This window comes from uncultured Gelidibacter sp. (assembly GCF_947500795.1).
In the GTDB taxonomy this organism is placed as follows: Bacteria; Bacteroidota; Bacteroidia; order Flavobacteriales; family Flavobacteriaceae; genus Gelidibacter.
The window spans coordinates 115,343-173,013 of sequence record NZ_CANMTE010000003.1 but is presented as its reverse complement, the minus strand read 5'-3'; the positions used below and the strand labels follow the sequence as shown (position 1 = coordinate 173,013).

At 36.0% G+C, this 57,671-nt stretch carries 54 protein-coding genes and 1 pseudogene (2 of these 55 running past the window's edge); 28 read left to right on the top strand and 27 right to left on the bottom strand.

Annotation, left to right across the window (positions count from 1 at the left end; all coding sequences use genetic code 11):
• Together Q0947_RS08595 and Q0947_RS08590 are read left to right on the top strand one after the other, a co-directional pair.
• Positions 1-1,548 carry the end of a methylmalonyl-CoA mutase family protein gene (locus Q0947_RS08595; RefSeq protein WP_299395672.1) on the top strand. 1,875 nt of this gene lie to the left of the window's left edge, so 1,548 of the gene's 3,423 nt are visible here — the last part of the coding sequence; its start codon lies off the left edge, out of view; the stop codon is at positions 1,546-1,548.
• 514 nt (positions 1,549-2,062) lie between these two features.
• Positions 2,063-2,602 carry a sigma-70 family RNA polymerase sigma factor gene (locus Q0947_RS08590; protein ID WP_299395668.1) on the top strand — a complete coding sequence of 180 codons (540 nt, stop codon included), beginning with the start codon at positions 2,063-2,065 and terminating at the stop codon, positions 2,600-2,602.
• Between the two features lie 58 nt (positions 2,603-2,660).
• Here Q0947_RS08590 and Q0947_RS08585 read toward each other — a convergent pair whose 3' ends face one another.
• The gene (locus tag Q0947_RS08585; protein ID WP_299395664.1) at positions 2,661-3,056 is read right to left on the bottom strand and encodes a hypothetical protein; all 396 of its coding nucleotides are present in this window, start codon (positions 3,054-3,056) and stop codon (positions 2,661-2,663) included.
• A gap of 118 nt (positions 3,057-3,174) precedes the next feature.
• Here Q0947_RS08585 and Q0947_RS08580 point away from each other — a divergent pair, with 118 nt between their 5' ends.
• Complete coding sequence (locus Q0947_RS08580) at positions 3,175-3,618, top strand: Lrp/AsnC family transcriptional regulator (RefSeq protein ID WP_299395661.1); 444 nt, start codon at positions 3,175-3,177, stop codon at positions 3,616-3,618.
• A 15-nt stretch (positions 3,619-3,633) separates the two neighbouring features.
• On the opposite strand, the gene Q0947_RS08575 is transcribed toward Q0947_RS08580, so the two are convergent.
• Together Q0947_RS08575 and Q0947_RS08570 are read right to left on the bottom strand one after the other, a co-directional pair.
• Positions 3,634-4,605, bottom strand: coding sequence for a YpdA family putative bacillithiol disulfide reductase (locus tag Q0947_RS08575; protein ID WP_299395657.1), 972 nt, complete (start codon positions 4,603-4,605; stop codon positions 3,634-3,636).
• Between the two features lies 1 nt (position 4,606).
• Positions 4,607-5,839, bottom strand: coding sequence for an MFS transporter (locus Q0947_RS08570; RefSeq protein WP_299395653.1), 1,233 nt, complete (start codon positions 5,837-5,839; stop codon positions 4,607-4,609).
• 260 nt (positions 5,840-6,099) lie between these two features.
• On the opposite strand from Q0947_RS08570, the gene Q0947_RS08565 reads away from it, so the two are divergent.
• Positions 6,100-6,708, top strand: coding sequence for a DUF1684 domain-containing protein (locus Q0947_RS08565; RefSeq protein WP_299395648.1), 609 nt, complete (start codon positions 6,100-6,102; stop codon positions 6,706-6,708).
• Between the two features lie 49 nt (positions 6,709-6,757).
• On the opposite strand, the gene crcB is transcribed toward Q0947_RS08565, so the two are convergent.
• Both crcB and Q0947_RS08555 read right to left on the bottom strand, forming a co-directional pair.
• Complete coding sequence (gene crcB, locus Q0947_RS08560; RefSeq protein WP_299395640.1) at positions 6,758-7,126, bottom strand: fluoride efflux transporter CrcB; 369 nt, start codon at positions 7,124-7,126, stop codon at positions 6,758-6,760.
• Positions 7,123-8,097, bottom strand: coding sequence for a GyrI-like domain-containing protein (locus Q0947_RS08555; RefSeq protein ID WP_299395636.1), 975 nt, complete (start codon positions 8,095-8,097; stop codon positions 7,123-7,125). The genes crcB and Q0947_RS08555 overlap by 4 nt, the downstream gene beginning before the upstream one ends.
• 92 nt (positions 8,098-8,189) lie before the next feature.
• On the opposite strand from Q0947_RS08555, the gene Q0947_RS08550 reads away from it, so the two are divergent.
• Complete coding sequence (locus tag Q0947_RS08550; RefSeq protein ID WP_299395632.1) at positions 8,190-10,235, top strand: dihydrofolate reductase; 2,046 nt, start codon at positions 8,190-8,192, stop codon at positions 10,233-10,235.
• Between the two features lie 121 nt (positions 10,236-10,356).
• Here Q0947_RS08550 and Q0947_RS08545 read toward each other — a convergent pair whose 3' ends face one another.
• Entirely contained in the window at positions 10,357-10,542 is a 186-nt protein-coding gene (locus Q0947_RS08545; RefSeq protein WP_299395628.1) for a hypothetical protein, read from the bottom strand.
• Between the two features lie 150 nt (positions 10,543-10,692).
• Between Q0947_RS08545 and Q0947_RS08540 the strand changes: the two genes are divergently transcribed.
• Positions 10,693-11,079, top strand: a complete 387-nt coding sequence (locus Q0947_RS08540) for a nucleoside triphosphate pyrophosphohydrolase family protein (protein WP_299395625.1) — start codon at positions 10,693-10,695, stop codon at positions 11,077-11,079.
• Between the two features lie 72 nt (positions 11,080-11,151).
• Here Q0947_RS08540 and Q0947_RS08535 read toward each other — a convergent pair whose 3' ends face one another.
• Positions 11,152-12,219, bottom strand: a complete 1,068-nt coding sequence (locus Q0947_RS08535) for a branched-chain amino acid aminotransferase (RefSeq protein WP_299395620.1) — start codon at positions 12,217-12,219, stop codon at positions 11,152-11,154.
• Positions 12,220-12,334: 115 nt separating this feature from the next.
• On the opposite strand from Q0947_RS08535, the gene Q0947_RS08530 reads away from it, so the two are divergent.
• The 13 genes from Q0947_RS08530 (at position 12,335) to Q0947_RS08470 (ending at position 24,828) form a co-directional block, all read left to right on the top strand.
• Positions 12,335-12,841: a DUF4920 domain-containing protein gene (locus Q0947_RS08530; RefSeq protein WP_299395617.1), complete on the top strand. Its 507-nt coding sequence runs from the start codon at positions 12,335-12,337 to the stop codon at positions 12,839-12,841.
• Positions 12,842-12,844: 3 nt separating this feature from the next.
• On the top strand, positions 12,845-13,552 hold the full coding sequence (gene mnmD, locus Q0947_RS08525) for a tRNA (5-methylaminomethyl-2-thiouridine)(34)-methyltransferase MnmD (RefSeq protein WP_299395613.1): 708 nt from the start codon (positions 12,845-12,847) through the stop codon (positions 13,550-13,552).
• A 136-nt stretch (positions 13,553-13,688) separates the two neighbouring features.
• On the top strand, positions 13,689-14,606 hold the full coding sequence (locus tag Q0947_RS08520) for a TIGR01777 family oxidoreductase (protein WP_299395608.1): 918 nt from the start codon (positions 13,689-13,691) through the stop codon (positions 14,604-14,606).
• A gap of 237 nt (positions 14,607-14,843) precedes the next feature.
• Positions 14,844-15,374: a nucleotide exchange factor GrpE gene (locus Q0947_RS08515; RefSeq protein WP_299395604.1), complete on the top strand. Its 531-nt coding sequence runs from the start codon at positions 14,844-14,846 to the stop codon at positions 15,372-15,374.
• A gap of 43 nt (positions 15,375-15,417) precedes the next feature.
• A complete protein-coding gene (gene dnaJ, locus Q0947_RS08510; protein WP_299395600.1) occupies positions 15,418-16,536 on the top strand; it encodes a molecular chaperone DnaJ in 1,119 nt (372 codons plus the stop codon).
• Positions 16,537-16,792: 256 nt separating this feature from the next.
• Positions 16,793-17,719, top strand: a complete 927-nt coding sequence (locus tag Q0947_RS08505) for an ABC transporter ATP-binding protein (protein ID WP_299395596.1) — start codon at positions 16,793-16,795, stop codon at positions 17,717-17,719.
• A 2-nt stretch (positions 17,720-17,721) separates the two neighbouring features.
• Positions 17,722-19,035, top strand: a complete 1,314-nt coding sequence (locus Q0947_RS08500) for an ABC transporter permease (RefSeq protein ID WP_299395591.1) — start codon at positions 17,722-17,724, stop codon at positions 19,033-19,035.
• Positions 19,036-19,042: 7 nt separating this feature from the next.
• Positions 19,043-19,885: a mechanosensitive ion channel domain-containing protein gene (locus Q0947_RS08495; protein ID WP_299395586.1), complete on the top strand. Its 843-nt coding sequence runs from the start codon at positions 19,043-19,045 to the stop codon at positions 19,883-19,885.
• A gap of 5 nt (positions 19,886-19,890) precedes the next feature.
• Positions 19,891-20,775, top strand: coding sequence for a hypothetical protein (locus tag Q0947_RS08490; RefSeq protein ID WP_299395582.1), 885 nt, complete (start codon positions 19,891-19,893; stop codon positions 20,773-20,775).
• A 2-nt stretch (positions 20,776-20,777) separates the two neighbouring features.
• Positions 20,778-21,941, top strand: coding sequence for a sigma-54 dependent transcriptional regulator (locus tag Q0947_RS08485; protein ID WP_299395578.1), 1,164 nt, complete (start codon positions 20,778-20,780; stop codon positions 21,939-21,941).
• 26 nt (positions 21,942-21,967) lie between these two features.
• Positions 21,968-22,846, top strand: coding sequence for a PPK2 family polyphosphate kinase (locus tag Q0947_RS08480; RefSeq protein ID WP_299395575.1), 879 nt, complete (start codon positions 21,968-21,970; stop codon positions 22,844-22,846).
• 105 nt (positions 22,847-22,951) lie between these two features.
• Positions 22,952-24,355 carry a M20/M25/M40 family metallo-hydrolase gene (locus tag Q0947_RS08475; RefSeq protein ID WP_299395571.1) on the top strand — a complete coding sequence of 468 codons (1,404 nt, stop codon included), beginning with the start codon at positions 22,952-22,954 and terminating at the stop codon, positions 24,353-24,355.
• An 8-nt stretch (positions 24,356-24,363) separates the two neighbouring features.
• Positions 24,364-24,828, top strand: a complete 465-nt coding sequence (locus tag Q0947_RS08470) for a type II secretion system protein GspG (RefSeq protein ID WP_299395566.1) — start codon at positions 24,364-24,366, stop codon at positions 24,826-24,828.
• Between the two features lie 104 nt (positions 24,829-24,932).
• On the opposite strand, the gene Q0947_RS08465 is transcribed toward Q0947_RS08470, so the two are convergent.
• Together Q0947_RS08465 and lysA are read right to left on the bottom strand one after the other, a co-directional pair.
• Positions 24,933-25,973: an AI-2E family transporter gene (locus Q0947_RS08465; protein WP_299395562.1), complete on the bottom strand. Its 1,041-nt coding sequence runs from the start codon at positions 25,971-25,973 to the stop codon at positions 24,933-24,935.
• A gap of 100 nt (positions 25,974-26,073) precedes the next feature.
• Positions 26,074-27,285: a diaminopimelate decarboxylase gene (gene lysA, locus Q0947_RS08460; RefSeq protein WP_299395557.1), complete on the bottom strand. Its 1,212-nt coding sequence runs from the start codon at positions 27,283-27,285 to the stop codon at positions 26,074-26,076.
• A 238-nt stretch (positions 27,286-27,523) separates the two neighbouring features.
• Between lysA and sucC the strand changes: the two genes are divergently transcribed.
• A complete protein-coding gene (gene sucC, locus Q0947_RS08455; RefSeq protein ID WP_299395552.1) occupies positions 27,524-28,714 on the top strand; it encodes an ADP-forming succinate--CoA ligase subunit beta in 1,191 nt (396 codons plus the stop codon).
• 132 nt (positions 28,715-28,846) lie between these two features.
• Here the strand turns inward: sucC and Q0947_RS08450 are convergent, their stop codons facing one another.
• From Q0947_RS08450 to Q0947_RS08440, 3 genes are all read right to left on the bottom strand, one after another.
• Positions 28,847-29,122 carry a hypothetical protein gene (locus Q0947_RS08450; protein ID WP_299395549.1) on the bottom strand — a complete coding sequence of 92 codons (276 nt, stop codon included), beginning with the start codon at positions 29,120-29,122 and terminating at the stop codon, positions 28,847-28,849.
• A 55-nt stretch (positions 29,123-29,177) separates the two neighbouring features.
• Positions 29,178-29,435, bottom strand: a complete 258-nt coding sequence (locus Q0947_RS08445) for a DUF1456 family protein (protein WP_299395545.1) — start codon at positions 29,433-29,435, stop codon at positions 29,178-29,180.
• Positions 29,436-29,498: 63 nt separating this feature from the next.
• Positions 29,499-30,305, bottom strand: a complete 807-nt coding sequence (locus Q0947_RS08440) for an alpha/beta hydrolase-fold protein (protein WP_299395539.1) — start codon at positions 30,303-30,305, stop codon at positions 29,499-29,501.
• Positions 30,306-30,571: 266 nt separating this feature from the next.
• Here Q0947_RS08440 and Q0947_RS08435 point away from each other — a divergent pair, with 266 nt between their 5' ends.
• Positions 30,572-30,973: a TerB family tellurite resistance protein gene (locus Q0947_RS08435; RefSeq protein WP_299395534.1), complete on the top strand. Its 402-nt coding sequence runs from the start codon at positions 30,572-30,574 to the stop codon at positions 30,971-30,973.
• Positions 30,974-31,160: 187 nt separating this feature from the next.
• On the opposite strand, the gene uvrB is transcribed toward Q0947_RS08435, so the two are convergent.
• Positions 31,161-33,164: an excinuclease ABC subunit UvrB gene (gene uvrB, locus Q0947_RS08430; RefSeq protein ID WP_299395525.1), complete on the bottom strand. Its 2,004-nt coding sequence runs from the start codon at positions 33,162-33,164 to the stop codon at positions 31,161-31,163.
• A 226-nt stretch (positions 33,165-33,390) separates the two neighbouring features.
• Here uvrB and Q0947_RS08425 point away from each other — a divergent pair, with 226 nt between their 5' ends.
• On the top strand, positions 33,391-33,921 hold the full coding sequence (locus tag Q0947_RS08425; RefSeq protein WP_299395520.1) for a lipid-binding SYLF domain-containing protein: 531 nt from the start codon (positions 33,391-33,393) through the stop codon (positions 33,919-33,921).
• 107 nt (positions 33,922-34,028) lie between these two features.
• Here the strand turns inward: Q0947_RS08425 and Q0947_RS08420 are convergent, their stop codons facing one another.
• The 4 genes from Q0947_RS08420 to Q0947_RS08405 form a co-directional block, all read right to left on the bottom strand.
• Positions 34,029-38,279: a T9SS type B sorting domain-containing protein gene (locus Q0947_RS08420; RefSeq protein WP_299395516.1), complete on the bottom strand. Its 4,251-nt coding sequence runs from the start codon at positions 38,277-38,279 to the stop codon at positions 34,029-34,031.
• Between the two features lie 289 nt (positions 38,280-38,568).
• Positions 38,569-41,019: a T9SS type B sorting domain-containing protein gene (locus tag Q0947_RS08415; protein ID WP_299395512.1), complete on the bottom strand. Its 2,451-nt coding sequence runs from the start codon at positions 41,017-41,019 to the stop codon at positions 38,569-38,571.
• Between the two features lie 37 nt (positions 41,020-41,056).
• Positions 41,057-41,881 carry an ABC transporter permease subunit gene (locus tag Q0947_RS08410; RefSeq protein WP_299395509.1) on the bottom strand — a complete coding sequence of 275 codons (825 nt, stop codon included), beginning with the start codon at positions 41,879-41,881 and terminating at the stop codon, positions 41,057-41,059.
• A gap of 18 nt (positions 41,882-41,899) precedes the next feature.
• On the bottom strand, positions 41,900-42,796 hold the full coding sequence (locus Q0947_RS08405; protein WP_299395505.1) for an ATP-binding cassette domain-containing protein: 897 nt from the start codon (positions 42,794-42,796) through the stop codon (positions 41,900-41,902).
• 99 nt (positions 42,797-42,895) lie between these two features.
• Here Q0947_RS08405 and Q0947_RS08400 point away from each other — a divergent pair, with 99 nt between their 5' ends.
• Positions 42,896-43,954 (top strand): hypothetical protein, encoded by a 1,059-nt coding sequence (locus Q0947_RS08400; protein WP_299395502.1) that lies wholly within the window; start codon positions 42,896-42,898, stop codon positions 43,952-43,954.
• Between the two features lie 50 nt (positions 43,955-44,004).
• On the opposite strand, the gene Q0947_RS08395 is transcribed toward Q0947_RS08400, so the two are convergent.
• The 6 genes from Q0947_RS08395 to Q0947_RS08370 form a co-directional block, all read right to left on the bottom strand.
• The gene (locus Q0947_RS08395; RefSeq protein WP_299395499.1) at positions 44,005-44,523 is read right to left on the bottom strand and encodes a hypothetical protein; all 519 of its coding nucleotides are present in this window, start codon (positions 44,521-44,523) and stop codon (positions 44,005-44,007) included.
• Positions 44,524-44,560: 37 nt separating this feature from the next.
• Positions 44,561-45,580: a COX15/CtaA family protein gene (locus Q0947_RS08390; protein ID WP_299395496.1), complete on the bottom strand. Its 1,020-nt coding sequence runs from the start codon at positions 45,578-45,580 to the stop codon at positions 44,561-44,563.
• A 49-nt stretch (positions 45,581-45,629) separates the two neighbouring features.
• Positions 45,630-47,051 carry an HD domain-containing protein gene (locus tag Q0947_RS08385; RefSeq protein WP_299395493.1) on the bottom strand — a complete coding sequence of 474 codons (1,422 nt, stop codon included), beginning with the start codon at positions 47,049-47,051 and terminating at the stop codon, positions 45,630-45,632.
• Positions 47,052-47,153: 102 nt separating this feature from the next.
• Positions 47,154-47,528: a GxxExxY protein gene (locus tag Q0947_RS08380; RefSeq protein WP_299395490.1), complete on the bottom strand. Its 375-nt coding sequence runs from the start codon at positions 47,526-47,528 to the stop codon at positions 47,154-47,156.
• A gap of 31 nt (positions 47,529-47,559) precedes the next feature.
• Entirely contained in the window at positions 47,560-48,117 is a 558-nt protein-coding gene (locus Q0947_RS08375; protein WP_299395487.1) for an L-threonylcarbamoyladenylate synthase, read from the bottom strand.
• Between the two features lie 55 nt (positions 48,118-48,172).
• On the bottom strand, positions 48,173-48,949 hold the full coding sequence (locus Q0947_RS08370) for a glycosyltransferase family 2 protein (protein ID WP_299395483.1): 777 nt from the start codon (positions 48,947-48,949) through the stop codon (positions 48,173-48,175).
• A 42-nt stretch (positions 48,950-48,991) separates the two neighbouring features.
• Here Q0947_RS08370 and Q0947_RS08365 point away from each other — a divergent pair, with 42 nt between their 5' ends.
• Positions 48,992-49,816, top strand: coding sequence for a glycosyltransferase family 2 protein (locus Q0947_RS08365; protein WP_299395480.1), 825 nt, complete (start codon positions 48,992-48,994; stop codon positions 49,814-49,816).
• 36 nt (positions 49,817-49,852) lie between these two features.
• Here Q0947_RS08365 and Q0947_RS08360 read toward each other — a convergent pair whose 3' ends face one another.
• Both Q0947_RS08360 and Q0947_RS08355 read right to left on the bottom strand, forming a co-directional pair.
• Positions 49,853-50,956, bottom strand: coding sequence for a CDP-glycerol glycerophosphotransferase family protein (locus Q0947_RS08360; protein WP_299395479.1), 1,104 nt, complete (start codon positions 50,954-50,956; stop codon positions 49,853-49,855).
• Between the two features lie 231 nt (positions 50,957-51,187).
• Positions 51,188-52,003, bottom strand: a complete 816-nt coding sequence (locus tag Q0947_RS08355) for a 2,3,4,5-tetrahydropyridine-2,6-dicarboxylate N-succinyltransferase (RefSeq protein ID WP_299395478.1) — start codon at positions 52,001-52,003, stop codon at positions 51,188-51,190.
• A 234-nt stretch (positions 52,004-52,237) separates the two neighbouring features.
• Between Q0947_RS08355 and ruvX the strand changes: the two genes are divergently transcribed.
• The 4 genes and pseudogenes from ruvX (at position 52,238) to mazG (ending at position 54,939) form a co-directional block, all read left to right on the top strand.
• Positions 52,238-52,648, top strand: coding sequence for a Holliday junction resolvase RuvX (ruvX, locus tag Q0947_RS08350; protein WP_299395475.1), 411 nt, complete (start codon positions 52,238-52,240; stop codon positions 52,646-52,648).
• A gap of 80 nt (positions 52,649-52,728) precedes the next feature.
• Positions 52,729-53,319 carry a peptide deformylase gene (gene def, locus Q0947_RS08345; protein ID WP_299395472.1) on the top strand — a complete coding sequence of 197 codons (591 nt, stop codon included), beginning with the start codon at positions 52,729-52,731 and terminating at the stop codon, positions 53,317-53,319.
• Between the two features lie 68 nt (positions 53,320-53,387).
• Positions 53,388-53,765, top strand: a pseudogene (locus Q0947_RS08340) (DUF5606 domain-containing protein); the annotation flags it as partial.
• 397 nt (positions 53,766-54,162) lie between these two features.
• Complete coding sequence (gene mazG, locus Q0947_RS08335; protein ID WP_299395468.1) at positions 54,163-54,939, top strand: nucleoside triphosphate pyrophosphohydrolase; 777 nt, start codon at positions 54,163-54,165, stop codon at positions 54,937-54,939.
• Between the two features lie 236 nt (positions 54,940-55,175).
• On the opposite strand, the gene Q0947_RS08330 is transcribed toward mazG, so the two are convergent.
• Together Q0947_RS08330 and Q0947_RS08325 are read right to left on the bottom strand one after the other, a co-directional pair.
• Positions 55,176-56,225: a glycosyltransferase family 10 gene (locus Q0947_RS08330; protein WP_299395465.1), complete on the bottom strand. Its 1,050-nt coding sequence runs from the start codon at positions 56,223-56,225 to the stop codon at positions 55,176-55,178.
• A gap of 194 nt (positions 56,226-56,419) precedes the next feature.
• Positions 56,420-57,671 carry the 3' portion of a DUF349 domain-containing protein gene (locus Q0947_RS08325; protein ID WP_299395461.1) on the bottom strand. It continues 815 nt past the right edge of the window, so 1,252 of the gene's 2,067 nt are visible here — the last part of the coding sequence; the start codon falls outside the window, past its right edge; the stop codon is at positions 56,420-56,422.

The window sequence follows — 57,671 nt, the reverse complement described above, 5'->3', positions numbered from 1 at the left end:
AAACGTCTGTCGACTGCTTTTGATAGTGTAACGCTTTATGGAAACGATCCGGATTTGCGTCCTGATATTTATGGAAAAATCGGTAATGCAGGGGTTAGTATTTGCTGTTTGGATGATGCGAAGAAACTATACTCAGGATTCAATCTGTCTCATGCCATGACTTCCGTGAGTATGACCATTAACGGTCCTGCGCCAATGTTGTTAGGCTTCTTTATGAATGCGGCAATTGATCAACAATGTGAGTTGTATATCAAAGAAAACGGACTCGAAAAAGAAGTGGAAGCTAAGATTGCCAAAATCTATAAAGATAAAGGGGTAGAGCGACCAACTTATAATGGCGACTTGCCAGAAACAAATGATGGGTTAGGGTTGATGTTGTTAGGTGTAACAGGAGACGAAGTATTACCAAAAGAGGTGTACGAAGACATCAAAACTAAAACAATTGCTCAGGTACGTGGAACCGTTCAAGCTGATATCTTAAAAGAAGATCAAGCACAAAATACCTGTATTTTCTCTACGGAATTCGCCTTACGATTGATGGGAGATGTTCAAGAATATTTCATTGAAAATAACGTTCGTAATTTTTATTCTGTGTCTATCTCAGGCTACCATATTGCTGAGGCGGGCGCGAATCCGATTACGCAATTGGCATTGACATTATCCAACGGATTTACTTACGTTGAATATTATTTAAGTAGAGGCATGGATATCAATAAATTTGGTCCAAACCTGTCGTTCTTTTTCTCCAATGGTATCGATCCGGAATATGCGGTTATTGGCCGTGTAGCGCGTAAGATATGGGCAAAAGCAATGAAAAATAAATATGGAGCTGATCCGAGAGCGCAAATGTTGAAATATCATATCCAAACTTCAGGACGTAGTTTACATGCGCAGGAGATTGATTTTAATGATATCCGCACGACGCTTCAAGCCTTGTATGCGATTTATGATAACTGTAACTCGCTACATACAAATGCATATGACGAAGCCATTACTACGCCTACAGAAGAGTCTGTACGTCGTGCCATGGCTATTCAGTTGATCATCAATAAAGAATTAGGCTTAGCGAAAAATGAAAACCCAATTCAAGGTTCTTTTATTATTGAAGAATTAACCGATTTGGTTGAAGAAGCGGTGTTGTTGGAATTCGATCGTATTACGGAAAGAGGAGGCGTACTTGGAGCTATGGAAACCATGTATCAACGCAGTAAAATACAAGAAGAAAGTCTGTACTACGAGACCTTGAAACATAACGGCGATTTCCCAATTATTGGTGTTAATACATTCTTGAGCAGTAAAGGTTCTCCAACAGTAATTCCGAAAGAGGTCATTAGAGCGACGGAAGAAGAGAAGCAATTCCAGATTAAAACTCTTGAAAATCTGCATAAAAGATATAATACTGATGAATTGTTAAAAGAGCTTCAACACAAAGCAATTAACAACGAGAATATTTTTGAGGCGTTGATGGATGTGTGTAAAGTATGTTCATTAGGTCAGATTACAGATGCGCTTTTTGAAGTAGGAGGACAGTATAGAAGAAACATGTAAGCAGCGAACCACATTTTCCTTTTCGGAAAATGTGTGTGAGTCGCTTATCCCGCCTTTTTGCGGGATCCTAAGAAATTTAAGCAGAATGTCGAAACGAATTTAATTTTTCGCAAAATGTGTGTGAGTCGCTTATCCCGCCTTTTTGCGGGATCCTAAGAAACTCAACAAATTGACAAAACGAATTTAATTTTTGGGAAGTCATAAATCAACCAAAAATCCAAATTTCAAAGTTCAAACATCATTAGAATAAATTAAATATTTAAAAATAAAACCCAGCAAACGCATCTTTTTTAAGTTTTTCACGTCTATTAGATGAACCTAAAAAATAAAGATCATGAAAAATACAGAATGTGCTTGTAATTGTGACAGTTGTCAAAAAGGAAATTGTGCAGCTTGTACTTGTGAAAACTGTACGTGCAACAATTGCAACTGTTAAGCTTAGTTTAAAATGTTAATAATGAGAGTCTGTTTTAGTAAATTTATACTAGAGTAGACTCTTTTTTAATGCACACAGATGAAAACGAAACTGGTTTGGGATTTATATGCGGATGACGTTTCGCACTTTATTTTAAGTAAGGTGAAAGACGATGAGGTTACTGACGATTTACTTCAAGAAACTTTTATTAAAATCCATATGAAATTGGATACGTTACAGGATGAGACTAAATTGAAATCCTGGGTGTTTGCTGTGGCAAGGCACACGATGATGGATTATTTTAGAAATCAAAATCCTAATACTGTTCAAACAGATGTTGACCTTCCTTCAGAACATCTTGCTACTGATCATACCAAAGAAGATTGTTTGCGTGGCATCATCAAAAGTCTGCCTAAAAAATATAGAGATCCCTTGGTTTTGGCAGACATACAGGGACTTAAACAAGCTCAAATCTCAGAGCGTTTAAATCTGCCATTACCTACCGTAAAATCTCAAATACAGCGTGGCAGAAAGCTCATAGCTAAAGGCTTTGTTGAGTGTTGTGATTTTAAAATTAATGACGACGGCTATTTGGTAGGCGAGCTCAAAGAGCGCGAGCACTGCAAAGTTTGCCATTAGCAGCCTACTTCGATCATAAATTCAATTGTCCATTACGTTTTTAAAGACTACCTGGACACTACAGTGTCATCATCCAGGTATGTTGTAGTCTTCTGAATTTTTTCAATTCACTTCTTAAAATAGGAAGATAATCTCTGCCATTACTGTGGCTTTTTTCCAAACGTCTGCAATTTATATAAAGTAACGTGGTCAATCTCTCTAAGGAAGCGATATGCTTGTACTTTTTGTCTGAATGACGCTCTAATTCTGCATTAAGAATTTCTGGCGCTAAAGACGTGGATTGTTGTACGATATCTCCAGAGAAATAAATGTGTTCATCCTCAGAACCGTCTGGTTTTAAGTATGATAAATCTTGATTCAGATACGTGGAAATACTTCTAGAAAGGGTAATAATATCCAGGGCCTTTTTATAAATAGGCAAATCTGATAGATGCGATGGAATTGGATATAACATTTTTCTTAAAAGCAGTTTATCAAATTTACAGACAAATTCACACTTATAATAATTGGTTTTAAAGTAAAGGTGTATATTTACTTTAATTTTTAAAGCAGAATAGTTAATTTTATTTAAAATGAGCATAGATACACTTAATTGGAAGATTTTGAAATGTTTGCAGAATAATGCAAGGCAATCTAATGCTGAAATCGGAAGGCAAGTTGGCGTAAGTTCACCGGCAGTATCTGAACGCATTAAAAAGATGGAAGATGCGGGAATTATTCAAGGGTATCATGCTTTTGTATCGCCATTTGAAGCAGGTTACCAATTGAAGGCAATTATTACTTTGAGAGCGTTTATGGGCATGCTCAAACCGTTTTTGGAAAAAGTAAAAACCTACGACGAAGTATTAAATTGTTACAGAATCACCGGTAACGAAAACATTGTGATGGAGGTGGTGCTCAAAAATCAAAAACATCTCGAAAGTTTCATTGACCAACTTATTGTTTATGGCGAAACAAAAACACAGATTGTATTGTCGCATGTGATTAAGTACAACGAAGTTCGTCCAATAAAATAAGTTGGTCTCGAATTTTTATGAATCCAAAGTTTTGATGTGATCAGCAATCAGCTTCGCATGAATCCTTGAGTTCTCAATAAACCACTTATGGGTTTCCATACCTCCACAAATAACTCCAGCTAAATATAATCCCCGTACGTTGGTTTCCATTGTTTCCGGATTGTACACAGGCAATTGGGCAGTGTCATCCGATAAGTGTATGCCTGCATCCGTCAAAAACTTAAAATTAGGCTGATAGCCTGTTAACGCCACTACAAAGTCGTTTTTAAATGACACATTTCCCTTTGGTGTGCTAATAGTGATGTCCTTTTCTGTGATTTTTACAATTTCTGAGTTGTAATAAGCCGTAATACTTCCTTCCTCAATCCGATTGATAATATCAGGTTTAACCCAATATTTCACACGGTCTCCAATTTCCGAGCCTCTTATAACCATCGTCACTTTTCCGCCTTTTCTCCAAATTTCAAGTGCAGCATCTACCGCGGAATTGCTCGCACCAACCACAACCACATTTTGCATGGCGTAGGGATGTGCTTCATTATAGTAATGTGTTACTTTCGATAGTGATTCTCCTGGAACCTCCAAAAGTTTAGGAATATCATAAAAGCCCGAAGCGATAATCACTTTGTCAGCTACGTAGGACGCCTTTGAGGAAGTTACCTCAAATTTGTTTTCCAATTTTTTGATGGCTGTAACTTCCTCGTACAAATTAATGTTTAAGGTATTTGAAGTGGCAACACGTCTGTAATACTCTAGCGCTTCGTCTCTATTCGGTTTAGGGTTGTTGCTAATAAATGGAATGTCATCAATTTCTAATTTTTCTGAAGTTGAAAAAAAAGTCATGTTCTTTGGGTAATTGAAAAGAGAATTTGTCAAAGCCCCTTTTTCAAGAACAATGTAGTCCCAATTTCGTTTTTTACATTCTAACGCACATGCAATTCCGATGGGTCCTGCGCCAATTATTAAAACTTTATAGGTACTTGCCATATTATATCATCTGTTTTGTGGAAATCATTTGTTTTTTAAGATAGACTAAAAGTCCTAAACCTAAAATGCCAAAAACACTCATGATGATCCACGTTTTATTAAAACCAAATCTATCAATTAAATGAAAACCGACGTTATGTGCAAAAATATGAGATATTGAAAAAGCAATGCTATATAACGCCATGTATTGTCCTTTTAGTCCTCGTTTTGCTCTATCTAAAGCAAAGGAATTGGAGAAAGGAAATACGATCATTTCTCCAAAAGTGAGGAGTATCATACTTATAATGATAAAACCAAGCCACGGATTTATTACTAAAAATAGGAAACTAACACATATTAAGAACAACCCGAAAATCATTAATCCAATTTTGGTATAGGATTTGTTTTCAAACCATTTAATAAGCGGCATTTCAAATGTAAAAATTAAGAGCCCGTTCATCGCCATAATAAGTCCAATCTCAAATTCATTAAGACCAACACCTTCTTTGTAAAAATAAGGAATGGTTGAAAGTAATTGAAGAAAAATAATTCCAAAGATTACCATAGCTAATAGAAAAATAAGAAAAGATTTGTCTGTGTAAGCGGACAGAGGGTTAGGACTTTCCTCGGTATCTAAAGTTTTCGATTTTTTAGGATGTAAGACCTTTAGCAAGAGAAAACCAGCAAGCATACAGGAAAATCCGTCAATCCAAAACAAGGCGCCATAACTCATTGTTGTGATGATGAGCCCCCCAACCGCAGGGCCTGCAGAGAATCCAAGGTTTATTGCTAACCTTATCAATGTGATGCTTCGAGTCTTATTTTCGGGTTTACTATAGGCATTTAATGCTACAAACATGGCAGGTCTAAACATGTCGGCAACCGCCATAAGTACGAATATTCCAACGCATACCGTGTTGAAAGTTTCAAGATATTGCAGGCCGAAAAACAAAATGCCACTCAGTATTAAACTGATCACCATCACTTTGTAATACCCAATAACATCTGTGAGTTTTCCACCAATCCACGAGCCAACTAAAGATCCAAAACCAAAGGCAGTCATAATCCAAGCGACGTCATCTAATGAGAAATTTAAGTCAGTGGTTAAATACAATGACAAAAACGGAATGACCATGGTGCCGGCTCTATTGACTAACGTTATCAATGCTAACCACCAAACTTCTTTGGACAGGCCTCTAAAAGTGTTGAGGTAAGCTTGCCCCACCGAGTAATAAAAGAAATTAAAAATTTTCATTGTTGGTTTGGTTTAATACAGGCAATAAAAACAATCAGTAGCCATTAAAAAACTAAAAAGTCCGACGTTGGGGTCAGACTTTTTTATAGAAATTAAATGGATATTCACATCATAACATATAATACGTCAAACTTCAATTTGAAGAGGTCCTGAAATGTTGATAGGATGTCGTATTATTAGCCATTAGTCTTGTTTTTATTGCCGTCCAAAGCTAGGGAAAATAAGTTAAAGTTGTATTTTTACAAATCAATTATTTTAATATGAAGACGTTATATTCAGTACTGTTTGGATTCTTATTTCTATGGAGTTGTGGCCAAGACAAACAGCCTATTCTGGGCGAAACAGAGTTTCAAAGAAAGCTTAATGCAGAGTTTAAGGATGCTTCAAAATCGCCGTTAAAAGATAAAGAGCGTAGAAGTTTTAAAGGATTGGATTTCTTTAAATTTGATTCGACCTATGTGGTGCAAGCTACCTTAAATAGAACTGAAGATGAGCAGCCATTCAAAATGAAAACGACAACAGATAGATTGGCTACATTCTTAAAATATGGTGAAGTCACTTTTACTTTAAATGATGCAACTTTTGAGTTGAATATATATCAAGATCTTGATATATTGAACGAAGAAGGCTTTGAGGATTATCTGTTTCTACCATTTTTAGATGATACCAACGGGGAAGAAACCTATGGTGCGGGACGTTATATTGATTTGAGAATGCCAGAAGGCAACCAAATGACGATCGATTTTAATACCGCGTATAATCCGTATTGTGCATACAACGAGAAGTTTTCTTGTCCGATTGTGCCGAGAGAGAATTATATAGAAACGGAGGTCAGAGCAGGAGTGAAGGACTATAAGAAAGAGGAGTAGTAAGTCTGCAGTGGGCAGTTTTCAGTATTCAGTTCACAGCAGTGATTCTTCAGCTTTTTACCAAATACATGCCTCCAAAAACAGCCATAAAACCAAGCACAAAAGTTGCAATGGTATAAATAGCAAAGCTCATAAAATCACCCGATTTTAGGAACACGTGGTTTTCATAAGCAAAGGTTGAAAAGGTTGTAAATCCGCCACAGAATCCCGTAGCGAGAAATAGGATTTGATTTTCGGATAGCGTATTGTTTTTCATGGCCAAACCGAGAATAATCCCAATTAGTAAACTTCCTAAAATATTGGCAGCAAAAGTGCCATAAGGAATTCCTGTGCTGGCGCTATTGAGGTATTTCCCGATTACAAATCGGAGCACACTACCAATTCCGCCGCCCACAAAAACTAATAGGAATTGTTTCACAGAGTTGGGGTGTTTTCCATTTCCAATTCCTTTTCCTTAATCGGAATATAGATTTCCGTAATCCAATCTGCAGGATTTGGAAGACTTGCATGATCATTTTTATAAACCTCAAAAGGACTCATTTCTGACGCTTCCAAATTTTGGTCTTGTAGATGTTTTCTCGCAGCTGCCCACGCTTCCATTATATGGGAAGAATTACCTTTAAGAGTTACCTTAACTGCTCTGGTGCGTTCCATGAAACCGCAGAGCACATTACTGTTTTCGGCAACCAGAACATTTTCACTAACCGGAATGGCGTTACTCATAATGACGTTGCCATTTTCTGTGTCCATTTCAATGTAAATACTCATCGGTCTTCCGCTTGCGGTTACATTATGCCCATCCATAAAAGATGAAATTTCTTTCCACTGTTTTGCCATTGTGGCATTCTTATTATTGCCTGTAGAAGAAATAGTTTTGTACATATAAAATCCGCCGCCATAATCTGTTACGCCGTCTACAGTTATTGAGTAAACAGACATGCTTTCAACAACTTCTTTATCTAAATTTTCTAAATCGGTTTTAAACTGATTTGTTAGTTCCTCAACGTTATCTCCAAATAAAACAAATTTAGCTTTGGTCATAAAAGACAGTCGGTCAGCGAAAAGTGTTCGCGTTACATTGGTAGAACCATCAGGATTGGAGTCGAAAGCCCACTTTAAATTGGAGGCTTTAATGCGTCCACTTTTATAAGTTTGAATGATGGAATCTGTAGGATGTGTCTCTTCCGTTTGTAATGTTTCGGAGGATTTCCAAAATGAAGACCTATCATTTTCTGTAGGGGAATCAACAGCTTTAAAAACAACAGTTTTTGGAGCTTTAATGGTTATACTTTCAGAAATTGTAAAGGAATTAGGTTGGACAGCAACGTAAAAGGCCATCCCGATAAATGCAATTAACAGTAAAAATAAGAGGTGTTTTAAAAATTTCATCCGTTGTTTTTGTAATGTTAATCAAAGATAGACAATTTTATACTATCTTAATAAATATTACATTTGTAGGACAATAATTTAAAAATTAACAAATGAACTTAAAAATGATATTCGGAATTGCATTGGCAATGAGCATGACTTATTCCTGTAAGAACGAATCAAAAACAAATACTGACGCACAAGCGGATACGTACAAAGTGAATGAAGCGCCATTCGATTATAATGTTGAGCAGTTTGCCGATATTAAGATTTTGCGTTACCAAATTCCAGGATGGGAGAATTTGACCTTGAAGGAGCAAAAACTAGTGTATTATTTAACACAAGCAGGATTGGCTGGGCGTGACATTATGTGGGATCAGAACTACCGTCATAACCTTAAAATCAGAACAGCTTTAGAAACAGTTTACAACAATTATGCAGGTGATAAATCGACTGACGAGTGGAAAGCTTTTGAAACTTATTTGAAGCGTATATGGTTCAGTAATGGTATTCACCACCATTACTCTAATGATAAGATAAAACCAGAATTCTCATCTGAGTATTTAAAAACCTTGTTGGCTGAATCAAATGCAACTTTAGAAGGTGAAGCTTTTGACGTTATTTTTAATGATAAAGATGCTAAGAAAGTTAACCAAGCAAAAGGTGTGGATAATGTGGCACAATCTGCCGTTAATTTCTATGGTCCAAATGTGACTACTGCTGATGTGGAGAAATTCTACAAGAATAAAAAATCGCCTAATCCAGAAAAACCATTGTCTTACGGATTGAATTCTAAATTGGTGAAAGAAAATGGCGTTGTCAAAGAATTAGTTTACAAATCTGGTGGACTTTACGGGTCTGCAATTGATGAAGTTGTAAAATGGTTGGAATTGGCCAAAGGTGTTGCAGAAAATAAAGCACAAGGTGATGCATTAGGGTTGTTAATCGAGTATTACAAAACCGGCGATTTACAAACTTGGGATGATTATAACGTAGCGTGGACAGCAGCAACAGAAGGGAATGTAGATTATATCAACAGTTTTATTGAAGTCTATAATGATCCATTAGGTTATAGAGGTTCTTATGAGAGCATTGTTCAAATCAACGATTTTGACATGTCTCAAAAAATGAAGGTGTTATCTGATAATGCACAATGGTTTGAGGATAATTCACCTTTAATGGATGAACACAAAAAGAAAAATGTAGTTGGTGTTACTTATAAGGTGGTCAACGTGGCTGGTGAAGCTGGTGATGCGTCTCCAAGCACACCAATTGGTGTCAACTTGCCTAACGCGAACTGGATTCGTGCTGCTGTAGGTAGTAAATCAGTTTCACTTGGGAACATTATCCATGCCTATAACAATGCAGGAAGCACAGGTCGTTTAAAAGAGTTTGTTCATGATGATGAAGAATTTAAGTTGGAAGAACAATACGGTCAAATTGCTGATAAGTTGCACACTGCTTTACACGAGGTGATTGGTCATGCATCAGGACAATTGAATCCGGGAGTTGGTGAAACCAAAGAAACGCTTAAAACGTATGCATCTACTTTGGAAGAAGGACGTGCTGATTTAGTTGGACTTTACTATTTATACAATCCGAAGTTACAAGAATTGGGATTGGTTGACGATTGGAAAAAAATGGGAATGGCTGCTTATGATGGATATATCCGTAACGGTTTGATGACGCAATTAATTCGTCTGAATTTAGGTGATGATGTTGAAGAATCGCACATGAGAAACAGACAATGGGTGAGTGCTTGGGTTTTTGAAAAAGGACAAAAAGATAACGTCATCGAAAAAGTGACCCGTGATGGTAAAACCTATTACAACATCAACGATTATGATAAGTTGCACGAACTTTTTGGACAATTATTACGTGAAACACAACGTATCAAGTCTGAAGGCGATTATAAGGCTGTTGAAACTTTAGTGGAAAATTATGGAGTTAAAGTTGATCAGAAATTACATGCAGAAATCTTAAAAAGAAATGAGCAATTTACAGGCGCACCTTACAGCGGATTTGTGAATCCTGTATTGGTTCCTGAAATGGATGACAACGGTGAAATTACTGCCATTAAAGTAACACAACCAGAATCTTTTCCAACACAAATGTTAGAGTACAGCAAAAAGTACAGCTTTTTGAAAGGCGATAATTAATTCGCTAAAAGTGATATAAATGCAAAAGCAGGATAATTAAAATATCCTGCTTTTTTTATGGGTTATAGTGACGGATATCGCGAAATAATAGATTTAGAAATCTATCATTAAAATGAATTTATTAAACGATAATGTACTTTACCACGCTTATCATCACAATAAACGCAATAAAAGCCAACAGGATCCAAAGGCTTCCTTTGTAGTGTTTTCTATGAAGTTTTAAGTCTTTACGATAGGTGTAAACCAGTACAATGGCAAAAACAAATGCGAATAAACCTCCAAAAATCAATTGACCATTTGTAAACATATAGCTATTTTTATGCAAAATTACTCAAACTATTGTAATACTGGACTAGGATGTCTTAAAAATGGCGCGTTAACTACGATATCTTTTAGATTAATCGCTTTCATCGCATATTCACCGATTCTCAGTTAAATAAAAACTTAAAATATCATTATGAAAAAGAAAATAGAAGCCGTTACAGAGTTTCACACAGCATTTAAAATTGGTCATAGAGAAACTCCAAAAGCCGATTTGGGATTAGAGAAAAACATGCTTCGTTATAAATTGATGAGAGAGGAAAATGAAGAATATTTGGAGGCTGCCAATGCTAATGATTTGGTTGAGGTAGCTGACGCCTTAGGAGATATGCTCTATATTTTATGTGGTACCATAATAGAACACGGATTACAACATAAGATTGAAGAGGTGTTTGACGAAATTCAAAGGAGCAATATGAGCAAACTTGGGGCGGATGGCGAACCAATTTATCGCGAAGATGGTAAAGTGATGAAAGGACCTAACTATTTTGTGCCTAATATTGAGAATATTCTCAATTCTTGAACATAGAAAAACCCCAATTTAAATAATCAAATTATTAAAATTGGGGTTTATTATTATAGTGGATTTTAAGGCTTAAACGCCGTATCTCCAACCATGCTTATCTTCAGATATATTGTGCTGAATGTTAAGCATTTTATCTTTTAGCATATCTGCGTATGAATTTTCAGTATTTGGAAGTTCATAAAGTTCTTCTAAATGTTCAAACGCTGAAATAGGACTAATTACTGCTGCAGTTCCTGTTCCAAAAATTTCTTTTAAAGAACCATTTTTGGCAGCTTCCTTAAGTTCGGTAACCGTAATAGGTCTCACCTGAACTTCAATGCCATTATCTTCTGCTAATTGAATGATACTTCTACGAGTCACACCATCTAAAATACGATCACTGATAGGAGCCGTAATTAAAGAATCATTAATTCTAAAGAACACGTTCATTGTACCTGCTTCCTCTAATTTTTCATGCGTGTCAGCATCGGTCCAAATAACTTGTTGGAAACCTCTTTGTTGAGCAAGGCTGGTTGGGTAAAACTGAGCCGCATAATTTCCTGCTGCTTTAGCAAAACCAACACCACCATTGGCAGATCTACTGAATTTCTCAGCAACCAAAACCTTAATCTTACTCGTATAATATGCTTTTGCTGGAGAACAAATAATCATAAATCTGTAATTCGCAGATGGAGAAGCAGAAATTGCAGGATCAGTAGCAATGATAAAAGGTCTAACGTATAATGAGTTTCCTTTTCCTGGTTTTACCCATGCGCTATCCATTTGTAACAATTTGGTGATTCCGTTAAAGAAATACTCTTTAGGGAATTCTGGCATTGCCAAACGTGCTGCAGATTTGTTGATTCTGTTAAAGTTATCTTCAGGTCTGAACATCCAAACTTTGCCGTTATCGTCTTTGTAAGCTTTCATGCCTTCAAAAACAGCTTGGCCGTAATGGAACACGCGAGCAGATGGATCCATGGTCATCGGTTGGTAAGGGATGATCCTTGGCGTTTGCCACTCATTGTTTTCATAGTCACATATAAACATATGGTCGGTAAATATTCTTCCAAATGTCAAGTTCTCAAAATCAACAGCGTCAATTTTAGAAGTTTCTGATTTTACGATATCGATTTCGTGTGAAGTAAGTTTTGTCATCTTTTTTTGTTTGATGGTGCAAATTTAGACAATTATTACAGTATAAAAAACCAAAAAAATGTTTTAAAAATAAAGTTATATTTGTGACGATAAATTTTATATAAATCAAGGAATTATGAAAAAATTGCTTATAGTTTTCGGACTTTTATGTTCTGTTGTCGCATGTAAAACTGAGGACAAAAAAACAGAACTAAAAGAGGTAGAAAAGGAAGTTGTAAATTATACCTCAATTGGAGCCGAGATTACTGCTGATGCTGCAAAATCTACAGCCGATATGGCAGAAGCTTATAAAGCGATGACTATTGGCGATACCATCACCACAAAAATGATTGGTAAAGTGGATGAGGTTTGTCAGTCTAAAGGATGTTGGATGAAGGTGAATCTTGAAGACGGAAATCAAATAATGGTGAAATTTAAAGACTACGGTTTTTTCGTGCCAAAAGATATTGCAGGTCAGGAAGTAGTGCTTAACGGAAAAGCATTTATTAATGAAGTTCCTGTAGATGAACAACGTCATTATGCCGAAGATGCAGGGAAATCTGCTGACGAAATAGCAGTCATTACTGAGCCGAAGAAAACATTTTCTTTTGAAGCTGATGGTGTATTATTAAAAGGAGAATAACACTTGCAAAGACACATTATTACAACCGCTGATGGTTCTAAAACCATCCAAATAGAAGAATGGAATGAACAGTACCATTCCATTCATGGTGCCATACAAGAAGCAAACCACGTGTATATAAAGCATGGTTTGCTTTTTTCTTTAGATCACAAAGGCTTTTCAAAATCTGATTTGGAGGATGATAACTCTCGCGAACTTTCTATTTTAGAAATTGGTTTCGGTACAGGATTGAATTCTTTTTTGACGCTCATAGAAGCAGAAAAATATGCCGTAGATATTCATTATTGTGGCGTAGAGGCGTTCCCAATTACAGTCGAAGAAATGGAAGCCTTAAACTATGTTGAAGAGCTTCAGGCTGATGACAAAAAAGCAGTATTTGTAGAGTTACATAGTAGTCCTTGGGAGAAAGATATCCAGTTAACGGCACAGTTTAAGTTGCATAAACAACAAAAATTGTTCAAAGATATTACTGCCAACAATCAATTTAATTTAATTTATTTTGATGCTTTCGGTGCACGGGTACAGCCGGAATTATGGACAGAAGAAATCTTCCGTATCATGTTTACTGCTTTAAAATCGAACGGAGTTTTGGTTACTTATGCAGCCAAAGGCAGCGTGCGCCGTGCCATGCAAGAAGTTGGTTTTAGTGTCGAAAAATTGCCTGGCCCACCAGGAAAAAGAGAAATGCTAAGAGCTACTAAAGAAGTTTAGCATTTCAACTTCATCACTATGTTCGTGTAAAAGCGCCTACAAAATCTAATTATTTGTTAATTGTGTTAAACCTAATGTAAAGTCAGATATATTAGGATGTTCATGTATTAACTTTATGAAAAAGCATACATTATAGATGACAATATTAATTACGGGAGCTACAGGTTTAATAGGAAAGGAAATTGTAAAACGATGCCATGAGCAAGGTATTTCCGTCCATTATTTGACAACATCCAAAGAGAAAATCGAATCTCAGGATAACTATAAAGGTTTTTATTGGAATCCTAAGGAAGGTGTAATCGATTCAAAATGTTTCGAGGATGTTGATGCTATAATTAATTTAGCTGGTGCGAGTATTGCAAAACGATGGACCAATAGTTATAAGAAAGTCATTTTACAAAGCCGAATTGAAACCCTTCAATGTCTAAAAAAGGCACTTTCAGAATTAGATAACCATTATGTAAGGCACATTCTTTCAGCAAGTGCCATCGGTTTTTATCCACATTCATTTACAAAATATTATGAAGAGTCGTGTGGCAAAGTGTCACCTTCTTTTTTAGGAAAGGTTGTTTCAACATGGGAAAATGCAGTAGATGAGTTTTCTGAATTGGGATTAATGGTTTCCAAAGTAAGAATAGGTTTGGTGTTAGATGATAAGGAAGGCGCGTTGCCTCAAATTGTAAAACCTACGGCATTAGGTTTTGGAGCTCCTTTCGGATCGGGAGATCAATGGCAATCATGGATCCATGTGAACGATTTGTCCAAAATATTTGTTCATGTCATTCAAGAAGAACTGGAGGGCGTTTACAATGGCGTTGCACCAAATCCGATTACCAATACTGAGCTTACCAAGGGCGTGGCCAAAGCGCTTCATAAGCCTTTGTTCTTACCAAATATTCCAAAATTTGCCATGAAGTTGGTTTTGGGAGATATGCATATTCTGCTGTATGAGAGTCAACGTGTGAGTTCTAAAAAGATTGAAGAAACTGGATTTGATTTCACGTATTCTAATATTCAGCCTGCACTAGAAAATTTACTTCAAAAGAACGCTTAGTTTTCGTCAGCAGCCCTAATCAAAGTCTGAAGTTTTTAACACCCCAACTTTTTAAACTTCCTAAACTAATAAACCCCTAAACTTCCCAACCCCATCACCCCAACAGTTCCAATCCAAAACATTCCAACCCAAATAAAAAGCGCAGATTAAAATAATTTGTGACATTTTGACAATTTAATAATAATGGCAGTACTTTTGCCAATTGAAAAAAGAAGATTTAAAATGAAGTTCAAAAAAATGAGCAAGAAAGATAAAATAGAAGACGTTGAAACAAACGTTGAAGACCCTGAAAATGAGACTCCACAAACTGAGGAGCTGAGTGTTGAAGAGCAGTTGCAACAAGACTTAGATAAAGAAAAAGATAAGTTCTTAAGACTTTTTGCAGAATTCGAAAACTATAAAAAACGTACTACCAAAGAGCGTATTGATTTGTTCAAAACAGCAGGTCAAGATGTAATTGCGTCACTTTTACCTGTGTTGGACGATTTTGACAGAGCTCTAAATGAGATTTCGAAATCAGAAGAAAAAGAACATCTTAAAGGTGTAGAATTAATCCGCAATAAATTTAAAAACACGCTTGAAAGCAAAGGCTTAGAAGAAGTAGCCGCTGCTGTAGGTGATGTTTTTGATGCTGATTTACATGAAGCTATTACCCAAATTCCAGCCCCTTCTGACGATTTGAAAGGTAAGATTGTAGACGTTATTGAAAAAGGCTACAAGTTGGGTGATAAAGTAATTCGTTTTCCTAAAGTAGTTACAGGATCTTAAACAAGCGAGTGATTATAAAGGAATTGATTAGATATACTATACAATGAAGGAAGATTATTACGACATACTGAAAATAGATAAGAGTGCTACAGCCAGCGAAATTAAAAAAGCGTACAGAAAAAAGGCTATTAAGTACCATCCAGATAAAAACCCAGACGATAAGGTAGCTGAAGAGAAATTCAAAAAAGCTGCTGAGGCTTATGAAGTTCTGAGTAATCCTGAAAAGAAGGCGCGTTATGATCAATTTGGTCATCAGGCATTCCAAGGTGGCGGTGGTTTTAATGGTGGCGGCATGAACATGGACGACATCTTTAGCCAATTTGGTGACATTTTTGGTGGTGGCTTTGGCGGCGGATTTTCTGGCTTTGGTGGCGGCTTTGGCGGTCAACAAAGACGTGTTAAGGGTAGTAATTTAAGAATCAGAATTACCTTAACCTTAGAGGAAATCGCTAATGGCGTTGAAAAGAAATTAAAAGTAAAACGTAAAGTTCAAGCTTCAGGTACAACTTATAAAACATGTTCAAGCTGTAATGGTTCTGGTCAGGTTATGCGTGTTACCAATACTATTTTGGGCCGTATGCAAACCTCTTCTCCTTGTCCTACATGTGGTGGCGCAGGTGAGATGATTGACAAGAAACCAGCTGATGCAGATGCACAAGGATTAGTTTTACAAGATGAAACTGTGTCTGTAAAAATTCCAGCAGGTGTTGTAGACGGAATGCAGTTGAAAGTTGCTGGTAAAGGGAATGAAGCTCCAGGAAATGGAATATCAGGAGATTTATTAGTGGCCATTCAAGAAGAAGAGCATGCTACACTGAAACGTGAAGGCGATAACTTACATTATGATTTATATGTAAGCCTACCGGATGCAGTTTTAGGCAACAGCCAAGAAATAGATACCGTTACAGGTAAAGTAAGAATCAAGATTGAGCCAGGTGTTCAGTCTGGTAAGATTTTACGTTTAAGAGGTAAAGGTATCCCAAGTATCAACGGATACGGTAAAGGAGACTTGTTAGTTCATATCAATGTATGGACACCAAAAACCTTAAATAAAGAACAAAAAGACTTTTTTGAGCGCATGAGAAATGACGAACATTTCATGCCGAAACCAGAAAGTTCTGATAAATCGTTTTTTGAGAAAGTAAAAGATATGTTCTCATAACCAAGTCGTTTTTTGATTAAAATGACTATATTTGAGTATCGCTAATATATTTAGTGATAATTTTTCTTTTTCATAGCAATTTTTTCCCATCCTTAATTTTTTAAGGGTGGGTTTTGTTTTTTATACCTTTTGGGTTTTTCTAAATCAGTTATTCAATGAGGTATTTGAATTAAAAATAAAGGACATTGGCAAGTCCTGAACTCTAACATTTAATATCTTTACACATCTTTTAACCGAATTATTCAAACCTTAATTTATGAACAACTTATTGGTTGCGAATTCTGTTTCCAAAAGTTTTGGCGACTTTAAAGCACTAAATAATGTCTCCATTGAAGTGGAAAAAGGAAGCATCTTCGGACTTCTTGGTCCAAATGGAGCAGGTAAGACCACGCTTATTAGAATTGTCAATCAGATTACCATGCCAGATTCTGGCGAAATTCTGTTAGATGGTTCACCTTTAAAACCTCATAATATTAGAGATATTGGCTACCTCCCAGAAGAGCGCGGCTTATATAAGACGATGAAAGTTGGAGAGCAGGCCATTTATTTGGCGCAATTAAAAGGGCTTTCAAAGCAAGAAGCAAAAGATCGGCTTAAATACTGGTTTGATAAATTAGAGATTGGCGATTGGTGGAATAAGAAAATCCAGGAACTCAGTAAAGGTCAGGCTCAAAAAATTCAGTTTATTGTTACTGTGCTTCACAGACCAAAACTTCTGATTTTTGACGAACCTTTTTCAGGTTTTGATCCTATCAACGCCACACTCATCAAAGATGAAATTTTACAGTTGAGAGATGAAGGAGCAACCGTTATATTCTCTACACACCGTATGGAATCTGTAGAAGAGCTGTGTGATCATATTGCGCTTATTCATAAATCCAATAAGGTGTTGGATGGAAAGTTAACCGATGTAAAGCGTCAGTTTAAGACCAATACATTTGAGGTTGGACTACAGTCTGAAACTCCGGAAGTGGTGACACAATTAATTAAAGAGCAGTTTGAAGTGTTCCCGGCAACCTTCAAAAATTTAAGTGATGATATTAAAATGAATATCAAACTTCCTGCAAATACGTCGCCTAATGATTTGTTGAGTTTTTTGACTTCCAAAGCTGAAATTCATCATTTTGTGGAGGTAATCCCGAGTGCTAACGACATCTTTATCCAAACAGTAAAAAACAATTAACAATGAATCATCTACCGCTGATCATCAAAAGAGAGTACCTTAATAAAGTCCGCAACAAATCATTTATTGTGATGACTTTCTTAAGTCCGATGATCATGATTGCCTTAATTGCTGTTGTTGCTTATTTATCGCAAATGAATAATGACACGAAGCGCACCATTTCAATTTTAGATGAAACCGGATTGGTGGGCGATAGTTTTGAAAGCTCAGAATATACTACGTATACGATTATTAACAATATGCCTATTGAAGGCGCCAAAGAATTAGTAAAAGCTAAGAATGATTTTGGATTATTGTATATCAAGAAAAGTTCAGATACGCTCAAATTGGTCGAAACGATTAATTTTTATTCTGATGAATCGCCGTCATTGTCTATAATTTCGGGGATGGAGCGCAAAATAGAAAAACGCTTATCGGATGTTAAACTTCAAAATGAAGGCGTTGATATTGCACAGATTTTAGCAGCCAAAACAAGAGTTAATATTGCGCAAGAAACCTTTGAAGGGGAGAAAACCTCAAAAGTTGACAGTTATTTAAAACTTGCATTTGGTGGCGCTGCCGGATATTTGCTGTTCATGTTTATCATTATTTATGGCAACATGATTATGCGTAGTGTTATTGAAGAAAAGACGAGTAGAATCATTGAAATCATCATCTCTTCTGTAAAGCCAATCCAATTAATGATGGGTAAGATTATCGGAACCTCATTAGCGGGCGTTACTCAATTCATCATTTGGATAATTTTGGGAGGTGTCCTATTATATGTAGTATCTGCAATTTTCGGTATTGATGTGATGCAAATGCAAACGCCGCAAAAAGTGTTGATCAATCAAGCCATGGCAAATTCAGATGCTCAAAATATGGCACAAGAATTAATTACAGGATTTCTCAATTTGCCTATTTTAAATCTTTGTGTGGCCTTTTTGTTTTTCTTCATCGGAGGTTATTTGCTGTACAGTTCCCTTTACGCGGCTATCGGTGCAGCTGTAGATAATGAAACCGATACGCAGCAGTTTATGATGCCAATTATTATGCCTCTTGTTTTGGCAGTTTATGTAGGTGTATTCACCGTTATTGAAGATCCGCATGGCACAGTTTCTACCGTGTTTTCATTTATACCTTTTACATCTCCGGTGGTAATGTTGATGAGAATTCCGTTTGGTGTTCCAATATGGCAGCAACTTTTATCGTTTGCATTACTCGTCTGTACGTTTGTGTTTACGGTGTGGTTTGCAGCGAAAATTTATAGAGTTGGTATTTTAATGTACGGAAAAAAGCCAACTTACAAGGAACTATTTAAATGGTTGAAGTACTAAAAAACTCATGAAAGAGCTTATAGATTTTCTAGATTTATCGATACAGTTTAGCAAAGATATCTCCATAAGTATTAGAGATATTTTAATGTTGATTATTGTCCTGTTTATAGCCACAATAGTCCTTCGCGTCATCAATAGAATCATAACCCGCAACCTTCCCTTACCAAATAAAAAGAAGTTCAATACGGTTTTTGCATATGGCCGTTATTTTATCTATCTGATTATTTTAATCATTATGCTCCATTCATTTGGAGTTCCTGTAACAGGTGTTTTTGCCGCATCAGCAGCCTTGTTGTTGGGTATTGGTTTGGCGCTTCAAACCTTATTTCAGGATATTATTTCGGGTGTTTTCATCTTGGTTGATCAAACTGTTCATGTAGGCGATATCATTGAATTGGACGGTAAAATTGGCCGTGTAGATGAAATTAAATTACGAACTACCAGAGCTACAACTGCAGACAATAAAGTGCTCGTTATTCCTAACCATTTTTATCTCACCAACAGTCTTTATAATTGGACCCAAAATGGGGCGATGACAAGAGAAAGTGTAACGGTTGGTGTGGCTTATGGAAGTGATGTACAACTTGTTAAAAAGATTCTTTTGGACGTTGCTAAAAATCATCCTGCTGTATTGGAAACACCGGAACCTGTTGTGCTGTTTACTGACTTTGCAGAAAGTTCCTTAAATTTTAAGGTGGCATTTACAATTAGCGATAGTTTCAATGCGCGTTTTCCACAAAGTGATATGCGCTTTGAAATTGACCGATTATTTAGAGAGCACAATATTAGCATTCCTTTCCCACAGAGGGATATCCATATTATCGGTAGTCCTTCGTCAAATAAATCCTAGATTTTATGTCCCATAAGTTACAGTTCAAGGCCATGTTGGTTTTCATGGTGTTCCTAACCATGGGAGTGTCATCACAAACTTCAGATTTATTAAGAATCGAATACCTCAATCTGCCTAATAGTAATTCCAAAAATTCGGTAAACAGGTTTCGAGGCCTTTTTCAATTACCTCTAAAATTAGATGAAAGTAGTTATCTTGTGGTAGGTGGAGATTACCGCTATCTCGATTTAAAATTGGAAAACGTTCCTTTTAGTACAGAAGATCTTCAATCGGTTCAAACCATTGAAGGTTCTATTGGATATTTGCGAAAGTTAAAAGACAATGACTGGTATTACGGCTTTAAAATGGGGGTGCGTTTGGCATCTAATTTTGATTCCAAATTAATATCTGACGATTATTTGTATATTGTTGGTGCGTATGCCATTCGTGATCGTACCAAAGAAGGAGTCGCTGATAAGCCAAATCGGTTAGTTTTGGGATTGGATTATTCAACCACACCTGGTCGCAATTATCCGCTGCCAATTCTAAATTATTACAGAGAGTTCCATCCAAATTGGACGTACACCTTGGGAGTGCCAAAAACAAATGTGCGTTATAAGTTTGACGATAAAAATCATGTTCAGGCGTTTGTGACCTTAGATAATTTTTTCGCTAACATTCAAGGGAATAAAACGATCAATGGGAAACTCGCTGAAAATATCTCGCAAACTATTATTTTAGGTGGATTGGGATATGAGCATTATTTTACGGAACACCTTTTGTACTATGGCTATGCCGCATACAGTATTTCCAACGATTATAGATTGAGAAATAACAAAAGAGATGATATTTATACCATTGATGATAAAAATACGCTCTATTTTAGAACAGGAATAAAATTTAAATGTTAGAAATGCCAAAAATATTAGTAATAGAAGACGAAGCAAGCATCAGAAGGGTATTGGTTAAAATACTTTCTGAAGAAAATGATAGCTATCAAGTAGAAGAAGCCGAGGATGGTTTGGCAGGAATTGAGAAGATAAAGAATGAAGATTATGACTTGGTGCTTTGTGACATCAAAATGCCAAAAATGGACGGCGTTGAAGTTTTAGAAGCGGTCAAAAAAATAAAACCTGAAACCACTATTGTTATGATTTCTGGTCATGGCGATTTGGATACAGCTGTTAATACGATGAGACTTGGTGCCTTTGATTATATTTCAAAACCACCTGATTTAAACAGATTGCTCAATACGGTGCGAATTGCTTTAGATAGAAAGGAATTGGTGGTCGAGAATAAAATGCTCAAGAAGAAAGTGGGCAAAAATTACGAGATGATTGGCGAAAGTAAGGCTATTTCACATATTAAGGATATGATTGAGAAAGTGGCTGCTACTGAAGCGAGGGTATTGATTACTGGACCAAACGGAACCGGAAAGGAACTTGTAGCACATTGGCTGCATCAAAAAAGTGAACGTTCAAAAGGGCCTTTGGTTGAGGTGAATTGTGCGGCGATTCCTTCAGAATTGATTGAAAGTGAATTGTTCGGTCATGTGAAAGGTGCGTTTACAAGTGCTGTAAAAGATAGAGCTGGAAAGTTTGAAGCTGCCAATGGCGGTACTCTTTTTTTAGATGAAATTGGAGACATGAGTCTTTCCGCGCAGGCAAAAGTATTACGAGCGCTGCAGGAAAGCCGTGTGCAACGTGTAGGTAGCGATAAGGATATTAAAGTTGATGTGCGTGTTGTTGCAGCTACTAATAAAAATCTGACAAAAGAAATTGAAGAAGGTAGATTCCGTGAGGATTTATACCACAGGTTAGCGGTGATTCTTATTCAAGTGCCATCATTAAATGATAGACGTGAGGATATTCCGTTATTGATAGACTATTTTGCAAATAAAATAGCGTCTGAAAACGGAACTGCAGCTAAAAAATTCACTGATAATGCCATAAAACAGTTGCAGGAATATGATTGGACGGGAAACATTAGGGAATTACGAAATGTAGTGGAACGTCTTATTATTCTTGGCGAAAAGGAAGTGAGTGAAAATGATGTGAACTTGTTCGCATCTAAATAATTAATTACCAATTAAAATAGTAAAGCATGAGAACTATCAATACTGATGATTTCAAAGTTACGGAACCAATTAAAATTCAAGATTTGGAAACCTCTTTTAATTTAGAGGCTTCAAAAAGTGAACTTAAAAAGGAGTTTAAAGATATCCGTAAAGGTTTAGGAGAAATTCAGGACAAAATGTATGCTCATGGCAAATATGCCGTATTAGTGTGTTTACAAGGGATGGATACTGCAGGAAAGGACAGTCTGATCCGTGAGGTTTTCAAAGATTTTAACTCTCGAGGAGTGGTGGTGCACAGTTTTAAAGTACCAACCAGTTTAGAGCTTAAACATGATTATTTATGGCGTCATTATATTGCACTTCCTGCACGCGGTAAATTCGGTATTTTTAATCGTACACATTATGAAAATGTGTTGGTCACAAAAGTGCATCCTTCTTATGTTTTAAATGAAAATATTCCAGGAATTGATAGCGTTGAGGATATTGACGATACCTTCTGGGAAAAACGTTTTGAGGATATCAATAATTTTGAAAAACATATCGCAGAGAACGGCACGCTGGTATTCAAGTTTTTCTTAAACCTATCTAAAGAGGAGCAGAAAAACAGATTATTGAGACGAATGGATCGTGCAGATAAAAACTGGAAGTTTAATCCGGGCGATTTAGAAGAGCGTAAACTTTGGAATGATTATATGGACTGTTATGAAGACATTCTTAATAAGACTTCAAAACCTAATGCGCCTTGGTATGTGATTCCTTGTGATGACAAAAAGACATCACGATACTTAGTAGCCAAAGTGTTATACGATACCTTAAAAACCTATAAAGATATTAAGGAGCCTGAATTGGACGATGATATTAAGGCGAATTTAGAATTGTACAGACAGCAATTGCAAAACGAATAATAATCTCAACCTTTCAGACTCTTAAATCTGAAAGGTTTTTTTATGCTTCAAGTCCAATAAAAATCAATTAATCAGGTAATCAAAAGTTATTTTAACTTCTAATATATGAAACAGTTCTGCATCTTAATTCTATTCATTTTTTCATTACAAGTATCCGCACAATCAGATGCTGAGACCATTAAAACTATTTATAGTATTTCCTTGACTAATGGTAAAAGTTATGAGTGGTTAAACCACCTTTCAAATACTATTGGTCCACGACTTTCGGGATCATTTGGTGCAGAGCAAGCGGTGAAGTATACAAAAGAAGAACTTGAAAAACTCGGATTGGATAAGGTTTGGTTACAATCTGTGATGGTTCCAAAATGGGTTAGGGGCTTACCTGAATTTGCATACATTGAAACCGAACCAGGACAAACAACACACGTCAACATTTGCGCTTTGGGAGGTTCTGTTGAAACTCCTAACGGAGGTGTGCGGGCACAAGTTGTTGAAGTGAAAGGGATAGACGAGCTGAAAGCGTTAGGAAAGGAAAAAGTAAAGGGAAAGATTGTGTTTTTTAATCGCCCAATGCAAGCTGATTTAATAGATACCTTTGAAGCTTATGGCGGATGTGCAGACCAACGTTACGCAGGCGCCTATGAAGCGGGGAAGCTCGGCGCGGTGGGTGTTATTGTTCGTTCGTTAAATTTAAGGTTGGACGATTTTCCACATACGGGAAGTATGACTTATGGCGATTTGCCTGTTTCCCAACGGATTCCTTCTGCTGCAATTAGCACTAATCACGCGGAGTTATTGAGTACCATGTTGGCGTTAAATCCTTCCATAAATTTCTTTTTTAAGCAGAATTGTCAGCAATTGGCAGATGTCGAATCTTTTAATGTGATTGGCGAAATTACAGGAACAGAATTTCCTGATGAGTATATAGTTGTAGGTGGTCATTTGGATTCATGGGATTTAGGCGATGGTTCTCATGATGACGGCGCAGGTGTTGTACAATCTATGGACGTCTTGCGATTACTAAAAGAGAGTGGAATCAAACCAAAACGAAGCATCAGGGTGGTATTATTTATGAATGAGGAAAACGGCCTTAGAGGAGGCAAAAAATATGCTGAGGTTGCAAAATCGAAAGGTGAAAATCACATTTTTGCATTGGAAAGTGATTCGGGTGGCTTTACGCCAAGAGGATTTTCATTTGACAGTAGTGATGCTATGTTTGAAAAGGTATTAGGCTGGAAAGAATTATTTAAGCCCTATTTGATACACTATTTTGAAAAGGGTGGAAGTGGCGCTGATATTGGTCCGTTGAAGTCTGACGGAATTGTCTTGGCAGGCCTTAAACCAGATTCACAACGTTATTTTGATCATCATCACGCTGCAACAGACACCTTTGATGCGGTTAATAAAAGAGAGTTGGAACTTGGGGCGGCAGCTATGGCGTCTTTGGTATATCTTTTTGATACCTATGGTACATCGGTTGAGATGATTAATAAAACCTTTAAAAATTAGTAATTTCCATGGAGGCGTTAGCTGGGTTATTTGCGGAAGTGTTGTTGATTTTTGAAGAATTTAAATTTTGGCTTAAACGACGCAAACAGCGACGGTATGAACAAAAACATAATCTTCCTCCTAAAAGAATGTGGTCTCCACTATTAAAGATTATGGTCATCTTAATATTGGTTGTCTCCTTAGGATTTTTATTAAGAGCCAACTTGTTTCTTCATTCAAAAGAAGAAAAGCAAACGACTAAAAAGTTATCAGAAGTGATATTGCTTTTGGAACATGAAAAGAAATCTACAGGCGAATATCCCAAAAAACTGAGCACTATTATCAGAAATAATCCATTATTAAAGCGTGTAGGAGTAGACTATTGGAATCGTGATTTTGTATATACTCGGCACGCTACAGGCGAAAGCTATAACCTGTATTCTTTAGGAAAAGATGGTGTGGCAGATACAGAGGATGATATTATGATTGACTAATCACGGCGATTCAATCGATACGCAGTTCTGGATATATACTGAGGAATTATAAGAGGACCAATAACCAGAAAATATTTTAAACCATCAGAATTTTGCCTGTTGCGTTACAACATTCTTCTATTATGCGTGTTAGGTTTCGGCTTTCCGTATTCCTTTTTATAAATACTAACCACCGCTAAAAATAGACTGATCAATAAAGGTCCAAATATCAATCCGATAAAACCAAATATTGGAACGCCAACAATAACACCAACCAAGGTGATTAGAGGGTGGACGTCATCTAATTTTTTAAGAACATAAAGACGGATGATATTATCTGTGGATCCTACAACTACCAATCCGTAGATTAAGATGCCCCAGGCTTGAAAGGTATCACCACTTGAAAGGCTAATTAAAAAGACAGGCAGGATACCAATAAGCGTTCCCACAAATGGAATCATTGATCCTATGGTGACAATAACAAACCAAAAGAAAGGTTCATCAATTCCAAAAATCAAAAACCCAACAAGCGCTATAATACCTTGTGCTATGGCTACTAAAGGAATCCCAATGGCGTTAGAGCGTACCATAGTTTGTATCTCTTGGCCAATTTCTTTTAAGTTGTAATTGTCTAACGGAATATAATCAGTTAAAGATTCGCGCAATTCTCTACGGTTAGTCAGCATATAGTACAGCATAAAGTACATCAAACCAATCGCAATAAAGGCATTAAAAGTACCACCGACGAGGTTTTGTAAATTTGAAGAAACCCATCCCGTAATAGCGCTCGTATCAATATTCGATCCAATATCAAAACCTATATAATGTTGAATACTGGACAATTGTTCCTTAAATGCAGTCACTACTTGTTCACTATTATTAACTGCCCTACCTATTTTATTACTCAACATCCAAACGATCCCAGCAAGGGGAATAAGGATTCCGACAAAAGAAATAAGCATGATTAATAAAGCAGCCCAAGTTGGTGACCAATTTTTCTTTTTCACTAAAGTCGCCATCCACTTTCTGAATAAAATGTAGATGGTTATTGCCCCAAGCACACCTGTAAGATAAGGTAGCAACTCAATAAATATGAGGCTTCCCATAAATAACATGAGCATTATCGCGAAGATTTGCCGGATGAGCTTTGGTTGAATATAGTTCATTGAAAAATTATATAAAGACTTGATTTAAAGCAGTATTTTGAAATTAAAGATACTATAAGTTTATTGAATTTTTAAAATAATAATATCCCACTTCCAATTATTATGCACCTAAATCAATTTCAATTTGATTGTTAATAATGTCATCAAATGTCTCACGCTTTCTAATCAAATGTGCTTTTTTATTATGCCATAATACTTCAGCAGGTCTGTAACGAGAGTTGTAATTACTTGCCATTGTAAAACAGTAAGCACCTGCGTTTTTAAAACATAGGATGTCGCCTTCACTAATTTCAGTAATGCGACGGTTATTAGCGAACGTATCCGTTTCACAAATATATCCTACAACCGAGTAGAAACGCTCACGACCCTTCGGGTTAGAGATGTTGATGATTTCATGTTCAGAACCATAAAGCATTGGTCTGATCAAATGGTTAAAACCAGAATCTATCTGAGCAAACACAGTAGATGTGGTTTGTTTAACAACGTTTACTTTCGTCAAGAATACACCAGCTTCACTTACCAAGAATTTTCCAGGTTCGAACGTTAAGGTTAATTCACGACCATATTTTTTACAAAAGTTATTGAATCGTTTGGTGAGTTTTTCTCCTAATTCTTCAATATTGGTTTCAATATCGCCTTCTTTATAAGGAACTTTGAAGCCTGATCCAAAATCGATAAATTCTAAATCCTTAAAGTGTAATGCCGTATCAAATAAGATTTCGCTGGCATATAAAAACACTTCAATATCAAGAATATCACTCCCAGTATGCATATGGATACCGTTAATGTTCATCTTGGTGTTTTCAATAATTCTCAATAAATGAGGGATTTGATGAATTGAAATCCCGAATTTACTATCAATATGGCCAACAGAAATATTGGTATTACCACCCGCCATAACGTGCGGATTTATACGAATACACACTGGTGTTTTTGGATGACGCGTTCCAAATTGCTCTAAGATGGAAAGGTTGTCAATATTGATTTGAACGCCAAGTTTTGCAGCCATTTCAATTTCTTCAAGAGAAACACCATTAGGAGTATAGATAATTTGATCTGGAGAAAAACCTGCTTTCAATCCTAATTGAACTTCCTGAATGGATACTGTATCTAAACCAGAACCAAGTGTTTTGAAAAATTTTAATACGGAAATATTGGATAATGCCTTTACAGCATAGTTGATCCTTAAATTTTTAACCTTACTGAATGCAGATGTTAAGCGTTTATATTGAGCTCCAATTTTCTCAGTATCATAGACATAAACTGGACTTTCGAAGTCTTTTGCAATTTGAAGTAAGGTTTGTTGTTCCATTTTTATAATAAATTTTTAATAGCGGTAAATCTAAATCCTTTTTTTTATTCAAGCATAACGAAATACGTAAAAATGGTGCATCTTTTTATATAATGGATTAGCTCCTAACAAACAATACTTAAATTTATTGGTTAAAACATTTATGTTGATTACTTTTGTGCTGCATAAAAATAGAGATTTCCGCTTTAGCTGAAACATTTTCAGAACTTAATAACGGAACAATTATATACTGATCAATATGAATTTACACGAGTATCAAGGAAAAGATATTTTAAGCAGTTTTGGAGTACGTATCCAAAGAGGTTATGTCGCAAAAAATGCTAATGAAGCTGTTGCTGCAGCAAAACAATTGACCGCTGAAACCGGAACCGGATGGCATGTGATCAAAGCACAAGTTCATGCAGGTGGACGTGGAAAAGGTGGCGGTGTTAAATTGGCCAAAAACCTTAAGGAAGTAGAAGAAATTGCAGGACAAATTATCGGGATGCAGTTGGTAACACCTCAAACTTCAGCTGAAGGTAAAAAAGTTCATCAAGTATTGGTGGCTGAGGATGTATACTATCCAGGTGAAAGTGAAACTAGCGAGTTTTATGTATCTGTACTTTTAAATAGAGGAACTGGTCGTAACATGATCATGTATTCTACTGAAGGTGGAATGGATATTGAAACAGTTGCTGAAGAAACGCCACACTTAATTTTTACTGAAGAAATTGATCCTGCTACAGGTATTTTACCTTTCCAAGCAAGACGTGTTGCATTTAATTTAGGTCTTGAAGGTACTGCCTTTAAAGAAATGACCAAATTTGTGACAAATCTTTATACTGCCTATGTAAAATCTGATGCATCTTTATTTGAGATCAACCCTGTGTTGAAAACAAGTGATAACAAGATTATGGCTGTTGATGCAAAGGTTACAATTGATGACAATTCATTATTCAGACATAAAGATTATTTAGATTTACGTGATTTACGTGAAGAAAGTGCTATTGAAGTTGAAGCTGGCGCTTTAGGTTTAAATTATGTTGACTTAGAAGGAAACGTTGGCTGTATGGTTAACGGTGCTGGACTTGCAATGGCTACTATGGATTTAATTAAGCAAGCAGGTGGTGAGCCAGCGAACTTCTTAGACGTAGGAGGTACTGCAGATGCAGCTCGTGTTGAGGCAGCATTCAGAATTATTTTGAAAGATCCAGCTGTAAAAGCAATCTTGATCAATATTTTTGGTGGAATTGTTCGTTGCGACAGAGTTGCGCAAGGTGTTATCGATGCTTATAAAAACATGGGTAATATTGATGTGCCAATTATTGTACGTTTACAAGGAACAAACGCTGATATCGCTAAGAAATTAATTGACGATTCAGGATTGGATGTTATGAGTGCTACTGAATTCCAGGAAGCTGCTGATAAAGTACAGTCGGTTTTAGCTTAATCTAAAACAAACCTTATATAATAGGAAGAGACCTCACGAGTAATGAACTTGTGAGGTCTTTTTTATTGAAATATGGTTTAGAATAATCTTCGAAGCGTTTTTACTTTTAAGTTTCTGATTACGCAAAACGTTCTAAAGTTGAGCCTCTTGGTTTGAATCGCTCTTTTTATATTTCTTATGTTCTATTTTCTTTTTTTCTAAAATTGCATAAAATCTTCGTGGCGAGATTTTTAGGTCTTTAGTTATTTCCCGCACTTTTTTCTTTCCTTTTTTATACAGCTTTAAATTCTCGTTTACCTTTTTATTAAAGTAGTGTTTTTCCAGTTTCTCAACGATTTGCAATTCAGTCAAATTTGAGTCGCTGGCATATTTTTCAATTTCAGAGGTGATGTTTGATAAATTACTCATAAGTCTCATTTTTTACGTGTTGCCTCAATGAATGGCACTATTACATGGAATCTATTTAATCTTTTTTCTTAGGTTTTGGTTTGGTATCTTTTACTGGTTTTGGCCCGCGTAAATGAATAACCAAGCCATTTAGAAAGTTACGCAAAATTTGGTCACCACATTCTACATAATTTGGATGGTCTTCTTTCCTGAAAAAAGCACCTAATTCGCTTTTAGTGATTCTAAAATCTACGAGTTCAAGAATTTTTATAATTTCATCATCTCTTAATTGAAGAGCGACGCGTAGCTTTTTAAAAATATCGTTATTAGTCATTGTAATGGTGTTAAGTTGTTGTAATATATAATTTTTATGTAAAGTTGGTTGTGTTGAATTTCTTTAATTTTTGATAATCCATTGGTAAGCTTCAGGGAAATGGTCACGCCAGAGCGCTTCATTATGTTGCCCACCTTCAATAATGGTGCTTTTAATATGATGTCCAGGAACTCCTTTTTCCAATAATAAAGCTACCATTTTTTGTTGATCGGGAACCATTGTTTCGCTTTCATTAGAACCTGACAAAAAGTAAAATCTTGAACTTTGGGAAATTTCTGATTTAGAAACAAGATCAAATATAGCATTGCTGAACCAAAATGACGGCGAAAAGACACCTGCATTTCCGAAAATTTCAGGATGTTTAATTACAGCATAAAAGGATAAAAGCCCTCCTAATGAAGAACCAAATATAGTTGTGTCTTTAGGATCTTTTAATGTTCTGTATGTGGCGTCAATCTGCGGTTTTAATGTATTGATGATAAAATCAAGATACATATCAGCTTTACCGCCACCGTAGGTGTCGTGAGGAAATGGCGTAAGTTCTTCCATACGTTTTTCGTTTCCGTGTTCTATACCTATTATTATGACGTTTTGATTTGTAAGCGAATCAAGATACTCATCTATTTGCCATTCACCTGCATAAGAAGTTTTGGCATCAAATAGATTTTGGGCGTCCTGCATATAAAATACAGGATAATCAAGTGTGGTTTCTGAATAGTTTTTTGGGAGATAAACCCAGATCTTCTTTTGAGTTTGTAACTGAGTTGCTTCTATAGTGAAGGTAGAAACTTGCTTTGAAACGGTATGTTGACCATAGCCAAGAGTGCAGAATGCAAAACTAATTACAACGAAAAGTTTGATAAATTTCATTACTACTCTCTGGGTTTTTAGAAAACAAATTTATGAATTACCACCGATTACTGGCCTCGTAAATAAGGATTTAAAAAGACGAAAAACGATGAAACATAAAAACCTTGTAAATAGCTGGTTATTAGCTTGTTAGAATAATTAATTACATGAAGTCAAGAAAATCACGATGAATTACACTATATTTTTCGATAAGTTGCTAATAATCAACGATTATCAAAATTTTATTCTGTCTAACTTTATAATTATAAAAACAGATTCCCTCTCTTATGATAAATCGTATAGAAAAATTGAGTCTTCTTTCAGAAATGATTGCTTTTGCTCAAACTGACGCTTCCATCAAATCCATAGAATATAAATTTCTTTTAGGTGTTGCAAAACAGTTGGAAGTATCGCAACACGATTTTGATTATTTATTTGAATACCCCGTTAATTATGTGCATTTAAAATCGCACAGTGAACGGATTGTTCAATTTCATAGATTGGTGTTACTGATGAATCTGGATCAGGAAATTACCACTAAAGAACTTGTAAAACTTCATAATTTCGGTTTACGGATGGGATTAAGCCATGAGTCGATAAATCGGGTACTAGATTTAATGGAAAGCTTCCCCAACAAAATTGTCCCACCAGATTTTTTGATTGATATCTTTAAGGTCCAGTATAATTGAGGTTTCAGTTTTCAGTTGGCAGTATTCAGTCTTCAGTTGGCGGTACGCAGTTTTCAGTCTTCAGTTAATCATTATAAGTTAGATTTTTGGAAAACTAACTTATGAATTAATCACCCCTCAACAATCACCAATCACCAATCATCAATCACATTCCTCAAACCTCACGCCTCAATAACCTCAATCCTCTTTATGCTTTCAATTGTTCCAATTTCCCTTGGTAGGCTTTAATGTCATCTCTTAATTGGGCCGCGATAATGAAATCCAATGCTTTTGCAGCTTGTTCCATTAATTTTCGTTTTTCACGAATTTTCTTTTCCAATTGGTCTTTAGTCAAATACTCGCTTTCAGGTTCTGCAGCTTTTAAAGCTTCAATTTCATAACTATACGTACTGACGGAATTTTTCGCTAAAATATTATCTAAACTTTTATTCAGCGCAGTTGGTTTAAGTCCGTGTTTGGTATTGTAGGCAATTTGTTTTGCACGGCGGTAATTGGTGTCGTCAATAGTTTGCTTCATACTATTGGTAATTTTGTCCGCATACATAATCGCTTTACCATTTAGATGCCGTGCAGCCCTTCCAACAGTCTGCGTCAATGATCTATTAGATCTTAAGAATCCTTCTTTATCAGCATCTAAAATAGCCACTAATGAAACCTCCGGTAAATCTAAACCTTCACGCAATAAATTCACGCCAACCAATACATCAAACAAGCCTTTACGCAAATCCTGCATAATCTCTACACGCTCCAGAGTATCGACATCACTATGGATATAACGCACGCGGATCTGAATTCTGTCCAAATATTTGGTCAACTCTTCGGCCATTCGCTTGGTTAAAGTTGTCACTAGAATACGTTCGTCTTTTTCAACACGTTGGTGAATTTCCTCAATCAAATCATCAATTTGATTCAAACTTGGGCGAACCTCAATAATAGGATCCAATAGTCCTGTTGGGCGAATCAGTTGCTCCACAAAAACACCATCGCTTTTTGCAAGTTCATAATCGGCAGGTGTCGCACTCACATAAATCACTTGATTTTGCAAGGCTTCAAATTCCTCAAACTTCAAAGGTCTATTATCCATAGCTGCGGGAAGTCTGAAACCATAATCTACCAAGTTTTCCTTACGACTTCTATCGCCACCATACATAGCATGCACCTGAGAGATGGTCACGTGACTTTCATCAACCACCATCAAATAATCATCAGGGAAATAATCCAATAAACAGAAAGGTCGCGTACCAGGCAAACGCCCGTCTAAATAGCGCGAATAGTTCTCAATACCCGAACAGTACCCCAATTCCCGAATCATTTCAAGGTCAAATTCTGTACGTTCCTTTAATCGTTTTGCCTCTAAATGCTTGCCGATATCCTTAAAATAATCATGTTGTTTTACCAAATCATCCTGAATTTGTTTAATGGCACCTTGAAGTACTTCAGGCGATGTCACAAACATATTTGCAGGAAAAATATTGATTTGGTCATAAGATTCAATGACCTTATTTGTTTGGATGTTAAACGCTTCAATCTCTTCAATTTCATCACCAAAAAAGTGAACACGAACGCCGTAATCGGCATATCCAGGAAAGATATCCACGGTATCGCCTTTAATTCTGAAATTACCATGATTGAAATCGGCTTCCGTTCTAGAATAGAGACTTTGCACTAATTTATGAAGGAGCTTTGTGCGCGAAATCACTTCATCCCGTTTAAGCGTAATGACATTTTTTTGAAATTCTACAGGATTCCCAATACCATACAAACACGACACCGAAGCCACAACAATAACGTCGCGTCGACCGGAAAGTAGGGAAGACGTTGTGCTCAATCGCATCTTCTCAATTTCTTCGTTTATGGAAAGATCCTTTTCTATATAAACTCCAGAAACGGGAATGTAGGCCTCAGGTTGGTAGTAATCATAATAAGACACAAAATATTCTACCGCATTATCCGGGAAAAACTGTTTAAATTCAGAGTATAACTGCGCAGCCAAAGTTTTATTATGAGCTAAAACTAGGGTAGGCCGTTGTACTTCTTCAATAACATTGGCAACGGTAAATGTTTTCCCAGACCCTGTTACTCCTAATAAAGTTTGGTATTTCTCATTGTTCTCAATGCCTTTAGAAAGTTGTTTTATGGCTTGAGGCTGATCACCAGTAGGCTTAAATTCTGATTTGATTTTGAACTTCATTTTGCAAATTTAACCAAAGTTTTTTGAAGAATAATGGCTATTTTAAATTACATGATATCAGTGCTTTAAGTTCTAGGTTTTCGATTCTTTAGGATTAATAAATTGCGTATTAAGGTTAATCTTGATTTTATTAATCAATTAATTTAGCAACACCTTACTTATTTCACTAACTGGACTATTGATAGCAAGATGAATACATATTAACAATTCTTAAATTAATAGAACCATGAAAACATTAAAACAATTTACTTTGGCCTTCTGTATGATACTTACTTTTGGGGCCTTTGCGCAGAGTGACAAAGATCATAAAATCATGTCAGATGCCGATAATGCGAGAATGAAACTTATAGAAGCTGATTCTACACTCAGCGATTATTTTGATAACGCAGCGGGATACGTGTTGTTCCCTAACGTTGGTGAAGGCGGTCTAATTGTGGGTGGCGCTTCAGGTAATGGTGTTGTTTATGAAAATGGCATGCCAATAGGAATGGCAAATCTTAAAAAGGTAGATATTGGATTTCAAGCTGGTGGACAAGCCATTATTGAAGTCATCTTTTTTGAAACCGAAGCTGATTTAGACGATTTTAAAAATGGAAACTTTGAATTCTCAGCGGAAGCTTCAGCTGTCGCTGTAGAATCAGGCGTTGCTGTAACTGCCGGTTACAATGATGGTGTTGTTGCCTTCGCCTTGCCAAAAGCAGGACTTATGGCTGATGCTTCTGTAGGTGGCCAAAAATTTAGCTTTAAATCATTCTAATACCCACTTTGACGATCCTAAGGGGTCATTTATATAAGGGAAACGTCCATGGTAGATTATATCATGGACGTTTTAGTTTTGTTAAATTTCAATAAGTAATGCTATTGTTACCTTTTCAAGGCGAAGTGACCTGTAAGTTGAAAAGCGGTCCCATCTTTTTTCTTAACATCGGCCACAAACCAATAATCTGAAGAAGGCATTTTTTGACCGTTATATGTTCCATCCCAACCTCGGGAAGATGAGGTCAGTCGCGCTAATAGTTTACCATAGCGGTCGTAGATTTGGATTATTGTCCCGGGTAATGTTTCTACGCCTGTAATATGCCAAGTATCAAAATACCCATCATCATTTGGTGTCATGAATTTAGGGGTGTCAAGTACAAGAACCTGTTTGCTCACTTCTGAACATCCATTTAAATCTATAACCTTTACCAAATTCGCGCCAATTGGAACATTTTCAAAAACATTGGATTCTTGCGGCTCTTTATCATTTAACTGATACATGTAATTACCGATTCCACTAATTGTTACTGTAATATTGTTTGGATCAGAAAAATCGATATGTTCAGTAACTTCAATTTTGGCAGGAGACGATTCAATAACTTCAAAAATATGATTCGTAATACACCCTGACTTTGTAGTCACTTTAACGGAATAGGTTCCAATAGTATTAATCTTGATTTCTCTTGTTTTTTGATTGGTATTCCACAGATAAGTATCTCCAGCATTTACTAAGTCAGGCCCAATTACTATCGGTCCTGTATTGACACACAATGCCGTTTTATAGCTCTTGGTTTCAGGTAAATTGACTACTAATTCGATAGGAATAGTTAAATAACATTTTGAAACGGTATTCGTGATTTTAATATAAACGGTTTTTGTTCCTGAAGTATAGGACTTCGGATTCGCAATAAGTTTTAAAGTAGCAGCGTCCTCATAATAGTTAATGACCAGGTTATCTTGTCTCGCATTTAAAATGTCCACTTCCGAATCTTTTAAATTGAACACCACAAGACCATCATCATCGGTATCACATTTAATCAAAGGTTTTGACGGATTAGCTTCAGGTGCTTTGATAACGCCAATACTGAAACTTGTAATTGGTTTACAGATACCACCATTATCAATTCGGGCAAAGATTTTTTGTGGATTTTTTGTATTCGCAAAATTCGTAGCAATTGGGTTTACGTCATTTTCTGCGTTGGCATAACTCAGGTAATACGTTACTTTAAAATCATCAGAATGTCCTTTTTTTATTTCAGCAGTCCTTTCACTTAAGTCAAAAAACTCACTGCCATCATTTGAAATATCGTCACAGACAAACCAGTCTGAAGGCACATTAAATTTAGGATTCGAGCCCACTTCAATAGAAAAAGATCCAGTTGCATAACAGTTTTTATCGGTAATGTTCTCTACTCTAACGTGTATGGTTTGAGGATTTACAGTATTTGTAAATGCCTTGTTTTTATCGATAGCGTTCAAGCCTTTCTCCGCATCTGTAGGGGTTAGGTAATAAGACGTGCGTTTGCCAGTTTGACCATTTAAGATTTCAGCGTCTTTGTTCTTAAAGATGAAACTTCCAAATCCATCACTATCATCTTCACAATATTTGTAAACACTAATTTTCGGAATTATCGGTAAGGTGTTGACGATAATCTTAATTGGTTCAACAGAATGACATCCAGTAATTGTGTTTTCAACGCGCGTATAAACTGTTTGGGTCTTGGCGTTATAATTTTTAGTCCCTGAAATAGCGGCCGTTTTGCTATGTGCATTATCTAAGGTTGTGTGAAAGCTTACTGCTCTATTGGATAGGTCTGAAACAATTTCACTTATTTTACTATCAAGATTAACAATTGAAAACCCATCTTGATCAGCATCACAAATAATTATGTCTGAAGCTTTATTAGTTTCAGGAGCAGGCAATACAGTCACTTCAAAACTATTAAGATCGGCACAGCCCGTAACATTAGAGGTCGTTCTGGTATAGAATCTTTGTGGATTGGAGGTGTTGAGATGTGGCTTCGTAATTACGTTCCTGTTTTTCTTAGCGTCCTCTTCAGTTAAGAAATAGCGAACCGAATAACCATCTTGCCCATTGTAAACCTGATAATCAAATGTCGTTAAATCGATAAGCGTAAATCCGTCCTGATCAGTATCACAATACGTTACTGGACCGATAGATGGAAATTCTACAATAGGATTAAGAACTAATTCAATTTCTGCAACTTCCGTACATACCGTATTATCTAAGGTTAAATATAACGTATAAGGAAATTTTGGTGGAGTATATGGAAGGTGTTTAGGAATTGGGTTGTTGTTGATCTGGTCCTGTTTCGTTTCATAAAATATCACGGAAACGTTTGGAAGTTCATTAGCAATCACGTCTTCCATATTGTAAAGGTCAAATTGAGGTTTATCGCCACCTTGAACGTCACAAATCGAAAACGCTTTAAGATATGTACCTGTTAACAATACATTGCTATGTAGTTCTATAGGTGTAATTGAAGAACATCCCGCAGCATTGGTGACCTTAATATAAACGTTTTGCATATTTGGTGTCGTATTGCTATACGCACTAGGATTTAGGATTTGGTTTGTTCCTGAAACGGCATCGTTGAAGGTAGGGTAGAAGCTTGTGGTCATTCCGGTAGCGCCTTCCAAAACAGCATCAATGCTACTGTTTAAGTCGAATATTGCCATACCATCATGGTCTTTATCACAGGCATCAATATAATGACGATCTGTATTAATAACAGGATTCTCTAAAACTTTTAATGTGACTTTAGTGGTGACGACACATCCCGAGACAACATTGGTAACACGAGCGAAAAAGTGTTCTGTTTGTGACGTGTTATTGTATGGTGAAACCATAGCATTGTCGTCCGAATCCGCCTCCGATTGGAGTTGATGGTAGGACACAATTAAATCTGGATTTCCGCCTGTAATGGTATGGTCGTGATCCTTTAAGTTAACTTCTGTTAGTCCATCTTTAGTGTCGTCGTCACAAACAAAAAATTCTGATGCCGGTGCCACATTTGGTAATGCATTCACCACTAAGTTAAAAGACGAATATGCTAAACAGCCATTAACCGTATCCTCAATTCTTACATATATTGGTTGATTGTTAGTGGTGTTACTGATTGGAGCCGTGATGGCATTGTCATTTGCGGTAGCATCCTCATTTGTGTAGTGATAAGAAATCTTGTAAGCTGATTTAGGGACTGCTTTTAAGATTTCAGAATTCTTTAAACTGAGATCAAATACTTCAACGGCATCCGCGGATGCATCATCACAAAGTTCGAAATCAGTTATAGGTTGGGCAGTTTGAGTAGCGCTTAATTCGATTTTAATACTGTCTTCTATTGTACAAAATGAATCGGATAGCGGAATATCTACTTTTACTGTGTAGATTCCTGATTGGTCAACAACTAAAGTTGGTTGTGTCTGACCTGAAATTGCTGTGCTGTTAAAATACCATGAGTATGTCGCATCCGGATTTTTGATGTTACCATTTAAAGTGACACTGGTGGCGCATGTTGTAATGTCTTCACCTAAATCAACAGTGGCATTAAAACTATTTCCTTCAATAAAAACGGCCGAGTCATTCGTCCCATCACTTTGGTCGGCGATGACCATTTTTATGTGATATTTTACATTCGGTTCAATAATTGCCGAGGCGGTCATTACCGTAGTTCTACCGTTATAGTTGGTGTCTCCAAGATTATATCCGTCGAAATATTGAGAATTGGATGGACCACAAAATCCTACAATTCCATTACGGATAGTATTCGTGTTTACCGGTGTGTCTGTTCCTGGGATTATGGCAATGTTTTGATAAGGTTCACTAGTGCCAGCACGTTTGATTAGAAATGCAAACCCGTCCGAATAATTACAAGGATAATATTTTTGGTATTCTTCAGAAGCTAAAATGTAGTTGAATTGAATCTGATTAGAAATTGAGGCAAATTCAAATTCTATAGCAGTTGCATTTAAGGTTTTGGTAATGCCCAAAGCAGTTTCAAGATCAGGATCTGTACCCCAACTCGCATCTCCATCATTTAAATCATTTGAAATTACCGTATTTCCACTGGAAGCAGCTTTACCTGTCGTCAAAACTATTCCGTTTTCAAAAGGAAAGTTTGAACTGCCACGTTCAAAATATCCAAAACTTGAAAACCCATTTTTAGACCCATTTATGGGTGATGCAATATTAGAAGTCTCGACACAACCTTGAATTAAATGGTTTTCAATCAGGTTTTTAGGAGTGACTTTGTCGTCTACTTTTATTTGTTGACTGAATGCGTTGGTACACAAAACACATGCAAGAGCAAGGAGGGAAATTTGGAACGATTTCATTCTTTTTCGGTTAAGTTGAGTTAGAAGGGTCGCATATGAGGGAAATGAGAGTTCTACTACATTCAAATATGGTCGAAAAGTAGCCAATTATTAGGTGAAATGCAAAATAATACGATAAAATGCATAAAATATTAACTTTATATTACTTTTTATGATATAAAACTAGATGTAGAACTTCCCAACGGGGGTAAATTTTAATCGAGTGATCACATTTTGTATTGTAATTATGAAAAATCGTAACAACTCATCTCGCAGTGATAGGAAGTAATCTGTCTATTTAAGGAATAAGTTAGCGCTTTAGTGTGAAGTGACCTTTTAAGGTTCTACCATCTTGTAGAGTTACAGAAAACCAATAATCGTCAGGAGGCAATGGATGGCCAATGTAGGTACCATCCCAACCAATACCTAACGGATTTAATTGCTTAAGGAGTTTTCCCATTCTATTGAAAATGTAAATGGTGGTCTTGGATTGAAACTGTCCGTTGATGCCATTTACTTGCCAAGTATCGTTGATACCATCGTTATTTGGCGTAAAATATTTAGGAAATCCAATAACTGAGATTTTCTCTTTAGAAGTGCCGCAACCGTTCATATCCCTAACAAAAACGGTATAAAATCCAGGTGCTACATTCTCGAAAATGTGACTTTCCTGGTAGGGCCCTTTAATATTGTTCAGTGCATATTCATAAGAGCCTTCACCGGTAACCATGACTGCGACCGTATTGTTTTGTGAAGCATCATTAATTTTGATGTCACTAATTGTTGCAATATTTGAAGGCAACACTTTAATGGTCCGGTCTTTATAACATCCGTTACTATTGGTTATTCTTACCGTGTAGGTGCCAGGTGAGTTTACCTCAATTTCTGATGATGTTTCCCCTGTAGACCAACTGTAGGTATACGTTGCTGAAATGTGATCAATTATATTACTGTACAAAGTAAGTGTCTCCGGAAACGTATTTAAACAGTAAATTTCTTCAGCTTCTGTTTCTACGGTCGGCATCTTATAAACGTTGAGTGCTACTTCGCTAATACCATAACAAGCATTGCTGTTTTCTACCCTTGCAAAAATAGTTTGAGCATAAGCATTTCTATTGGTAAATTGGTTAGGCAGCGGATGCGTTTCCAAAAGTGCATCCTTATAGGTTTCATAATACACCAAATCTAAACCTGACGGTAAACCCTTTAAAACATCTGAATCTGCATCAGAAAGCGTAAAAGTGTAAAAGCCGTCTTCCAAGCCATCGTCATCACAATGATTTAATTGTGTATCATTAGCCGCAGTAACACTTACTTCCAAATTTAATGTTGACACGCTGAAACAACCGGTAAAATCATCGGTGATTCTAACATACAGCAGCTCCGGATTTTTAGAATTTTTATAAGCCTTACCATTTATGGTACTTGGGCCACCTGCTTGAGCTTCTGTTTTAGAAGTGTAGTACGTTAAACTTCTGTCAGAAGCGCCACCAGTAAGTGCATCCTTCGCTTCGTTCAAATTGAAGAGGGTTATGCCATCACTTTTACCATCATCATCACATTGCATAATTGTAGCGTTAAACGCTTGTGGTAATGGGTTGACTACAAGGTCGAGGGTTGTGATGTTTCTACAATTTTTATTGAAAGGATCTTCCAACCTTACATAAAGCTGCTCGTTATAAGGATTGGCGTTATAATAGGAATGGGCATCAACACCAGGATCAGAACTGTTTTGTGCTGAAGCCATGGATTTGTGATAGGTTATTTTAATTGTCGATGGATCCTGTCCATTTAAGATTTCTGGATTTTTCTTGGTTAGGTCAAAATAGGTACGGCCATTATTACTATTGCCATCGGCATCTGTATCACATTCGTGAAAAGGTGAAGGAGCTTTAAAATCAGGTCCTAAACTGGCAGTTATTGTAAAGTCAGCTAATTCAAAACATCCAGTGATGGTATTTGTGATGCGTGCAACAATTTTCTGCGGATTGGAAATATTGGTATAAGGGCTTGTCAATGGATTTGCGTTACTATTCGCATCAGTGTCATTAAGATGATAGGTAACGGTAACATCTTTTTGTGATCCTTTAATTTTAGGTGTATTCATTTCCAAATTAAAAGCTGTAAACCCATCGCCATAAGGGGAATCAGTATCGCATTTTTCTAAATCAAGCGGCGCTAAGCCATGTGATTGATTACTGGGTGGGGAAGAAAATTCTGCTGTTCCAGTCCATTCCAATGTAAATCCACTATTACCAATTGGCCTATCAATAACAATAAAATAAGTGTCTCCAGCAGATACAGTCAGCCATTTTACAAAACTGTCGCCATCAGGTCCTGGACCTTCTGAAGTATCAACCGAATTTTCACGCATTCCTGTATAATTGTTAGGAAGTCCAGCAGATGAAGGATTAGTAGTAGAGCATCTAATGGCTTGGCCCAGCTCGTTACAAGCTACATTTGGACCAAAGACAAAAAAATCATAATCCTCACTAATGGAACTGTTATTTGGTTTTAGAGTAAATCCCAAGGTGCCATCTGTAACAAGGCTCACTTGGAGCCAAATACTATTGGTTTCATAACTGCTACAAGTATTGGAGTTGTTTAATTCTTGAACTCCAATGCCGCTAACATTTAAATTAACATTTGAATTTCCACAAATTATAACCGCATCAACGCAATCGGTTGGGTATTGTGCCTGAGCAGTATAAGCGGTAATCAGAAAACTGAAAACAAAAAAAATCTTAAGAAATTGTTTCAACAGGGATGTTTTAGAAAAGCAAATAGCCTCAAATATATTATAAATCCCGTTGTTTTAACAGTCTATATGATAAAAAGATAAATAAGGCGGTCCAGCCTAAAACAATAGCAAATTCATACCAGTGTACTGCATAATCATAAGCCATATCAATGTTTTCTGGATATTTGGTCATCACGACTCGCTGGAATGGCTGGTTGATCAAATTGTACATGGATTCTAAGGGTAGGAAGCTTTTAATTTTCCATGCAGTTTCTAAAGTGAATGCTTTTGTAGCCGCTCCAAAAACAATCCATTCAAAAATATAAAGGATAAAAAGGAATGCCAGCGCAAATGCAGAGCGCTTTACCAACATCCCAAAGAATAGACATAAACTGAAGAAGCCAACAAGTTTTACAAAATAGGCCAATAAGAATTCTGTTTCTCTAAAAATAATTGATGCTTCAGTATAACTTGAATAGTAGAGTCCAATAAAAAACGATGCCACACCAATTAAAACCGTTGCTAAGAGTGAGAATAAAACGATGGTATAAAATTTAGAGAGAATAAATTCTTTCTTGCTTAATCCATCTATCAAATTCTGTTTAATGGTTTTATTACTGTATTCGTTGCCAATCATGCTCACCACAACAATGGCGAAAAAGAGTTTAAAATAGGCTGCGAAAAACGTGGTGATATGCCAAATAATCGGGAAATTGAAAATACCAAGTTCGCCTAATTCCAGCGTGAAAAATCCGAAGAAATTAATCTTTATTGAAGACAGAATCAAAACCGTAAAAGGCAGAATAAAAGAAATGAAAATTAAAACTTTACTCGCTCTGTTTAATAGTAATTTTTGAAGCTCTAAATTAATGAGTCGTAACATAATGTTGGTTTTGATTGATTAGTTGTTGTCAGTTAATTTCAGGAATTGTTCTTCTAAACTTTCCTTGCGCTTAACCAGATGGGAGAGCGTAATGCCTTTTTCAAACATCAAAGCATTGAATGTCGAAGCATCCATGGGCTCTTTAAGAAATGCGGTGATGAGTTCGCCTTCCTCTTTAACACTTAAAAAATCAGGATTGTTTTGAAGGTAGGAGACTAAGGTTTCGTGTTGCACAGATTTCAACTCAAAAAATCCGTGACTTGAAATCATTTCATCTACGCGTCCTGAATATAATTTTTCTCCTTTCCGAAGTACAACAACATGAGAGCATACCTTTTCAACTTCATCCAAAAGATGGGACGCCAACAAAATAGTGGTGCCTTCACTTGCAATTTGTTTGATTAAGGTTCTAATCTGATGAATTCCTTGCGGATCTAAACCGTTTGTAGGTTCATCCAGTATAAGTATTTCAGGATCATTCAAAAGGGCAGAGGCAATAGCCAAACGTTGTTTCATCCCTAAAGAATAGTTGCTGAATTTGCTGTTTTTTCGGTCTAGAAGTCCGACAATCCCCAATTTCTCATCAATTTTACTATAATCAACGCCTTTAATTTTGCATACCAATTTTAAATTTTGATAGGCAGTCATATAAGGGTAGAAATTCGGATTTTCTATAATCGCGCCTACTTTCTTGAGAGCGTCATGCGTGGTTGTTTGTCCTTCAAACCAACTAAAGTCACCTGAAGTTTTGTTGACAACATTAAGAACAATGCCTAATGTGGTCGATTTTCCGCTTCCGTTTGGGCCTAAAATACCATACACATTCCCTTTATGGATAGTAAAAGATAAATCTTTGACGGCAGTGAGGTAACCAAATTTTTTGGTGAGATTGTTGATGGTGAGGATAGTTTCCAAAATAATTTTCTGATTGATTAGTTAAACGTATGACGAGTGATGGTTACATTTGTTACAAGTGTAAATATAAAAACTTACATTTGAGATAACTTAATAGCTATGCAAGATCTTAAAATATCATTACGGAAACCTTCATATCCTATCACTGAAAAGTTGCACAATTACCTTTCTGAATACAACAGGAATATAAGATTGCCAATTTTTTATGATGATTTGCTGCGTTTTCAAGGGGCTGTTGCTTTATATGATAAAGATGATAATGACACGCTTTGGGTCCGGGTGTATTTCAACGAATTTGAGCGGCAGGAAATAGATTTAAGTTTAAAGAAGGTTTATACGATTTTGCATTCTGATGGTAATGAGAAGACCATTCCATTTTTAAATGTGGATGCAATTGATTATTGCACTTTTGGAAACTCTAAGCCTTTCCGCATCAAGGTCAGAAATATTCTAAATGATAATTATACGTATTTCTACGTTAAGAAGGCAGATGCTTCGCGAATTTATGGCTTAGAATTGGAACACATGCTTTCGCCGTATAACTTGAATTTTTTGGTGTTTCAGGACACGTTAATCGAAGAGCATATTGCCGGTGTTCCTGGTGATGAATTCATCAAAAACATGTTGCCAAAATGTTCACCTTCCGAAAAATCACAAATAGCCAAAGAGTTCGTTAAGTTTAATGAACGGTGTATGATCAGATTGTTGGGGGATATGCGTTCTTACAATTACGTGATCGTTCCCACCCATGATTTTGACCATGTGGTCTATAAAATCAGGGCGATAGATTTTGATCAACAAAGTTATGAAGGCAAGTTCAATGTCTACCGACCACAATTCTTTAAAGAGAATTTAAAGATGGTGGAATTGGTACAGGAAAAATTCCAACAGGAATCCATTGATCAATATAAATTAGAAGAGCGTTCCATTGTTGCCAAGCGTTTGATAAGTTATCATGAACGCATAAAAGAACTTCTGGATTGCATGATAAACGATACGCTTTCCACACCAGAACACATCAAACTTTTAAAAATGAAAATCTTCGATTATACCCAAGATTTGAAGTTTAAACGCAGTAAAAATATGGGTGAAATTGTCAAAAATGCGCTCGATTTTGTGCAGCGCAATTATGAGAATGTCAATACGAGGATAATGTAACTTTTAGAAAATAGAAAATAGAAAATAGAAAATAGAAAATAGAAGGTTTCTTAATTCCAGTTTTCATCAAAATCTAAATCCTCATAATCATCAATATCTAAATCATCGTCAAACTCATTATAGTCGTCAAATTCTTTATCGGCCTCAAATGTTTTCAGCGGTGCCTCTGACGGAATTTGCCCATGCACATACATTAAATTTGGATAATCAGTACCTTCAGCTTCCTCAACTATTTCAGCTAATTCCACGAAAAAAGTCCACATACTGAGAAAATCGTACACATAAATCAATTTGGTTTGCATTTCATGAACCACATCATTGATTGTAGTTTCGCCCATGAGTCTCACTTCATCATAGCCTTCACTAATGTCAAACATGGAGATTTCCTCGCCTTGGTTCCAAGCGTCATCACTGATGTAAAACGATGCCATTTCAATACCATCAAACCCAAAAGCTTGAGTAATACTGTTGTGCAAGTCTTCAAGAGTGTCTGTTTCTCGGATTTCTATATCTCTAAAAACATCATCTTCGGTGTCGTTGTCAAGAATAATTCTGAATCTGTAAACCATGTGTAAAATTTAATTGGCAAATGTAAAGCTTTTTCTATTATCTACTAAAACGATGCAAGGTAAATGTCATTGCTGAAAGCAAGAAAAACGCGCCTATTTGATGAGCGACACCCAACCATAGCGGTACGCCGTAAATGATGGTCAACACACCCAATAGGAATTGAACTCCTACAAGAATTAATAAACTGTTGACACCCTGTGTTTGCAATTTTGTTAACGACATTTGTTTGGCGCGGTACCAAATAATCCCAATAAAAATCACTACTACATACGCAAAAGTACGATGCACAAACTGAATACCACTTGGGTTTTCGATGAGGTTTAAGTAGAATGGTTCAATGGCATATGCAGATTCATGGATGAATTTACCTTCATTCATAAACGGCCAATGGTTGTGCAATAATCCAGCTTTTAGTCCAGCTACAAATCCGCCGTAAACAATTTGAATAATCAGGATGATATATCCGATGCCAATAAGATTTCTAAAACTTTTATCGACGGCTTTTTTATTCGGATAAATTAAATCTAAAGCTACCCAAAGTGTTGCTGCAAAAGTTAAAAAGGCAGTGGTTAGATGGGCTGCTAATCGATAGTGGCTCACGTCCGGCATGTCCACCAATCCACTTTTTACCATGTACCAACCTAAAAATCCTTGGAATCCGCCAAGAAATAGTAGGACTAAAGATTTTTTAATCGTTTTAGCGGTAAGTTGTTTTGTGGCAATAAAATAAATAAACGGAAGAATAAAGACCAGTCCAATCAATCTGCCAATCACACGATGTAGCCATTCCCAAAAGTAAATCGCTTTAAAATCTGATAAGGTGAAGTGCGAGTGCAGTTTTTGAAATTCTGGATATTGTTGGTAAACAGCGAAAGCGGCTTCCCATTCTGCTTCGTTTAATGGCGGGATGGTGCCTGTGATGAGTTTGTATTCAGACATGGACAACCCAGAATCCGTTAACCTTGTAATACCGCCAACTACAACCATGATAAAGAGTAGTGCACAACCTGTAAGAAGCCAATAGATGACTTTCTTATTATCTTTTTGCTTTGCCATTAACACATGAATTACAAACTATATAAAATTGAAATGAAATTTTTACTACTTAACTAATATTTACTGGGGTCAACCCTAAGCGCTTGCCTTCTTCCAACATCAAGTCATACGCTGCTTTATACTCATTTGGAATTTTACCTTCCAGAATTGCTTCCTTTATGGTCTCTTTTATAGTTCCAATTTCCCTTGACGGTTTCAGACCAAAAGCTTCCATAATTTCCTCACCAGACACTGGAGGCTGAAAATTACGGACGTGATCTCGTTCTTCAACTTCTACAATTTTTTCTCTAACGATTTTAAAATTGTTATGGTATTTCTTGAATTTCTTTGGATTTTTAGTGGTGATATCCGCTTCACAAAGCACCATTAAATCATCTACAAAATCACCAGCATCAAAAACCAAGCGTCTTACGGCAGAATCTGTAACATCTTGAGCGAGCACAATTGGTCGAGAACTCATGTAGACCATTTTTTGGACAAATTTCATCTTATCATTCAAAGGCATTTTAAGGCGTTTGAACAATCTATAGACCATTTTTGAGCCTTCCAATTCATGTCCATGAAATGTCCAACCTACTTTTTTACTGAATTTTTTAGTTGGAGCTTTACCAATATCATGTAATAGTGCAGCCCAACGCAACCAAAGATCGTCAGTGTTTTTCGCAATGTTATCTACAACTTCTAAGGTGTGGTAAAAATTATCCTTATGACGTTGTCCTTCCTTTTCATCAATCCCTTTTAGTGCAATCAGTTCTGGAAGAATGTATTCCAATAAACCTGTTTCTTCTAACAGTAAAAAACCGATAGATGGAACGTCGCTTTCAAGAATTTTGTTGAGTTCAACAACAATACGTTCTTTGGTGATAATCTTGATGCGTTCTTTATTCTTAGTAATTGAATCAAGAGAAGCCTTTTCTATAGTAAAATTGAGTTGCGTTGCAAACCGGATGGCGCGCATCATTCGCAACGGATCATCGCTATAAGTAATATCCGGATCTAACGGAGTTCTGATAATTTTAGAATCCAAATCCTTGATGCCATCGAACGGATCCAATAGTTTTCCAAAATTAGCAGCGCTTAAATCTAACGCTAAAGCATTTATCGTAAAATCACGTCTGTTTTGGTCATCCTCCAAAGTGCCATTCTCCACGATGGGATTTCTGCTTTCTTCAGTATAGGATTCCTTACGTGCGCCTACAAACTCTATTTCAATATCCTCATACATCAACATGGCGGTACCATATGTTTTGAAGACTTGAACTTTAGGATGGTTAGGAATGTTTTTGGCTACTTGTTTGGCCAATGCAATGCCGCTTCCAATAGCGACAACATCAATATCTTTATGCTGACCGCGTTTCAATATATGATCGCGAACAAAGCCCCCAATGACGTAGGCATCGATTCCTAATTCTTCTGCAGATTGAGAAATTATTTTGAAAATTGGATGAGTTAATGCTACTTGTAAGTTCATTTTTATTTTGCCACGAATTCACTAATGTTTTTATTTCTAATCTGTAGATTAAACATCGTAATACCGTGAATGTTTTATGTATTCATAAGTGTCTTATACAATTTACAAGACGATTCTTTTATGATCTAATAAGTTTTTATGAAAATTAGCCAAAATAGCTAATTTACAATCTGAAACCTTTAAATAATTAATGCATTGCGACGTATGAGCATCGTTCAAATTTGAAATAGATTTGATTTCTAAAATGATCTTATCAAAAAGAACAAAATCAGCATAAAATTTATGTTTCAAATACACGTTTTTATAGGCTACTTGGTATTCTTTTTCTCTCTCAAATGGAATGTGAAGTTGTGTAAATTCATATTCCAAAGCATCTTTATACACAATTTCAGAAAATCCGCTTCCTAGATTATTATAAACATCAAATAGAACACCAACAATAGCGTAACTTTCGTCCTTATAAAGAATATTTGCCATAATAATTGGTGTATTCGTGGCTAAAATCTAATTAGCGAATAATTTTTATTTTCCCATTGACACTCAACTTAATAATTGACGAGGGTTTGGTACAGATTTTTTCGCGATGCAAATTTACGACATAGTCCACACCTTTTAAAATATGGGGCCCTATTTCTTTGAATGATTTTGGAGTGGGTTCGCCACTCACATTTGCTGAGGTGGAAACAATGGGTTTGCCAAAACGTCTTATAAGCTGAAAGCAGAAATCATCATTCGGGATTCTAATGGCAATCGAATTGTCTTCCGCAATTAAATTGGGAGCTAAATTTCGAGCATCGTCATATACGATGGTCATCGGGTCGTCTGACACATCAAATAAATCATAAGCCACCTTCGGAATTTCCTTTACATATTTGCTCAACATTCTATCATCGGCTACCAAACAAATGAGCGCTTTATTGTCTTCACGCTCTTTGAGTTGAAATACTTTTTTTACGGCTTCGGGATTCGTGGCATCACAGCCAATTCCCCATACGGTATCTGTTGGATACAGGATGAGTCCGCCATCTCTTAAAACCTGTAACGCGTTTGAAATTTCTTTATGCACAACTTGATGTATTTAGTTTATAAACGATAATGAGTGTATTTACAGGAGCCCGTAATCATCGTTTAAGATGACTGTTTTCCTTATTTGAAAGCTCATAAAGCTTTGTGTATTTTAAAAAAGTAATGTTTGCTGTTTGTACACAAATAACAAATCCATTTAAACCATCCAAAAATCCTTGCCTTAGAACATAGGCTTTGAAAAAAGCCCAAAACGGATTTAATAGTATGTTCCAATAGCGGGATCTTTTTCCTAATTGGAAATATGCATTTGCAGCAATAGTTGAAAAATGTTCGGTTTTTAAATTGAACTCAGAATACGATTGATACGTCCAATGTAAAATGTCACCTTTTAAATGACCAACTTTCATGTCAGGACTATTCATAACCACCATATCATGCGGATTAATGCCTTTCCATTCCGCGTAACGTCTATCGAAAACACGTAATTTCTTATTAGGGTACCAGTCGGAATGTTTTATCCATTGTCCGCAAAAATTATTAAACCGATTGCAGTAATAGCCATTTAAGGTCCAATTACTTTTTAACGCTACAATGGATTTTTGAAGTGTTTCCGACAGGGCTTCATCGCCATCCAGCGACACAACATGGTCATAACTCGCTTGCGTGAGTGCGAAGTTTTTCTGTTCGATATAACCTAGAAACGTCTGTTGAATAAACTTCACATTATATTTTGCGCAAATCGACTTCGTATTGTCAGTTGAAAATGAGTCTACCACTACAATTTCATCAACGACACCAACCAAAGACTTTAAACATTTTTCAATTTTCAGTTCTTCATTAAAAGTAATTATAACCCCAGATAGTTTAATCATTTAATTCCTTAGATTTTAACAAAAATACCTAATTTCGCTATAATGGATACATTTAAATCGTCAGTAATCATAAGTACTTATAACCAACCAGAATGGTTAACCAAGGTGCTTTGGGGATATGAACAACAGACCGAGAAAAATTTTGAAATTTTAATTGCGGATGATGGTTCTGGCGAAGCAACAAAACATCTCATCGATTCATTTATCAAGTTTTCTTCATTATCCATACAGCATATTTGGCAGGAAGATGATGGTTTTCAGAAAACAAAAATTTTGAATAAAGCCATTTTGAAAGCGAAGTCCGATTATTTGATATTTACAGATGGCGATTGTATACCTCGAAATGATTTTGTGGCAACTCACTTAAAGCTAAGAAAAGAGCATACATTTTTGTCCGGAGGTTACTTTAAGTTACCAGAAGATATATCGAATAGCATTTCAAAAAATGATATTGAAAACCAAAACTGTTTTAGCCTAGAATGGTTGCAGGAAAAAGGTCTTAAGAAAACTTTTAAATCGAATAAATTAACAGCATCGGGTTTTAAAGCTTGGTTTTTAAACACATTTACGCCAACTAAAGCAACTTTTGATGGAATGAATGTTTCGGGATGGAAAGCTTTAATTTTAAGGGTTAATGGATTTGATGAACGTATGAAATATGGTGGTGAAGACCGAGAAGTAGGTGAACGTTTGATGAATATTGGTGTGAAGTTTAAGCAAATTAGGTATTCGGCCATTTGCGTGCATTTACATCATTCCCGACCTTATAAAGATGAAGAAGCATTAAAGCAGAATCAGCTTATTCGAAAATTTACCAAGAAAAACAACATAAAGGCAACGGATTTTGGAATCAACGCCACAAGTTAATTCCGACAGTTATTCAAACACTCTGTTTTCCTGATTTTACGAATCTTTTTCTAGATGGTATGGTTTATTGTAACTTTTTAAAGTGAAATATCCCAACCGCTTTCTTATTTTATATTTACGAAGAAGATTGAGAGGTTTCCTTTTTAAATGACTTTTATCTTGGTGTAAAAACTTGATACAAGCCTCAATAACACGTTGACTCGATTTGCCATCAAAATAGGGATGAAGATTAAGAATGTAAGCTTCTATTTTATCCATCAACTCTTTAGATGGATTTAAAGCGTTTTTAAAAGCGGATTCAATAGCATTTACTGTATCAACATCGATTAAGAAATCCTCATGGACTTTGTGTTTGAAAGTGACTACAGGCTTTTTTTGAAGCACAAACTCCTGAATTGCCGATGTGGTATCCGCAAAAAGAATATCAGCCTTGAAAAATAAGGGCGTGAGATCGGTAGTGTTGAAAAACGTAAAATTCTCATTTGTGAGTGACTGCCATTTCTTAACAATATGCGCTGGTAATTTGGGATGCAAAACCATAATGAATTTATAGGCATTTGTGTTGGAAAGCCTTTTTATTTCATTAAAGACAGAATCGTCATATGCCAAACTTAAGCGCTCAGTAAATGTTGAAGCAATCATTATGGTTGGAAGAGTAGATGTTGAAATTTCCGATAAGTTCTTCTTTTCTTCAAGTGGAAACATAGGATCTACTTTACTCCAGCCAGTTTCAATAACCTCAAAATATTTCAATTTTTCCGCTAGTCGCTTAAACTCACTCGTCGTACTTGGACCTTGTGTACAATAGAGGTCATAAGTTCCGCGGATTCTAAAATGATAGAATTTCCCATTTCGTAAAGGTCTTTTTTTTGCGAAAAAACCGTGGAAAACTTGAACTTTTAGTCCGGTTATAAAATCGGGAACGTCATCGGAGGCCACTAAAACAATGTCTGGTTTGTAAGCCACAACTTCCTGAATAGTGTTGAGTAAATTCGGATTGTCTCTTAAACCTTCCTTGCCATTATCAGTATCGCTAAACCATTTTACAGTATTTCCGGTGCGCAGAATTTCTTGCTCTAAAGGTGCACCAATTGGAAGCGCGTAACTGTAGGAAATATAAATAAGAAACTTGTAAGTCATATGGTTAGCAGTATAAAAACAATGATGGATTGATAGAAACCCAAGTAAAACGATACTTTACTTTTTTTATTTGGGCGCATTATTAGCCTCTTTTAATCCATCCATATAAAAGAGGTCTTTAATTTTATATAATAGTTTAAAAAACAGGATTATGGTTGAATGGTTTCAAATTAACACTCATAATCCTGTTTTTGTATCTGTTCAATCAATATTAATGATTAAAAGTTTGTTTTAAACTGCTACATTATATTCGCGCAACGCATCATTCAATGATGTTTTCTTATTGGTGCTTTCTTTACGCTTACCAATAATCAAGGCACAAGGCACGTTGTAAGTTCCTGCAGGAAATTCTTTAGCATAACTGCCAGGAATAACAACAGAACGTGCTGGTACAACGCCTTTCATTTCTACCGGCTCGTCACCAGTAACATCAATGATTTTTGTAGAGGCAGTTAAACATACATTCGCACCTAAAACGGCTTCTGATTCCACTCTAACACCTTCAACAACAATACATCTACTGCCAATAAAGGCATTGTCCTCAATAATTACTGGGGCGGCTTGTAAGGGTTCTAAAACGCCACCTATACCAACACCTCCAGATAAATGCACATTTTTCCCAATTTGAGCACAACTTCCAACAGTTGCCCAAGTATCTACCATCGTCCCTTCATCAACATACGCTCCAATATTTACATAACTCGGCATTAAAATGGTGCCTTTGCTAATGTAAGCGCCATGTCTCGATACAGCATGAGGTACCACACGTATCCCTTTATCAGCATAGCCGCGTTTTAATGGAATCTTATCATGAAACTCAAAAATACCGACTTCAAAAGTTTCCATTTTTTGGATAGGAAAGTACAGTACGACCGCTTTTTTCACCCATTCATTTACCTGCCAACCATTATCAGTTGGTTCAGCAACTCTTAAGGTGCCTTCATCAAGTAAATCGATGACACTTCTAATGCTTTCTATTGTAACTTTTTCGGAAAGTAATTCGCGGTTATCCCAAGCTTTCTCTATGTTTTGTCGGAGTTGTTCCATGTCTTAATTTTAATTTACACAAATATAAACCTATAATTCATTTTGGAAAATATTGTAAGGCATTGATTTGTTTCAAATCTATATACATTCAAGGAAAAAGGGAGGTCATAGTGATGGTTTAAATAGACATTTTCTTATGTAATTTAAAAGTAATCACTTCAGTTAGAAATTAAATAATAGTAACTTTGTTGGAAATATAATTTTAATAGGATTCCTGATTTTAAAGAAGGTAGTATGGCAAGAATTTTAGCAATAGATTACGGAACAAAGCGCACTGGTATTGCGGTAACTGATGAACTACAAATCATCGCTTCCGGCCTGACTACTGTTGCAACCAAAGGGCTTTTACCTTTTTTAAAGGACTATATTTCTAAAGAAAAGGTCGAATTGTTTCTTGTTGGGGAGCCAAAACAAATGAATAACGAGGTTTCTGAAAGTGAAGAATCTATTCAATCCTTTCTAACAAAACTTGCTAAAACAATTCCCGAAATTCCAGTTAAACGTGTTGACGAACGGTTTACTTCAAAAATGGCGTTCCAAACCATGATTGACAGCGGACTTAGTAAGGGGCAACGGAAAAATAAAGCTTTGGTAGATGAGATCAGTGCGACCATTATTCTTCAAAGTTATTTGTATAACCAATAGTTGTGGATTAACAATTTTAACTGAAGTTTCTAAAATCCTAAATAAGTATTGTATTTTTGCACTCTTAAAATTAAAGATTAATGATTTTACCTATTGTTGCCTATGGCGACCCAGTTCTAAGAAAGGAAGGCGAAAATATTTCGGCCGATTATCCAAAACTCAAGGAACTCATTGCCAACATGTACGAAACCATGTATGACGCCTATGGTGTTGGATTAGCAGCGCCACAAATTGGGTTGGCTATTCGTTTATTCGTGATAGATACCACACCTTTTTCTGAAGATGAGGATTTAAACAGCGAAGAAAAGGCACAATTGGAAGGTTTTAAACGCACGTTTATCAACGCAGAAATTCTTGAAGAAACTGGAGAGGAATGGGCTTTTAATGAAGGGTGTTTGAGCATTCCGGATGTAAGGGAAGATGTGTTCAGAAAACCGAAAATCAAAATCCAATATCAGGATGAAGATTTTAAGACCCATGTTGAGGAGTTTGAGGGTCTGATTGCAAGAGTGATTCAACATGAGTATGATCATATTGACGGTATCTTATTTACGGATAAGTTATCGACCTTAAAAAAGCGTTTGATTAAAAGTAGATTGAATAATATTTCAAAAGGAAACATCAGCGTCGATTATAAGATGCGTTTTCCAGCTATGAAAAAGAAACGTTAATTTTTTACAATCCTAAAGGCAAAGGCATATATTTGTCTCCGTCAAAATAAAAAAAGCATATAAAGAATATGAGTTTAGATAAGATTTTATCCATTGCAGGGAAACCTGGGCTATATAAAATTGTAACCCAAACACGTAGCGGTTTTGTTGCAGAATCGTTACTTGATAAGAAGCGTATTACGGTAAATATTCACAGTAATGTGAGTGTTTTAAGTGAAATCGCGATGTACACACTAACAGAAGAAGTGCCATTACGCGAAGTTTTCAAAAAGGTTCGTGAAAAGGAAGATGGCAAACAAACGTCTATCAGCCATAAAGACTCTAAAGATAAACTTGAAGAGTATTTCTTTGAAGTATTACCTGATTATGATGAAGATCGTGTGTACCCAAGTGATATCAAAAAGGTTATCCAATGGTATAATATTTTACAATCTAACGATTTGTTGTCTGCTTTAGATAAAGAAGACGAAGATAAATCTACAGCTGCTAAAGTTGAAGAAGCGCAGTCTAAAGCTGCTGCAAAGCCAAATAACGCTGCAAAAAACGTAGGTTCTAAGGCTTCAGCTTCTAAGAAAGGTGGCGCTACTAAGAACACAAGTGCTAGAAAAACTTAATTAAAATTAAGATATCAGAATTAAGAATTAAGACTTGATTCAAAAATAAAAACCCCCACAATTTCTTTTACAGAATGTGGGGGTTTCATTTTATTTCCAATTGTTAATAAATAATGATTTTCAAGGGAAGCAATGAAGCACACTGTTTATCGAAGGGTTTGATTCTTATAAAATTTAGTACACAAGCAGTATCGATTTTCGTAATTTTGAATTTCAGAAAAACAACAACATGACACGCAGACAAGAACAATTACAAGCTTTTGACCGACTTTTAACTACTATGGATGAATTGCGTGAGCAATGTCCGTGGGACAAAAAGCAAACCATGGAATCCCTTCGACATTTAACTATTGAGGAGGTATACGAGTTGGGTGATGCTATTTTGGATAAGGATTTGGATGAGGTTAAAAAGGAATTGGGTGATGTGTTGTTGCATATCGTGTTTTATTCGAGGATTGGTAATGAAACCAATAGTTTTGATATTGCAGATGTTTGTAACAGTATTTGCGATAAATTGGTTGAAAGACATCCGCATATTTACGGCGATGTAAAAGTGGAAAATGAAGAAGATGTCAAACGTAATTGGGAGCAAATTAAGCTGAAGGAGAAAGGGAAAACGAGTGTGTTACAAGGAGTGCCAAAAAGTTTACCAGCCATGGTTAAAGCCAATCGCATACAAGACAAAGTAGCGGGTGTTGGCTTTGATTGGGAACATCCAGAACAAGTTTATGAAAAAGTGGAGGAGGAGCTTGCGGAGTTAAAAGTGGAAGTTGCCAAAGGCGATGCTGATAAAATGGAAAGTGAGCTGGGGGATGTGCTTTTTTCAATCATCAACTATGCGCGGTTTTTAAAAATTAATCCCGAAAATGCCTTAGAAAGAACCAATAAGAAATTCATCAAAAGATTCCAATATTTAGAGGCTAAGTCACGGGAAATCAACGTGCCTTTATCTGAAATGACTTTGGAGGAAATGGATGTGTTTTGGGAGGAAGCAAAAAAAGTTTAGTTTTTTTTGTAAACCGGTAATCCAATAAGAGTTTAAACACGTATATATGATATAATGGAACTTTACTTAGTTTCATAATCATAAGTAGGTAGTCTTAATTATATTTTAAGCGGTATTAATTAAGATTAAAAATTTAGTTTAGTTAGGGGTCAAAATCCTATCTGTTTTCACAGATAGGATTTGATTTTTTATAGAACTTTGGTTTCGTGATTATGGATACTAAAATTGTATCCATTTTATTCTTTATACAATACCGACTTGCCTTTAAAGAGCTCTTTTGTTTTTTGCTTCAATTTAAATAGCGAGTTCTTAATCACGTAATTATACAAATTGTGCCAGTCTTTTGAGGAGTTACATTTGTTTATCGTTACCGTTTCCTTTGGTAGATCTGGATTCATCTGATCACATAAATGAGCCACATAATCAAACATGTTATACTCATGCAGCACCTTCATTTTGGATTCTTTTATTTTAGGCAGTTTATTTTCGAATGTATCTTCCTTAATTATTTTATCTATGATGGCAACAGAGGCATCAAAATTGTGAATATCTATGGATTGAAAAGACTCTTTGTCAAAATAATCAGATAGATTTTTACAGCCATAATAAATAGGAAATGTCTCCGCCAAGAAGCAGTCGGATATTTTTTCTGTCCAATAATAATTTTCAGATGAATTTTCTATTGCGATATGATATTTATAAGGTGCTAAAACGTCCCATTTATCATCGAAACTGTTAAAGCCTTGTCCGAATACATCTAATTGATCGCCATAATAAGCCTTTAATTTTTCAACAAACTCGATTCTCTCAAGATGCCCTTTTGTAAATGCCTTATTGCTTGTGATGACAGAAATTAACTTCTTTTTCTCCGGGGTTTTATTCGTCATTAAATCATCATAGGTCAACGAATATGTGATTTCATTATCCTTTGATTTCTTAAATCCAACAAACCAAGGAAGAATGGCAGGGCCTAATTTTAGATTTTTATGTTTGGTTTCCTCCTGGCAAGAACAAATGGTTCCAAATTGCTTAATGTACCCTTTAGGATAAACTAGAACAGATTTTGGCTCTGTGGTTAGTAATATTGTGTTTTCAGGAGCTACTTTGCAGCTTTCTGAACCTCTCACGCCTTTTCCTTGAACCACCCAAAAATCAGGATCTTCAATGGGCTCATCAATATAGAATTGATAACGACCATCAGAAGAAATTCCTTTTCCATCTTTGGTTTGTCGAAACATTATTTTGCCTAAACTTTCTCGGTATGGCGTGAACTTAACTTTGTACATGGCTGTGGCTTTTCTGAATATTGTGTGCTTTAAATTAAGCGATAGGGTGTGCAAATGTAATTAAAAATACTACTTCTGCCGGATAATTTCTGCTTCAGACGCTTAACTAAAAGGCAGCATAATTGGTGTATCAAAAAAAAAGTCCAATCTTTCAAATTGAAAAATTGGACTTTTTAAATCTAAAAATTAGGTGTTTAATATAACTCCTTCAGTTTCTTGAATTTCTCCTCCCATACTGCTAAATTTTCCTTGTGATTTTCAATGTTGTTCAATACATCTTTTACCAAAGGATTGGATTTGTCAATATTTGAGAAAAATTGAAGGTTATTTTCCAATTGGTTGATTTCCCCACGGACTTCATCAATTTTTTTACGGATAAAGTGGTGTTCATTATCTAACAATCGGGTGTCATCAGGTTGCGATAAATGCTCGAGTTTATTTTCAAACTTGATCATTTCAACTTCTGTTTTATCCAATTTCAAGTTGTTAAATAAACCATCTATCGTTTTGTTGAATTTACCTTCAATAAAACGTTTGTTTTGTGGCACTGGACCAATGGCATTCCACTCTTCTGTTTTCTGTTTAATGGTCTCTAAATCCTGTTCAGGTGTACCACTTAATTGCAATTCTTTTAAGTCTTCAAGTAACTTCGATTTTTTCTCAAAAGCTTCCACTTGGCCTTTATTGGCGGCATTACGCTCTGCATTGAGTTTATCAAAATAGTGGTTGCATGCTGCTTTAAAACGTTTCCAAATTTTATCGCTGTCTTTTCTTGGAACATGACCAATTTCTTTCCACTCATTCTGAATTTTCTTCATCAATGGTGTCACCGTTTCAAAATCGTCGCTATCCTTGTGTTCTTCAGCGGTTTTAATTAAATCCAATTTCTTCTGAAGATTGGTATATTGATCCTTTTTTAAACCTTTATAGAACGAATTTTTCTTTTTATTGAAAGTCCTTACAGCACTTTTAAATTTAGCCCAAGTTGCCTCGTTCACTTTAATAGGCACTTTACCGGCATTGAAAAACTCTGTACGCAATCCTTCAATCACCTTAATTTTATTTTGCCATGCTTGATGAGAACTCACGTCATCTTTGGCAATTTCTTCAATCTTAGCAATAATGGCTTCCTTTTTCACAAGATTTGCTTCATGAGCCTTATCGACATCAGCATAATAAGCTTGACGTTTGTCATGAATTGTTTTAGTCGCGTTGCTAAAACGCTCCCAAATTGCTTCTCTATGTTCTTTGTCTACAGGGCCTAAATCTTCTTTCCACATTTTATGAAGCACCTGTAATTCTCTAAAGGCTCTGTTTGAATTATCATCTTTTGCTAATTCCTCAGCACGGGCGATAATTTTTAACTTCTGATCTAGATTGTGCTTAAAGTCCATATCGCGTAAATCGCGATTAAGATGTAAAAAGTCATAGAAAATCTCCACATGA

Excerpts from the sequence above, each read along its gene's own strand:
- Q0947_RS08440 (WP_299395539.1), bottom strand. The coding sequence starts at position 30,305 with ATGAAATTTATCAAACTTTTCGTTGTAATTAGTTTTGCATTCTGCACT.
- Q0947_RS08535 (WP_299395620.1), bottom strand. The coding sequence starts at position 12,219 with ATGACAAAACTTACTTCACACGAAATCGATATCGTAAAATCAGAAACT.
- Q0947_RS08470 (WP_299395566.1), top strand. The coding sequence starts at position 24,364 with ATGGAGGCGTTAGCTGGGTTATTTGCGGAAGTGTTGTTGATTTTTGAA.
- Q0947_RS08425 (WP_299395520.1), top strand. The coding sequence starts at position 33,391 with ATGAAAACATTAAAACAATTTACTTTGGCCTTCTGTATGATACTTACT.
- Q0947_RS08580 (WP_299395661.1), top strand. The coding sequence starts at position 3,175 with ATGAGCATAGATACACTTAATTGGAAGATTTTGAAATGTTTGCAGAAT.
- mazG (WP_299395468.1), top strand. The coding sequence starts at position 54,163 with ATGACACGCAGACAAGAACAATTACAAGCTTTTGACCGACTTTTAACT.
- Q0947_RS08540 (WP_299395625.1), top strand. The coding sequence starts at position 10,693 with ATGAAAAAGAAAATAGAAGCCGTTACAGAGTTTCACACAGCATTTAAA.
- Q0947_RS08500 (WP_299395591.1), top strand. The coding sequence starts at position 17,722 with ATGAATCATCTACCGCTGATCATCAAAAGAGAGTACCTTAATAAAGTC.
- Q0947_RS08555 (WP_299395636.1), bottom strand. The coding sequence starts at position 8,097 with ATGAAATTTTTAAAACACCTCTTATTTTTACTGTTAATTGCATTTATC.
- Q0947_RS08395 (WP_299395499.1), bottom strand. The coding sequence starts at position 44,523 with ATGGTTTACAGATTCAGAATTATTCTTGACAACGACACCGAAGATGAT.
- Q0947_RS08520 (WP_299395608.1), top strand. The coding sequence starts at position 13,689 with ATGACAATATTAATTACGGGAGCTACAGGTTTAATAGGAAAGGAAATT.
- Q0947_RS08565 (WP_299395648.1), top strand. The coding sequence starts at position 6,100 with ATGAAGACGTTATATTCAGTACTGTTTGGATTCTTATTTCTATGGAGT.
- Q0947_RS08505 (WP_299395596.1), top strand. The coding sequence starts at position 16,793 with ATGAACAACTTATTGGTTGCGAATTCTGTTTCCAAAAGTTTTGGCGAC.
- Q0947_RS08435 (WP_299395534.1), top strand. The coding sequence starts at position 30,572 with ATGATAAATCGTATAGAAAAATTGAGTCTTCTTTCAGAAATGATTGCT.
- Q0947_RS08485 (WP_299395578.1), top strand. The coding sequence starts at position 20,778 with ATGCCAAAAATATTAGTAATAGAAGACGAAGCAAGCATCAGAAGGGTA.
- Q0947_RS08445 (WP_299395545.1), bottom strand. The coding sequence starts at position 29,435 with ATGACTAATAACGATATTTTTAAAAAGCTACGCGTCGCTCTTCAATTA.
- sucC (WP_299395552.1), top strand. The coding sequence starts at position 27,524 with ATGAATTTACACGAGTATCAAGGAAAAGATATTTTAAGCAGTTTTGGA.
- Q0947_RS08400 (WP_299395502.1), top strand. The coding sequence starts at position 42,896 with ATGCAAGATCTTAAAATATCATTACGGAAACCTTCATATCCTATCACT.
- Q0947_RS08490 (WP_299395582.1), top strand. The coding sequence starts at position 19,891 with ATGTCCCATAAGTTACAGTTCAAGGCCATGTTGGTTTTCATGGTGTTC.
- Q0947_RS08465 (WP_299395562.1), bottom strand. The coding sequence starts at position 25,973 with ATGAACTATATTCAACCAAAGCTCATCCGGCAAATCTTCGCGATAATG.
- Q0947_RS08480 (WP_299395575.1), top strand. The coding sequence starts at position 21,968 with ATGAGAACTATCAATACTGATGATTTCAAAGTTACGGAACCAATTAAA.
- Q0947_RS08330 (WP_299395465.1), bottom strand. The coding sequence starts at position 56,225 with ATGTACAAAGTTAAGTTCACGCCATACCGAGAAAGTTTAGGCAAAATA.
- def (WP_299395472.1), top strand. The coding sequence starts at position 52,729 with ATGATTTTACCTATTGTTGCCTATGGCGACCCAGTTCTAAGAAAGGAA.
- Q0947_RS08570 (WP_299395653.1), bottom strand. The coding sequence starts at position 5,839 with ATGAAAATTTTTAATTTCTTTTATTACTCGGTGGGGCAAGCTTACCTC.
- Q0947_RS08365 (WP_299395480.1), top strand. The coding sequence starts at position 48,992 with ATGGATACATTTAAATCGTCAGTAATCATAAGTACTTATAACCAACCA.
- Q0947_RS08450 (WP_299395549.1), bottom strand. The coding sequence starts at position 29,122 with ATGAGTAATTTATCAAACATCACCTCTGAAATTGAAAAATATGCCAGC.
- dnaJ (WP_299395600.1), top strand. The coding sequence starts at position 15,418 with ATGAAGGAAGATTATTACGACATACTGAAAATAGATAAGAGTGCTACA.
- Q0947_RS08370 (WP_299395483.1), bottom strand. The coding sequence starts at position 48,949 with ATGATTAAACTATCTGGGGTTATAATTACTTTTAATGAAGAACTGAAA.
- Q0947_RS08390 (WP_299395496.1), bottom strand. The coding sequence starts at position 45,580 with ATGGCAAAGCAAAAAGATAATAAGAAAGTCATCTATTGGCTTCTTACA.
- Q0947_RS08420 (WP_299395516.1), bottom strand. The coding sequence starts at position 38,279 with ATGAAATCGTTCCAAATTTCCCTCCTTGCTCTTGCATGTGTTTTGTGT.
- Q0947_RS08590 (WP_299395668.1), top strand. The coding sequence starts at position 2,063 with ATGAAAACGAAACTGGTTTGGGATTTATATGCGGATGACGTTTCGCAC.
- Q0947_RS08410 (WP_299395509.1), bottom strand. The coding sequence starts at position 41,881 with ATGTTACGACTCATTAATTTAGAGCTTCAAAAATTACTATTAAACAGA.
- Q0947_RS08515 (WP_299395604.1), top strand. The coding sequence starts at position 14,844 with ATGAGCAAGAAAGATAAAATAGAAGACGTTGAAACAAACGTTGAAGAC.
- Q0947_RS08355 (WP_299395478.1), bottom strand. The coding sequence starts at position 52,003 with ATGGAACAACTCCGACAAAACATAGAGAAAGCTTGGGATAACCGCGAA.
- Q0947_RS08585 (WP_299395664.1), bottom strand. The coding sequence starts at position 3,056 with ATGTTATATCCAATTCCATCGCATCTATCAGATTTGCCTATTTATAAA.
- Q0947_RS08385 (WP_299395493.1), bottom strand. The coding sequence starts at position 47,051 with ATGAACTTACAAGTAGCATTAACTCATCCAATTTTCAAAATAATTTCT.
- Q0947_RS08495 (WP_299395586.1), top strand. The coding sequence starts at position 19,043 with ATGAAAGAGCTTATAGATTTTCTAGATTTATCGATACAGTTTAGCAAA.
- Q0947_RS08545 (WP_299395628.1), bottom strand. The coding sequence starts at position 10,542 with ATGTTTACAAATGGTCAATTGATTTTTGGAGGTTTATTCGCATTTGTT.
- Q0947_RS08575 (WP_299395657.1), bottom strand. The coding sequence starts at position 4,605 with ATGGCAAGTACCTATAAAGTTTTAATAATTGGCGCAGGACCCATCGGA.
- lysA (WP_299395557.1), bottom strand. The coding sequence starts at position 27,285 with ATGGAACAACAAACCTTACTTCAAATTGCAAAAGACTTCGAAAGTCCA.
- Q0947_RS08475 (WP_299395571.1), top strand. The coding sequence starts at position 22,952 with ATGAAACAGTTCTGCATCTTAATTCTATTCATTTTTTCATTACAAGTA.
- uvrB (WP_299395525.1), bottom strand. The coding sequence starts at position 33,164 with ATGAAGTTCAAAATCAAATCAGAATTTAAGCCTACTGGTGATCAGCCT.
- ruvX (WP_299395475.1), top strand. The coding sequence starts at position 52,238 with ATGGCAAGAATTTTAGCAATAGATTACGGAACAAAGCGCACTGGTATT.
- Q0947_RS08380 (WP_299395490.1), bottom strand. The coding sequence starts at position 47,528 with ATGGCAAATATTCTTTATAAGGACGAAAGTTACGCTATTGTTGGTGTT.
- Q0947_RS08550 (WP_299395632.1), top strand. The coding sequence starts at position 8,190 with ATGAACTTAAAAATGATATTCGGAATTGCATTGGCAATGAGCATGACT.
- Q0947_RS08530 (WP_299395617.1), top strand. The coding sequence starts at position 12,335 with ATGAAAAAATTGCTTATAGTTTTCGGACTTTTATGTTCTGTTGTCGCA.
- Q0947_RS08360 (WP_299395479.1), bottom strand. The coding sequence starts at position 50,956 with ATGACTTACAAGTTTCTTATTTATATTTCCTACAGTTACGCGCTTCCA.